Annotated in this window: 3 protein-coding genes and 1 pseudogene; all 4 read right to left on the minus strand. The window is 72.4% G+C overall.

Annotated elements, in window-relative coordinates; genetic code table 11:
• On the minus strand, positions 1–10417 hold a 10417-nt coding region (locus tag ACLHRZ_RS32265; protein WP_490422146.1), incomplete at its 3' end, for an SDR family NAD(P)-dependent oxidoreductase.
• Positions 10414–30192, minus strand: a complete 19779-nt coding sequence (locus ACLHRZ_RS32270) for an SDR family NAD(P)-dependent oxidoreductase (RefSeq protein ID WP_490422145.1) — start codon at positions 30190–30192, stop codon at positions 10414–10416. The genes ACLHRZ_RS32270 and ACLHRZ_RS32265, both read right to left, overlap by 4 nt.
• A gap of 221 nt (positions 30193–30413) precedes the next feature.
• Positions 30414–31199, minus strand: coding sequence for an alpha/beta fold hydrolase (locus ACLHRZ_RS32275; protein ID WP_490422147.1), 786 nt, complete (start codon positions 31197–31199; stop codon positions 30414–30416).
• Between the two features lie 132 nt (positions 31200–31331).
• Positions 31332–41978: pseudogene (locus tag ACLHRZ_RS32280) on the minus strand (type I polyketide synthase); the annotation flags it as partial.
• Positions 41979–41986 lie beyond the last annotated feature (8 nt).

Genomic DNA, 41986 nt, shown 5'->3' on the forward strand with positions numbered 1-41986 from the left:
CCGACGACAGCGCACGAACCGGAGCCGCTATCGCGGTCTCCGTTCCCAGCAGCTCGTCCAGCAGGAATCCGGCCAGTGCCCCGGCCGAGGGGTGGTCGAACACCACCGTCGCGGGCAGCCGCAGGCCCGTCACCAGCCCGAGGCGGTTGCGCAGCTCGACTGCCGTCAGCGAGTCGAAGCCGAGGTCCTGGAACGCCCTCGTCGGGTCGACCGTGCCGGCCTCCGCGTGCCCCAGGACTGTGGCGATCTGGCCGCGTACCAGGTCGAGCAGCGTCTCACGCCGCTCGTCCGCGGAGAGACCGGACAGGCGCTGCACCAAACCGGCCGCGGCCGCCGGGCCTCCCACTGCCGAGCGCCGCGCACGTGCCCGTACCAGTCCGCGCAGCAGCGCGGGAATCTCGTGCTGTTCCTTCTGCACCGTGAGGTCCAGGCGAACCGGCAGGACCACGGCCCGCTCGTCGGCCAGTGCAGCATCGAAGAGCGTGACGCCCTGCTCGGGCGACATCGCCGGCATGCCGAGCCGTGTGATGCGCTCGGCATCAGCCGCGCTCAACTCTCCGGTCATGCCGTCGCTCTGGGTCCAGGGACCCCATGCGAGCGACGCGGCGGGCAGCCCCTGGGCCCGGCGGTGCTGTGCGAGAGCATCCAGGAAGGCGTTGGCCGCGGCGTAGTTGGCCTGGCCCGCGCTTCCGAAAGTCGCTGCTACCGACGAGAAGAGGACGAACGCCGACAGGTCCAGGTCCTTGGTGGCTTCGTGCAGGTTCCACGCCGCGTCCACCTTCGGACGCAGAACAGCCCCCAGACGCTCGGGAGTCAGGGAAGCGACCGTGCCGTCGTCGAGGACTCCCGCCGTGTGGATCACAGCACGCACAGGGTAACGGGCGATCAGGTCGGCAACAGCCACGCGATCAGAAACGTCACACGCCTCGATATTCACCTCCGCACCAAGACCGGCAAGTTCCGCCACCAGCTCCTCGGCACCCACCGCCGCAGCCCCCCGCCGACTCACCAGCAGCAGACTCCGCACACCATGCACCACCACCAAGTGCCGTGCCACCACACGACCCAGACCACCCGTACCACCCGTGACCAGAACCGTGCCCCCGGTGCCCCACACCAGCACACCGGCCGCATCCGGCACGGGAACCCGCGCCAACCGAGCCGCCAGAAGCTCGCCCTCACGAACCAGCAGCTGCGGCTCATCCAACGCGAGGGCCCGCGGCAACACAGCACGGCAGGCATCCTCATCGCCTTCGAAGTCCACCAGACCAAACCGACCCGGATGCTCCGAAACCGCAGAACGCACCAGACCCCACACCGACGCCGCAGCAAGACCCCCACCCGACGCCGCCCCCCGCGTCACAAACACCAAACGCGACGCCCCGAACCGCTCCTCCGCCAGCCACTGCTGCACCAGACCCAGCACACGCGACACTGCCGCATGCGCCGACTCCACCACACCTCCATCAGCGGCGACGGGCTCCACCAGCACCACGTCCGGCACTTCCGCCAGTACCCCGGCCAGAGCTTCCGCAGTGTCCTCGACCTTTACGAACGTCACGGGGACGTCACCTGCCACCCGGACCGGCGTCCATTCAAGGCTGAACAGTCCGTCGCGGACAAGGGTGTCCGGTGCCCCCAGCTGCCCCTCGGTGACCGGACGTACCACCAGTGCCTCGACCGAGGCGATCGGTGCGCCTGTGCTGTCAGCAATCGCCAGCACCACTGCGTCCGCTCCTGAGCGCGACAACCTCACGCGCGCCGCCGAGGCGCCCGACGCGTGCAGCATCACTCCGGACCACGAGAACGGCACACCGTTCTGGATGTCCATGAACACCGAGGCGTGCAGGCACGCGTCGAAAAGTGCCGGGTGCAGACCGAACGCGGCGCCGTCCATGCCATCGGGCAGGGCGACCTCGGCGAACACCTCGTCCCCGAGCCGCCAAGCGGCCCGGAGTCCCTGGAACGCAGGCCCGTAGACGAAGCCTCCCTCGGCCATGCGCTCGTACGCACCGATCACATCCAGCGGCTCGGCACCCGTCGGCGGCCATACCGACGTGTCGAACGACGCGGGTACGGCGCTGTCCGATGCGAGCACACCACTGGCGTGCAGGGTCCACGGCGACTGCCCGGTGTCGGCGCGGGAGTGGACGCTGACGGGCCGTCGGCCGGAGTCGTCCGGCGCGCCGACCCACACCTGCAGCTGCACGGCGCCGTGTTCGGGCAGCGTCAGCGGTGCAGCGAGCGTCAGCTCCTCCACCACGTCGCAGCCGGCCTCATCGGCAGCACGGACGGCCAGTTCGAGCAGGACAGTGCCCGGTACGAGCACGGTGCCCTGCACGACGTGATCTATCAGCCACGGGTGCGCATCCACCGACAGCCGGCCCGTGAACAGGAAGCCGTCCGTTTCCACCAGTTCCACCGCCGCGCCGAGCAGCGGGTGTTGTGCGGACCGAAGGCCCGCGGCCCGTACATCGCCCGTGCCGACCGCCCCACCCATCGGCCAGAATCGCCGTCGTTGGAAGGCATAGGTCGGCAGGTCGACGCTGCGCACCCCCGTTCCGGTGAACAGCGCGGACCAGTCGACCTTGGCGCCGTGGACGTGCAGGTGGGCAAGTGCCGTGAGCGCCGTTGCCTCCTCGTCCCCGCCCTTGCGCAGGACGGGAGCAAAGAGCGCTCCACTGTCCGGGACGGATTCGGCGGCCATGGCGGACAGGACGCCGTCCGGGCCCAGTTCGAGGAAACGGCTGACCCCCTCGGCATGCAGAACACGCATACCGTCGGCGAAGCGCACCGTCTCACGGACATGGTCCACCCAGTAGTCCGGGGTGCACAGCTGCTCTCCGGTGCCGAGCTCACCGGAGAGGTTGGAGACGACGGGCATCGATGGGGCTTCGAAAGACAGCCCTGCCACGACGCGGCCGAATTCTCCGAGCATCGGGTCCATGAGCGGCGAGTGGAAGGCGTGCGAAACCCGCAAGCGGGTCGTCTTGCGATCCCTGCTCCTGAAGTGCGTGCCGATCTCCTGTACGGCGTCTTCGGAGCCCGAGATCACCACGGAAGACGGGCCGTTGACAGCCGCGACGGAGACGGACTCGCCAAGCAGGGGCAGGACTTCGTCCTCCGTCGCCTGGACAGCGAGCATGGCACCGCCCGCCGGCAGGGCCTGCATCAGCCGACCACGCGCCGCGACCAGCTTGCACGCGTCGGCCAGCGAGAACACACCGGCCACATGCGCAGCCGCCACCTCACCAATCGAATGCCCGGCCACGAAATCGGGACGTACCCCCCACGACTCCACCAGACGGAACAACGCCACCTCGACCGCGAACAACCCAGCCTGGGCGAACACAGTCCGATCCAACAGATCGGCGTCGTCGCCCCAGACGACGTCACGGACAGGCTGCTCCAGGTGCCCGTCCAGCTCCGCACACACCGCATCGAAGGCTTCTGCGAACACCGGGAAGCGAGCGTGGAGTTCACGCCCCATCCCCAGGCGCTGCGAGCCTTGCCCCGAGAACAGCACCGCGGACTTTCCCGCGCTCACCGCCCCCTCGACCACACCGGCTGCAGCTTCACCCGCCGACAGAGCCGCAAGGCCGTTCAGTGCGGTCTCCCTGTCCCCAGCAAGCACCACTGCACGGTGAGCGAACATCGACCGCTCGGCGGCGAGTGACCAGCCCACATCCGCCAGATGCAGCTCGGCCTGTTCATTCAAGGTGGCAAGCAGGCGTAGTCCCTGACCCCTCAGCGCTGCCTCGGACTTACCCGACAGCACCAGCGGGACCATGCCGGGCTCCACCGCCAGCGCGCCGGCAATAGCCGGCTCTTGCATCGGCTCGGGCCGCTCCAGTACCACGTGCGCGTTCGTGCCGCTGATGCCGAACGAGGACACACCCGCACGACGCGGTCCGGCGCCCGTCGGCCACGCCCGCTCCTGCTTCAGCAGTTCCACCGCGCCGGCGGACCAGTCCACATGCGAGGACGGGGCGTCCACGTGCAGGGTGCGCGGCAGGGTACCGTGCCTCATCGCCATGACCATCTTGATGACGCCCGCCACACCGGCCGCAGCTTGGGTGTGACCGATGTTGGATTTGATCGAGCCCAGCAGCAACGGCCGTTCGGGATCACGGTCCTGGCCGTAAGCCGCCAGCAGCGCCTGGGCCTCGATCGGGTCACCCAGCGTCGTACCCGTACCGTGTGCCTCGACCACGTCCACATCCGACGCCGACAGACCACCACTGGCCAGCGCCTGCCGGATCACCCGCTGCTGCGACGGACCATTCGGCGCCGTCAACCCATTGCTCGCACCATCCTGATTCACCGCAGACCCACGCACCACAGCCAGCACACGGTGACCATAACGCCGGGCATCCGACAGGCGCTCCAGCACCAGCACACCCACGCCCTCGGACCAGCCCACACCATCCGCAGCATCCGCAAACGCCTTGCAGCGCCCATCGGGTGCGAGTCCGCCCTGGCGGGAGAACTCCACGAACGTGGTCGGAGTGGCCATCACCGTCACACCGCCCGCCAGGGCCAGCGAGCACTCGCCCGAGCGCAATGCCTGTGCCGCCCAGTGGAGAGCGACGAGCGAAGAGGAGCAGGCCGTGTCCACGGTCACCGCGGGGCCTTCGAAGCCGAAGGTGTAGGACACCCGGCCCGATGCGATGCTCGGTGCGGTGCCGTTGCCCCGGAAGCCTTCGAACTGGCCTCCGGAGAGCATGGTGCGGTAGTCGGCATACATCACGCCGGCGAAGACGCCGGTGCTGCTGCCGCGCAGCGACACCGGGTCGATACCCGCCCGCTCGACCGCCTCCCAGGACGTCTCCAGCAGCAGACGCTGCTGCGCATCCGTCGCCAACGCCTCCCGCGGACTCATCCCGAAGAAATCCGGGTCGAACTCGGGCGCCTGGTGGAGGAAACCGCCCTTGCGTGTGTGCGATGTGCCCAGCGCCTCGCGGTCGCCGCTGAAAAGGGCCTCCATGTCCCAGCCGCGGTCGGCCGGGAAGTCGGAGACGGCGTCCACGCCCTCGGAGACCAGCTCCCACAGGTCCTCGGGCGACTCGACACCACCCGGGTACCGGCAGGCCATCCCCACGATCACCACCGGATCGTCCGCCACCGACGGCAGCGCACGGACCGGAGCCACTACCGCGGCTTCCGTATCGAACAGCTGGTCGAGCAGGAAGCGGGCGAGGGTACCCGCCGAGGGGTAGTCGAACACGGTTGTGGCCGACAGACGCAGGCCCAGCGTCCCGTTCAGCCGGTTGCGCAGTTCCACGGCGGTCAGGGAGTCGAAGCCGAGGTCCTGGAACGCCCTTGTCGGTTCGACGTCCGACGCGCCGGAGTGGCCGAGCACCATGGCGGCCTGGGCGCGCACGAGGTCGAGCACTGTTTCGTACCGTTCATCGGCGGACAGGGCGGCGAGGCGCTGCACCAGGCCTGCGGTTGCCGGTGAACCGGCCACCACCGAGCGCCGTGCACGGGCCCGCACCAGGCCGCGCAACAGTGCCGGAACCTCGTCCTGCGCGCGCAGCGCGGCGAAGTCGAACCGCACGGGCAGGACGACGGCTTCAGCGGCGGCAGCGTCCAGCCCTGCGTCGAAGAGCATCGCGCCGTCCGCCGCACCGAGTTCGGTCATGCCGGTGCGCGCGATGCGCCGGACGTCGGTTTCGCTCAGCGTGCCGGTCATGCCGCCGTCCTGGGTCCAAGGACCCCAGGCCAGCGACACGGCGGGCAGGCCCTGGGCACGGCGGTGCTGTGCGAGTGCGTCCAGGAAGGTGTTGCCCGCTGCGTAGTTGGCCTGGCCGGCTCCGCCGAAGATGCCGGACACGGACGAGAAGAGGACGAACGCCGACACGTCCAGGTCCTTGGTGGCCTCGTGCACGTTCCACGCCGCGTCCACCTTCGGACGCAGAACGGCCGCCAGGCGCTCGGGAGTCAGGGAGGCGATCACGCCGTCGTCGAGGACTCCTGCCGTATGGATCACGGCGCGCACGGGGTTGCGGGCAACGAGGTCGGCGACGGCCGTGCGGTCGGAGAGGTCGCATGCCTCGACGCTCACCTCGGCACCGCAACCGACCAGTTCGGCCACCAGTGCCTCCGCACCGTCCGCGGCAGCGCCACGGCGGCTCACCAGCAGCAGGCTCCGCACACCCCGCTCAGTCACCAGATGGCGCGCCATCACACGGCCCAGGCCGCCCGTACCGCCCGTGATCAACACCGTGCCCTCGGCGCCCCACACCGGCGCAGTGGCCACGTCCGGCGTAGGAACCCGAGCCAGCCGGGCCGCGAGGACTTCGCCTTCACGGATCAGCAGCTGAGGCTCGTCGAGCGCCAGCGCCTTCGGCAGCGCGCACAGGCACGCCTCCTCGTCACCTTCGAGATCCACCAAGCCGAACCGGCCCGGATTCTCCGAGGCCGCCGAACGCACCAGACCCCATACCGACGCCGCAGCAAGATCCGCTCCCGACGTCGCGCCCCGCGTCACCACAACCAGACGTGACGCCTCGAACCGTTCCTCGCCCAGCCACGCCTGCACCACAGCCAACACACGCGATGCCGTCTCGTGCACCGACCCCACCACGGCGTCGTCACTGGTGACCGGGCGCACGAGTACCGCGTCCGGCACGTGTGCCGGGATCCGCACCAGCGCTTCCGCGGCGCAGTCGACCTCCGCGAATGCCACGGTGGCGTCTCCCGCCGCACGGACCGGTGACCACTCCACGCGGAACAGCGAATCCCGGCCCGTGGCGGTCCGCACCGATTCGCTCATCTGCTCAGCCGGTACGGGCCTGAGCACCAAGGATTCCACGGAGGCCACAGGCCCTCCGTGGATATCGGCCAACGCCACCGCCACGGATTCCTGGCCCGTGCGCGTCACCCGTACGCGGACGGCCGATGCGCCGGACGCGTGGAGCGAGACGCCCTCCCAGGAGAACGGCACCACGCTCTTCGGCATGCCGTTGAATGCGGTGACGTGCAGTGCCGCGTCGAGCAGAGCCGGGTGCAGGCCGAAGACAGCCGCTTCCTTCTCGGCCGTCTCCGGGAGACTCACCTCCGCGAAGACGTCGTCGCCCTGCCGCCATGCCGCCCGCAGTCCCTGGAAGAGGGGGCCGTAGTCGAATCCGCCTTCGGACATGCGGCCGTAGAGGCCGGACAGATCCACGGGGTCGGCGTCGGCGGGCGGCCACGTCGTGGCGCCGAAGGCGGCCGTCCGCTCCCCCGTCGCCAGCACGCCTGTGGCGTGCCGGAGCCAGGGTTCCCCTTCTGCGTCTTCGCGCCGGGAGCGCACGGTGACGGTGCGGCGGCCGTCGTCGTCGGCCGCTCCGACACGCAGTTGCAGCTGTACGCCGCCGTGTTCGGGCAGCGCGAGGGGCGCGGCCAGGGTGAGTTCCTCCACCAGGTCGCAGCCGGCTTCGTCGGCGGCGCGCATCGCCAGCTCCAGGAACGCGGTGCCGGGCAGCAGCACCGATCCCATCACCACGTGGTCGGCCAGCCAGGGGTGCGACTGCACCGACAGCCTCGTGGTGAACAGGATGCCTTCGGCGTCGGGGAGTTCGGCAGACGCCATGAGCAGCGGGTGGTCCATGGCGTCGAGTCCTGCGCCCCTGATGTCGGCGACGGGCGCGGTCGCCTCGGGCCAGAAGCGGCGGTGCTGGAAAGCATAGGTCGGCAGGTCCGTCAGTGCGGCGCCGGTTCCGGTGAACATCGCCGCCCAGTCGACCGGAATCCCTGAGATGTACAAGTGCGCCATGGCTTCGACGGCCGTGGTCTCCTCGTCCTGCCCCTTGCGCAGGACCGGAATGAATGCGCTGTCGTCCGTCACAGATTCGGCGGCCATGGCGGACAGGACGCCGTCCGGGCCCAGTTCGAGGAACCGGTTGACGCCCGCGGCGTGCAGAGCACGCACACCGTCGGCGAAACGCACCGTCTCACGGACATGGTCCACCCAGTAGTCCGGGGAGCACAGCTGCTCGCTCGTGGCGAGCTCGCCGGTCAGGTTGGACACGACGGGAACGGCCGGTGCTTGCGGCGACAGGCGGCGCACGACGGCACGGAAGTCGTCCAGCATCGGGTTCATGAGCGGTGAGTGGAAGGCATGGGAGACACGAAGACTGGTCGTCTTGCGGTCCCGGCTCCCGAAGTACGCGCCGATCTCGCGCACAGCGTCTTCGACGCCCGAAACCACGACGGAGGACGGGCCGTTGACAGCCGCTATGGAGACGGACTCGCCCAGCAGGGGCAGGACTTCGTCCTCCGTCGCCTGCACGGCGAGCATGGCGCCACCGGCCGGCAGGGCCTGCATCAGACGGCCACGCGCCGCAACCAAGGCACACGCGTCGGCCAGCGAGAACACCCCGGCCACATGCGCAGCCGCCACCTCACCGATCGAATGCCCAGCCACGAAGTCCGGGCGTACCCCCCACGACTCCACCAGACGGAACAACGCCATCTCGACCGCGAACAACCCAGCCTGGGCGAACACAGTCCGGTCCAACAGACCGGCATCATCACCCCAGATGACATCCCGAAGAGGGCGCTCCAACCGCTCGTCGAGCTCCGCGCACACCGCATCCAGCGCCTCGGCGAACGCCGGGAACCGGCCATACAGTTCGCGCCCCATCCCCAGCCGCTGCGAGCCCTGTCCCGAGAACAGCACCGCGCACTTGCCCGCACGCACCGCCCCCTCCACCACACCGGCAGCAGCCTCACCGGCCTCCGGGGCGGCGAGGCTGCTCAGCGCGGTCTCCCGGTCCTCGGCGAGCACCACCGCCCGATGCGGGAACGCCGCCCGGCTCGTTGCCAGCGAGTATCCGATGTCCCCCGGCTTTTCTGCGCCCTGGTGGCGGACGTGGGTGAGCAGCCGGGCCGCCTGGGCCCGGAGCGCCGTCTCATTCCTGCCGGAGAGGATCCACGGGACGACACCGGGCGTGACCGGCATCCCGGCGGCCTCGGGGGTGGTCTCCAGCGGCTCGCCCTGTTCCAGGACGATATGTGCGTTGGTGCCGCTGATACCGAAGGCCGAGACGCCTGCGCGGCGCGGACGGCCGGTGTCGGGCCAGTCGGTGCGTTCGGTCAGCAGCTCGACCGCGCCCGTGCTCCAGTCGACGTGCGAGGTCGGTGCGTCGACGTGAAGGGTCTTGGGCAGGACCCCGTGGCGCATGGCCATGATCGTCTTGATGACGCCGGCCATGCCCGCGGCGGCCTGGGCGTGGCCGATGTTGGACTTCACAGCACCGAGCAACAGCGGTCGGCCGGCGGGGCGGTTGCGGCCGTAGGTGGCGAGCAGGGCCTGGGCCTCGATGGGGTCGCCCAGGGCGGTACCGGTGCCGTGGGCCTCGACTGTGTCGACCTGGTCGGCGGTGAGCCGTGCGTTGGCGAGGGCGGCCTGGATGACGCGCTGCTGGGAGGGGCCGTTGGGGGCGGCGAGCCGGCTGCTGGCACCGTCCTGGTTGACGGCGGAGCCGCGCACGACGGCCAGGACCTCGTGGCCGTTGCGGCGGGCGTCGGAGAGGCGTTCCACGAGCAGGATGCCGACGCCCTCGGCCCACGAGGTGCCGTCGGCGGCTTCGGCGAAGGCCTTGCAACGGCCATCGGCGGCAAGCCCTCGCTGACGGGAGAACTCGGTGAACAGGCGGGGGGTGGGCATGACGGCGACGCCGCCGGCCAGGGCCATCGAGCACTCGCCGGCACGCAGGGCGCGGACGGCCAGGTGGAGGGCCACGAGGGCGGAGGAGCAGGCGGTGTCGACGGTGACTGCCGGCCCTTCCAGGCCGAGGGTGTAGGAGATGCGGCCGGAGAGGACGCTCACCGCGCCGCCGGTCAGCAGGTGTCCCTCCGTCTCCTCCGACCGTTCTGCGAGGGATCCGTAGTCGCTGTCCGCGCCGCCGACGAAGACGCCGGTCTCGCTTCCGCGCAGGGAGGCCGGGTTGATGCGGGCCCGTTCGATGGCCTCCCAGGCGGATTCCAGCAGGAGGCGCTGCTGCGGGTCCATGGCCAGGGCCTCGCGCGGTGCGATGCCGAAGAGGTCGGCGTCGAAGTCGCCCGCTCCATCGACGAATCCGCCGTGGCGGACGTAGGTCTTGCCAGGGGTGCCCGGGCGGGGGTCGTAGAGGGAGGCCACGTCCCACCCGCGGTCATCGGGGAGCGGAGCGATGGCGTCGGTGCCGTCGACGACGAGTTGCCACAGGTCCTCCGGCGACCGGACGCCTCCGGGGAAGCGGCAGGCCATGCCGATGACAGCGATCGGCTCGCTGTCCCTGGCCTCGGCGGACTCCAGCCGATGCTTGGTGCGCCGCAGGTCGGCGGTGACCTTCTTGAGGTAGTCGCGGAGCTTGTCTTCGGAGGAGCTGGACATGGGCGGGAAACCTCGCAGGAGAAACGAAGGGGGAGGTTCGGCTGGGCTTTTCAGGCGAGGCCGAGTTCTTTGTCGATCAGGTCGAACATCTCGTCGTCGGTCGAGGCCTCGAGGTCGGCGTCGTTGCCGCCTTCGCCGGGCCCGTCCGCGTCGGCGGCGTCGAGTTTCCATTGGAGGGACTTGAGCCGGGCGATGAGCCGGGCACGGGCCTCGGCGTCCAGCTCGGCGGCCGAGAGGGCCGTCTCGAGGGTGTCGAGCTCGGTGAAGACCGGTTCGGCCGGTTCGGTACCGAGGTGGGTCCGCAGGTGGCGGGCCAGGTCCGCGGGGGTCGGGTGGTCGAAGACGGCCGTGGTGGGCAGGCGCAGTCCGGTTTCGGCGTTGAGGCGGTTACGGAGTTCCACGGCCGTCAGCGAGGACATGCCGAGGTCGAGGAAGCCGCGTTCCGGTTCGATCGCCTCGGGTGAGGAGTGACCGAGTACGGCGGCCGCGTGGCGGTTGATCAACTGGAGCAGCCGGTCCTCCTGCTGTGCTTCGGTCAGTCCGGCCAGCCGCTCCGTGAAGGCCTGGTCGCGGCCGACGGTGTCGGCGTCGACGGTCCTGCGCACAGGTGTGCGGCGGACGGGTGCGAGGGCGCGCAGCAGGGGCGGGACGTCGGCGGAACGCAGCGTGGTGAGGTCGAGCCGGACGGGCACCAGCAGGGCGCTGTCCTGGCCGGGGGCCGTACCGATTGCCGCGTCGAACAGGTTGAGTGCGTGGTCGGTCGGCAGTGGCCGCAGTCCGGCGCGCGCGAAGCGGGCAACGTCCGCATCGTCCAATGTGCCTGTCATTCCACTCGATTCCTGCCAGTATCCCCATGCCAGGGAGACAGCCGTGAGTCCTTGCGCCCGGCGGTGGTCGGCGAGGGCGTCGAGGAAGGCGTTGGCCGCCGCGTAGTTGGTCTGGCCCATGCCGCCGACGACTCCGGAGAAGGAGGAGAAGAGGACGAAGGCCGACAGCTTCGCGTCGCGGGTCAGTTCGTGCAGGTTCCAGGCGGCGTCGGCCTTGGGGCACAGCACTTCTTCCATGTGTTCGACCGTCAGGCTCTCCAGGAGCGCGTCGTGGAGCACACCTGCGGCGTGCACGACGGCGGTGAGCGGGCGGTCGGCCGGGACTGCGGCGAGGACGTCGGCGAGCTGCTGCCGGTCGGCGGTGTCGCAGGCGGTGATGGTCACCTCGGCGCCCAGGGAGGTGAGTTCGTCGCGCAGGGCGTCGGCGCCGGGGGCGGCCGGTCCGCGCCGGGAGGTCAGCAGCAGGTGGCGTACACCATGGCGGGTGACGAGGTGCCGGGCGACGAGGCTGCCGAGAGTTCCGGTGCCGCCGGTGATGAGGACGGTGCCGTTCTCCTGCCAGGAAGACGGGGATTGCTGCTCGGCGCCCCGGTCTGCGGGGAGGAGACGGGGAACCGTCACCACACCGCCACGGATGGCCAGTTGGGTTTCTCCGGCGGCCGCAGCGGCTGCCGCAGCAGTGGCGAGTACCGCGTCGGAGGCCGCGTCGCCGTCGGTGTCGACGAGCAGGAAGCGGCCGGGGTGTTCGGACTGGGCCGAGCGGATCAGGCCCCGGACTGCGGCGTCCGCCAGGGCCGTCACTTCGTCCTGCGGGGCGGCGGCGACCGCGCCTTCGGTCAGCAGGACCAGCCGTGACCTGGCGAAGCGAGGATCGCTCACCCACAGCTGGGCGAGACGCAGGGCGGTCCGGACGGATTCGTGCACGACCGTGGGGGTGTCACGTTCCCCGCCCGTGAGGCGCAGCAGCACGGTGGCCGGCATGTCCTCGTCCGGTGCCGTGGCGAGGGCGGTGAGGGCCTCGAAGACGCGCACCGGTGTTCCAGTGTTCTGAAGGGCCTTGAGCGTCCTGGTGTCGTCGCCGAGGACGGCCCATGTGGCGGACGGTTCAACCGCGTTGACGTCCAGAGGGGTCCATGCGACGCGGAACAGGCTGTCGCCGCGTGCGGTGAGCTGCTCCTCCGAGACCGGCCGTGTAGTGACCGAGTCGATAGTGAGAACGGGTGCTCCGGTGCTGTCGGTGGCGGTGAGGGCGACGGTGCCGTCCGGTGCGGGAGTGAGCCGCAGGCGGAGCCGGGTCGCACCGGTGGCCGGGACCGACACTCCACGCCAGGATGCCGGGAGACCGGGGGTACCGTCGGCGGTCACCAGGACGAGGGGTGCCTGGAGGAGGGCCGGATGGATCCGGAATCCCGCTGCCGACGCCCCGGTTCCGTCGGGGAGGCCCACGTCGGCGAAGGTCTCGTCGTTCCGGCGCCAGACGGCACGTACCGTCCGGAACAGCGGGCCGTGGTCGAATCCGTGGTCGGCGAGCCGCTGCCGGAGCTGCTCGACGTCGACCGGGACGGCGTCCTGCGGCGGCCAGAGCTCGTCGCCGGGAGCAGGTGCCGCATCGTGCGCGGCGGCGAGGATGCCGTCGGCGTGACGGGCCCATGCTCCGTCGGATCCGGCTGCGCGGGCGTACACGGTGACCGGGCGGTGGCCGGCCTCGCCGGCTGCGGTGCCGACGGTGACCTGAATCTCGGCCGGGCCGCCGTCGGGCAGGATCAGCGGCTGCTGCTGGGCGAGTTCGGCGACGGCCGCACAGCCGGCCTCGTCCGCCGCACGGACGGCCCATTCGAGGAGCAGGCTGCCCGGGACGACCACGGAGCCCAGGACGGTGTGGTCGGCGAGCCACGGGTGGGTGCCGAGGCCGATGGTTCCGGTGAGGAGGACGGTGTCCTCGTTCGCCGGGCGGACGACCGTGTCCAGGCCGGCCGGGTCGGGGCTGCCGCTGCTGTGCGGGGCCGCCTGCCACCAGTACCGCTCGCGCTGGAAGGCGTAGGTCGGCAGGTCCGCTGCGCGGCCGCCCCGGACGGCGGGGCGCCAGTCGACGCGGACGCCGTGCACGTGGGCCTCGGCCAGGGAGGTGAGGATGCGGGCCGGGCCGCCGTCGTCGCGGCGCAGGGAGCCGATGACAGTCGCCTCGGCGTCCACGGCGGCGCTGGTGTCCTCGATGCCCATGGTGAGGACGGGGTGCGGGCTGCATTCGACGAAGACGTCATGTCCCTGCTGGAGCAGGGTGCGCAGCGATTCCTCCAGGCGGACGGTGCGGCGCAGGTTCTCGTACCAGTAGTGGGCGTCGAGGGGCGTGTCGTCGTCGAGCCAGTCGCCGTTCACCGTGGAGAAGAAGGGGGTACGGCGCTCGCCGGTCCCGAGACCGGCCAGGTCGTGCAGGAGGGTGTCGCGGATGCGCTCGACCTGGGCGGAGTGTGAGGCGTAGTCGACGGGGACCTTCTTGGCCCGGATGCCGTCCTGTTCGCACGCGGCGATCAGTTCGTCGAGAGCGCCGCTCTCGCCGGAGAGGACCACGGTGGAGGGGCCGTTGACGGCGGCGACGGAGATCCGCTCGCCCCACGGCTCGAGCCGTGCGACAAGGTCGTCGTGGGGCGCGGTCACCGAGACCATGGCGCCGTGGCCCGAGAGCCCGTCGGCGATGGCCCTGCTGCGGAGGGCGACCACCCGGGCCGCGTCCGCGAGCGAGAGGGCTCCGGCGACACAGGCCGCGGCGATCTCGCCCTGGGAGTGACCCAGTACCGCGGCCGGCTCGACTCCGTGGGCACGCCACACCTCGGCGAGGGCGACCATGACGGCCCACAGGACGGGCTGGGCCACGTCGGCCCGCTCCAGGCCGGGTGCGCCGTCGGCGCCGCGCAGGACCTCGTGCAGCGACCAGTCGACGTGCGGCGCCAGGGCGAGCTCGCATTCGGCGATGCGTTCGGCGAACTCCGGGAAGGAGTCGAGCAGTTCTGTGCCCATGCCGGCCCATTGCGAGCCCTGGCCGGGGAAGACGAGGACGACCTTGCGCTCGCGGCCGGTCGCACGGTGGCCGTGGACGATGCCGGGGGCCGGGATGCCGTCGGCGAGTGCGCCGAGTGCGGCCCGCAGCTCGCCGGGGTCCGTGCCGATGGCGACGGCCCGGTGTTCGAGCGTGGCGCGCCGGGTGGCCAGGGAGTGGGCGGTGTCGAGGGGCGCGGCCGGGTGGGCGTCGAGGTGTGCGAGGAGTGCCCGTGCCTGTCCGCGCAGGGCGGGTTCGCTGCGTGCGGAGAGCAGCCAGGGTACGGTCCGCGCGGGCGGTTCCGCTCCGGGCGCGGGTCCGGTGCCGGTGTCGGTGTCGGGGGCCTGTTCGAGGATGACGTGGACGTTGGTGCCGCTGATACCGAACGAGGACACCCCGGCCCGGCGGGGCCGTTCGATGTGCGGCCAGTCGGTGGTCTCGGTCAACAGGCCGACCGCGCCGGAGGACCAGTCCACATACGGGGTGGGGGCGTCGATGTGCAGGCTCTTGGGCAGTACGCCGTTGCGCATGGCCATCACCATCTTGATGACGCCTGCCACGCCGGCCGCCGCCTGCGTATGGCCGATGTTGGACTTCACCGAGCCGAGCAGCAGCGGGTGTTCGCGGTCCTGGCCGTAGGCGGCCAGGACCGCCTGGGCCTCGATCGGGTCACCCAGACGCGTTCCGGTGCCATGGGCCTCGACCACGTCGACATCGGCCGGGGTCAGACCGGCGTTCGCCAGGGCCTGGCGTATGACGCGTTGTTGGGAGGGTCCGTTGGGAGCCGTGAGGCCATTGCTCGCACCGTCCTGGTTGACGGCGGAGCCGCGCACGATGCCCAGGACCTGATGCCCGTTGCGCAGGGCGTCGGACAGCCGCTCGACGACGAGCAGCCCGGAGCCCTCGGAGAATCCGGTGCCGTCGGCGCCCGCGGCGAAGGGTTTGCAGCGGCCGTCGGGGGCCATGCCGCGCTGCCGGGAAAAGTCCACGACGATCACCGGGGAGGACATGACGGTCACACCCCCGGCGAGCGCCAGCGAGCATTCGCCCGAGCGCAGCGCCTGCACCGCCATGTGGAGGGCCACGAGCGAGGAGGAACATGCGGTGTCGACCGTGACGGCCGGGCCCTCCAGGCCCAGGGTGTAGGCGACGCGGCCGGAGACCACGCTGACCGCGTTGCCGTTGTTGACGTAGCCCGCCAGTTCGTCGGGCACGTCCGCGGCGCCGGTCATGTAGTCGCTGGAGGAGAGGCCGGCGAATACACCGGTGCTGCTGCCGCGCAGCGAGCGGGGGTCGATGCCTGCGCGTTCGAAGGCTTCCCAGGCGGTTTCCAGCAGCACGCGCTGCTGGGGGTCCATCATCAGGGCCTCGTTGGGGCTGATGCCGAAGAAGCCGGCGTCGAAATGGGCGGCGTCGTTGAGGTATCCGCCATCCAGGGTGCGGGAGGCGTCGGGGTGGTCGGGTACGGAGTCGTAGAGCCGGCCGAGGTCCCAGCCGCGGTCGGTCGGGAAACCGGCGATGGCGTCGGTGCCGGTGGCCAGCAGGGTCCACAGGTCCTCGGGCGACCGCACCCCGCCGGGATAGCGGCAGGCCATGCCGACGATCGCGATCGGCTCGCCGGAGGCTGCCGTGGCGGCCTCCGGGGTGGCCTCCGGGGCTTCCGCGTCGAAGAGTTCGCCGTCGAGGTGCTGCGCGAGGGCGGTCGGGGTCGGGTGGTCGAAGACCAGGGTGGCGGGCAGGCGCAGCCCGGTGGCGGTGGTGAGCCTGTTGCGCAGTTCGACGGCGGTGAGCGAGTCGAAGCCGAGGTCGCGGAAGGCACGGTCCGGATCGGGCAGATCCGCGCTGCTGCGTCCGAGCACGGCGGCGGCGCAGGTGGTGACGAGGTCGAGCAGCAGGGCGCGCCGTTCGGTGCCGGGCAGTACGGCCAGGCGGGCTCGCAGGTCGTCGGCGTCCGGGCCCGTGCCGGTCTCGACGGCGCGCCGGGCGGTGCCGCGGACCAGGGTCCGCAGCAAGGACGGGAGTTCGTCCGCCGTCCGGGAGCGCAGGGCGCCGCCGTCCAGCCGTACGGTGACGAGCTGCGCCCATGGTCCAGCGACGGCGGCGTCGTACAGGGCCAGTCCGTCCTCGTCGGACAGCGACAGCATGCCCGACTTCGCCGACCGTTGGCGGTCGGTGCCGGCGAGGTGCCCGGTCATGGTGCTGGTCCGGTCCCACAGGCTCCAGGCGATGGAGGTGGCGGGCAGGCCGTGGGCCCGGCGGTGCTGGGCGAGCCCGTCCAGGCAGGCGTTGGCCGCGGCGTAGTTGCCCTGGCCCGGTGCGCCGAAGACGCCTGCGGCGGAGGAGAACAGGACGAAGGCGGCCAGGTCGAGGTGTGTGGTCAGGTCGTGCAGGTGGCGTGCCGCGTCGGCCTTGGGACGCAGCACGGTCCGCAGGCGTTCCGGGGTCAGGGAGGCGAGCACGCCGTCGTCAAGGACGCCTGCGGCGTGCACGACCGCGGTCAGGGGGTGCTGTGCGGGGACGGATGCGAGGAGCCCGGCGACCGCCCGGCGGTCGGAGACGTCGCAGGCGGTCACGGTGACCCGGGCTCCCAGTGCGGCGAGTTCGTCGCACAGGGCCCGGGCGCCCGGGGCGTCGAGACCTCGGCGGCCGGTCAACAGCAGGTGGCGGACGCCGTGTTCGGCCACCAGGTGACGGGCGAGGAGCCCGCCCAGTTCTCCGGTGCCGCCGGTGATCAGCACGGTGCCCTCGGGATCGAGGGGGCGGGACACGGTCAGGACGATCTTGCCGATGTGGCGGGCCTGGGCCATGTGACGGAACGCGTCGCGGGCGTGGCGTACGTCCCAGGCGGTGACGGGCAGCAGGCGGAGCACTCCGTTCTCGAAGAGGGTCACCACCTCGGCCAGCATGCGGCCGATGCGCTCGGGTCCCGCCTCGGACAGTTCGAACGCCCGGTAGGTGACGCCCTGGTGGTCGCAGGCCACCTCCTCGGCGTCGCGGACGTCGGTCTTGCCCATGTCGATCAGGCGGCCGCCCGGTTGCAGCAGCCGCAGCGAGGCGTCGGTGAACTCTCCTGCGAGGGAGTTGAGGACGACGTCCATGCCCCGGCCGCCGGTGGCGGTGCGGAACCGCTCCTCGAAGTCGAGGGTGCGGGACGAGGCCAGCTGCCCGGCGGGCCATCCGTCGGCCTGCAGCCGTTCCAGCTTGGGCTCGCTGGCGGTGCCGTACACCTCCGCGCCCCAGTGGCGGGCGAGTTGGGCCGCGGCCATGCCGACGCCGCCGGCGGCGGCGTGCACTAGGAGGGTCTCCCCCGCGGTGAGGCCGGCCAAGTCGTGCAGCGCGTAGTAGGCGGTGAGGAAGACCACCGGGACCGAGGCGGCTTGGACGAAGGTCCAGTCCCGGGGCATGCGGACCAGTACGCGGTGGTCGGCGACGGCGAACGTGCCGAAACCGCCCTCGGCCATGCCCATGACGCGGTCGCCGACGCCGAGTCCGGGCACGTCCGGGCCGGTTGCGGTGACGATGCCGGCGACCTCGGAGCCGAGGCGGGGTGCGTGGCCGGGGTACATGCCCAGGGAGTTGAGGACATCGCGGAAGTTCAGTCCTGCGGCGCGCACGGCGATCCGTACCTTTCCAGGGCCGAGGGGTTCGGCCGCGTCGGGGCAGGGAGCGAGGACCAGGTTGTCCACCGTGCCCTTTTCCGGGATCTCCAGCCGCCACGGCGCGTCCGTGGTGGGGACGGGAAGAGCCGGGTCGGTGTGCGTGCGGAGGAGGCGGGGGGCGTACGCGATGCCCCGGCGCAGGGCCAGTTGGGGTTCTCCGGTGCCGAGCAGGGCGGGCAGGGCCTGCCAGGAGGCGGGGTCCGTGTCGAGGTCGGCGAGCACGATGCGGCCGGGGTTCTCGGACTGTGCCGAGCGTACGAGTCCCCACACGGCGGCACCGGGCAGGTCCCGGACATCGGACCAGGTGTCGGTGGCGACGGCTTCGCGGGTGACCACGAGCAGGCGCGTGCCGACGAGCCGGTCGTCGGCGAGCCACGCCTGGAGGGTCTCCAGGGTGCGGTCCAGGGTGGTGGCCGCGTCGTCGGCCGGTGCCGGGGGGAACAGCACGGCCACCGCGGGGGCGTCCGTGCCGTGCAGTCCGGCGCCGCCTGCGGCGAGGGCCGCGAGGAGCCGGTCGTCGGCGTTTCCGGTCAGGGCCCAGGGGGCGGGCCCTGCTGCGGGGGCCGCGGGCACAGCGGTCCAGCGGAGGTGGAACAGCGCGTCGCGGGCGGTCCGTTGCCCGGCCGTGAGGGCTCCGGCGGCGAGGGGCCTTACGGCCAGGGAGTCGACGGCGGCCACGGGCCTGCCGGTGTGGTCGGCCATCAGCACGGAGACGGCGCCGGGGCCGGCCGGTGAGAGGCGGACGCGCAGGGCGGTGGCCCCGGTGGCGTGGAGGGATACGCCCGTCCAGGAGAAGGGCAGTCCAATGCCGGCGCCCTCGTTGCTCAGCAGGCCCAGCCCGGAGGCGTGCAGCGAGGCGTCCAGCAGGGCGGGGTGCATGCCGAACCGGACGGCGTCCGGCAGCGCCTGTTCGGGCAGGGCCACGTCGGCGTAGACGTCCCGGCCCCGGCGCCAGGCGGCCCGTACGCCCTGGAACACGGGTCCGTACTCGTAGCCCTCCTCGCGCAGGGCGGCGTAGTGGCCGTCCGTGGGCAGGGCCTCGGCACCGCGCGGGGGCCAGGTGACGAGGTCCTCCGGTGCCGTGGCGGGGGCCGGGGCGGCCGGGGCGAGCAAGCCGGTGGCGTGCTCGGTCCAGGCCGCTGCGGAGTCGCCGGCGGCGGGGCGGGCGTGGACGGCCACCGGCCGGCTGCCGGAGTCGTCGGCGGCGCCGACCGTGATCTGCACGTGCACTTCGCCCCGTTCGGGGAGGGTGAGCGGTGCGTGCAGGGTGAGCTCCCCGACCCGGCCGCAGCCGAGTTCGTCCCCCGTCCTGATCGCGGCCTCCACGAGGGCGGCGCCGGGGACCAGGACGGTGCCGGAGACGGCGTGGTCGGCGAGCCACGGATGGGTCCTGAGCGACCAGCGGGCGGTGGCCACGAGACCGTCCCCGCGGGCGAGCTCCACGGCCGCTCCGAGCAGCGGGTGCTCCAGGGCGTCCAGGCCCGCCGAGGCCACGTCTCCGGCCGTCTGCGCGGGCCGGGGCCAGAACTGCTGCCGCTGGAAGGCGTATACGGGCAGTGCGACCCGGTGGGCGTCGGTTCCGGCGAAGAGGACGTCCCAGGCGATGCGGGCGCCGTGGTTGCGGAGCTCGGCGAGGGAGGCGAGGAACCGGCCGATGCCGCCCTCGTCGCGGCGCAGGGTGCCGGTGGCCAGGGCCGTGACGCCGGCGGCCTCGATGGTCTCCCGGATCCCGGGGGTGACGACCGGGTGCGGGCTGATCTCGGCGAAGATGCGGTGTCCGGCGTCCAGCAGGGTGCGGGTGGCCTGCTCGAACTCCACCGTGTGACGCAGGTTGCGGTACCAATAGGCGGCGTCGAGGGCGGTGGTGTCGATCGGTTCGCCCGTGACGGTCGAGCAGAAGGGGATGCGGGCCGGGCGTGGCGTGATGGGGGCCAGCGCGGTGAGCACCTGCTCTTCGATGAGCTCCACCTGGGCGGAGTGCGAGGCGTAGTCCACGGGGATCCGGCGGGCCCGGATCCCGTCCCGTTCGCATCCGGCGAGCAGTTCCGCGAGGGCGTCCGGAGCACCGGAGACGACCACGGAGCCGGGGCCGTTGACGGCGGCGACCGACATCCGTCCGTCCCAGGCACGGATGCGGTCGCGCACGGCCTGGACGGGCTGGGCGACCGAGACCATGCCACCGCGTCCGGACAGTGCGGTCAGGGCCTGGCTGCGCAGGGCGACCACCCGGGCCGCGTCGTCCAGCGAGAGGGCGCCGGCCACGCAGGCCGCGGCGATCTCGCCCTGCGAGTGGCCCATCACGGCGGCCGGTTCGATGCCATGGGCCCGCCACAGGGCCGCCAACGACACCATGACGGCGAACAGCACGGGCTGGACGACGTCGACCCGTTCCAGGTCCGGTGTGCCGGGTGCTCCGCGCAGGACGTCCAGCAGGGACCAGTCGGTGTACTGCGCCAGAGCGGCAGCGCACTCCCCCATGCGTTCGGCGAAGTCCGGCGAGATGTCGAGGAGTTCGCGTGCCATGCCGGTCCACTGTGAGCCCTGGCCGGGGAAGACGAAGACCGTGCTGCCGTCGCCCCCGGACGTGCCCTGCAGTACGCCGGGGGCGGCCTCGCCGCGGGCCAGTGCGTCCAGGCCGGCGAGGAACGCGTCGCGGTCCGCCGCGACGACGGCCGCACGGTGCTCCAGAGCTGCGCGGCCGGTCGCCAGCGAATAGGCGACGTCGTCGAGTCCGCCGTCGAAATCCCTGAGGTGCCCGGCCAGTCGGCGTGCCTGCTCGTGCAGGGCGTCCCGGCTCTTGGCCGACAGCATCCAGGGCAGGGCGTACGGACGTGCCGGTGCGAGCACCTCCCCCACCGGGGTCTCCGGAGGTGCCTGTTCGAGGATGACGTGGGCGTTGGTGCCGCTCATACCGAAGGAGGAGACGCCCGCGCGGTGCGGCCGACCGGTCGCGGGCCAGGCCGCCGGTTCGGTGAGCAGCTCCACCCGGCCCGTGCTCCAGTCCACGTGCGGGGTGGCGCCGTCGATGTGGAGGGTCTTGGGGATCAGACCGTGCTGCATGGCCAGCACCATCTTGATGATGCCGGCGACGCCGGCGGCTCCCTGGGCGTGGCCGATGTTGGACTTCACCGAGCCGAGCAGCAGCGGGTGTTCGCGGTCCTGACCGTAGGCGGCCAGGACCGCCTGGGCCTCGATGGGGTCGCCCAGGCGTGTTCCGGTGCCATGGGCCTCGACCACGTCGACATCGGCCGGGGTCAGGCCGGCGTCGGCCAGGGCCCTCCTGATCACCCGTTGCTGGGAGGGGCCGTTGGGGGCCGTAAGGCCGTTGGAGGCGCCGTCCTGGTTCATGGCACTTCCGCGGACGAGTGCCAGGACGCGGTGTCCCCGTCGGCGGGCGTCCGAGAGACGCTCCACCAGCAGCAGGCCGATGCCCTCGCTCCACCCGGCGCCGTCGGCCGCGGCGGCGAAGGGCTTGCACCGCCCGTCGGGTGCGAGGGCGCCCTGGCGGGAGAACTCGACGAACATCTCGGGGGTGGCGAACACCGTCACGCCGCCGGCCAGGGCGAGCGTGCATTCGCCACGGCGCAGCGACTGGGCGGCGAGGTGGAGGGCCACCAGGGACGACGAGCAGGCCGTGTCGATCGTGACGGCTGGCCCCTCGAGTCCGAGGGCGTACGAGACCCTGCCCGAGACGACGCTGGAGGCGTTGCCGGTCATGAGGTGGCCGGCAACGTCGTCCGCGGTACGGGCCAGGACCGTCTGGTACTCGTGGTAGGTGGCGCCGACGAACACTCCGGTGGCGCTGCCGCGCAGCGACTCCGGGTCGATCCCGGCGCGTTCGACGGTCTCCCAGGAGGTCTCCAGCAGGAGCCGCTGCTGCGGGTCCATGGCCAGGGCCTCGCGCGGAGAAATGCCGAAGAAGCCTGCATCGAACTCGGCCATGCCGGTGAGGAAGCCGCCTTCGCGTACGTAGCTGGTGCCCTGGTGACGGGGGTCGGGGTGGTGGATGCGGTCGGTGTCCCAGCCGCGGTCGGCCGGGAAGTCCCCGATGGCGTCCACGCCGTCCGCGACCAGGCGCCAGAAGTCCTCGGGCGACTGCACGCCGCCGGGGAGGCGGCAGGCCATGCCCACGATGGCGATGGGCTCGTCGTGAGCGGCGGCGACGGGTGCGAAGGCGTCGTCCTGCTCCTGCGCGCCCAGCATTTCGGCACGCAGGTGCGCAGCGACGGCGGAGACGGTGGGGTGGTCGAAGAGCAGCGTGGCGGGCAGCGGGACGCCCGTCACCGCGGCGAGCCGGCCGCGCAGTTCGACGGCCGTGAGCGAGTCGAAGCCGAGCTCGCGGAAGGGCCTGTCGTCCTCGACGGCGTCTGCGGAGTCGTACCCGAGCACGCGGGCCGTCTCCTGCTGGATCATGCCCGTCAGCAGGCGCTCCTGCCCGTCGGGCGTCAGGCCGGCGAACCGCTCCCTCAGCTGTGCCGCTCCGGGCAGTGCGTCCGTGACGGGGGTGGTGACAGGTGTGCGGGCGGGCACGCCCGCCGGCCAGAACCGCCGACGCTGGAAGGCGTAGGTGGGCAGGTCCGCGTGGCGGGCACCGGTCCCGGTGAAGAAGGCGTTCCAGTCGGCCTGCACTCCGACGGCGTGCAGGTGTGCCAGCGCGCCCACGGCCGCGGGCTCTTCGGGCCGGTTCCTGCGCAGCACGGGGACGAACACGGCCTCGTCGTCAGGTACGGACGCGCGGGCCATGGCCGACAGCACGCCGTCGGGGCCCAGTTCGACGAACCGGGTGGTGCCCTCGGTGTGCAGGGTGTGCACGACGTCGGCGAACCGGACGGTTTCGCGGGCGTGGCGGACCCAGTACCGGGGGGACCTAAGCTGCTCTGCGGTGGCCAGGGTGCCGGTGAGGCCGGAGACGACCGGGATGTCCGGTGCGTGGTAGGCGAGTCCTTCGAGCACGCTGCGGAACTCGTCCAGCACGGGGTCCATCAGCGGGGAGTGGAAGGCGTGCGAGACGCGCAGGGCGGTGGCCCTGCGGCCCTGTTCCCCGAAGCGGGCCCGGATCTCCTCCACCGCGTTCCTGTCGCCCGATATCACCACGGCCGAGGGGCCGTTGACCGCGGCCAGGGAGACCCGGTCGCCCAGGAGCGGCAGCACCTCGCCCTCGGCGGCCTGGAGCGCGAGCATGGCGCCGCCGGCCGGCAGGTCCTGCATGAGCCGCCCGCGGGCGGCGACCAGCGTGCAGGCGTCGTCGAGGGAGAGAACACCGGCCACATGCGCGGCCGTCACTTCGCCGATGGAGTGCCCGGCGAGGAAGTCCGGCCGCACGCCCCAGGAGCGCAGCAGCCGGAACAGCGCGACCTCGACGGCGAAGAGGGCGGCCTGCGTGTACTGCGTCTCCTCGAGCAGTGCGGCGTCGGTGCCCCACAGCACGTCGCGCAGAGGAAGCCCCAGCCGGTCCTCCAGGCTCGTGCACACGGTGTCGAAGGCTGCGGCGAAGGCCGGGAAACGGCCGTGGAGTTCGCGGCCCGTCCCGATGCGCTGGGATCCCTGTCCCGCGAACAGGAAGGCGGTCCTGCCCGGGCCGGCGGTGCCTTCGACCAGGCCGGTCGCGGCTTCTCCCGCGGACAGGGCGGCGAGCCCGCGCAGTGCGGAGTCCCGGTCGGCGGCGACGACGACGGCGCGGTGGGCGAATGCGGAGCGTTCGGTGGCCAGTGAGAACGCCACGTCCGTGGGCCGCAGTCCGGGGTCGTCCGTGAGGCGTGCGAGCAGTCGTGCTGCCTGCGCGCGCAGCGCCGCGCCGCTCTTGCCGGAGAGCGCCAACGGTGCCGTGCCCGTGGCCGGTTCGGCAGGCGGCTCGGTGTCGGCGGTTCCGGGCTGTTCGAGGATCACGTGTGCGTTGGTGCCGCTGATGCCGAAGGACGAGACGCCTGCGCGGCGCGGGCGGCCGGTCTCCGGCCAGGCCCTGTCCTCCGTCAGCAGTTCCACTGCTCCGGTGGACCAGTCCACGTGGGACGAGGGCACGTCGACGTGCAGCGTGCGGGGCAGCGTGCCGTGCCGCATGGCCATGACCATCTTGATGATGCCGGCAACGCCGGCCGCCGCCTGGGTGTGCCCGATGTTGGACTTCACCGAGCCCAGGAGCAACGGCCGGTCCTCCGGCCGGTCCTGGCCGTAGGTGGCGAGCAGGGCCTGTACCTCGATGGGGTCGCCCAGGGTGGTGCCCGTGCCGTGTGCCTCGACCGCGTCGACGTCCGCGGCCGACAGGCCGGCGCCGGCCAGGGCCTGGCGGATGACGCGCTGCTGGGAAGGGCCGTTGGGGGCGGTCAGGCCGTTGCTCGCGCCGTCCTGGTTGACGGCGCTGCCGCGGACGACGGCGAGCACGCGGTGCCCGTTGCGGCGGGCGTCCGACAGCCGTTCCAGGACCAGGACGCCCACGCCCTCGGCCCAGCCCACGCCGTCGGCCGCGTCGGCGAAGGACCGGCACCGGCCGTCGGGGGACAGCACCTGCTGACGGGCGGTCTCCACGAAGATGTCGGGGGTCGACATGACGACCACGCCGCCGGCCACGGCGAGCGAGCAGTCGCCCGACCGCAGGGCCTGCGCGGCCCAGTGCAGGGCCACCAGCGACGACGAGCACGCCGTGTCCACCGTGACAGCCGGCCCCTCGAAGCCGAAGGTGTAGGAGACCCGGCCCGAAGCGATGGCGGGTCCGGTGCCGTTGGCCCGGAAGCCCTCGAACTCGGCGCCGGTGAGCAGGCCGGCGTAGTCGCTGTAGGTGACTCCGGCGAAGACTCCGGTCCGGCTGCCGCGCAGCGCCGCCGGGTCCGTGCCGGCGTGCTCGAGCGCCTCCCACGTGGTCTCCAGCAGCAAGCGCTGCTGGGAGTCGGTGGCCAGTGCCTCCCGGGGGCTCATGCCGAAGAACTCGGGGTCGAACCAGGCCGCGTCGTGCAGGAATCCGCCGCCGGACGCATAGGTGGTGCCTTTGTGTGCGGGGTCCGGGTGGTAGAGGCCGTCCACGTCCCAGCCACGGTCGGCCGGGAAGCCGGAGACCGCGTCCACACCGTCCGACACCAGCCGCCACAGGTCGTCCGGGGAGGCCACGCCGCCGGGGTAGCGGCAAGCCATTCCCACGATCACCACGGGGTCGTCGGCCGCGCGGGACAGCGCGGCCACGGGGGCCGGGGCGGCGGTGCCGTCGCCGGACAGCTCGGCCAGCAGGTGGCGTGCCAGGGCGTCGGCGGACGGGTGGTCGAAGACTACCGTGGTGGGCAGCCGCAGCCCCGTCGTGGTGTTCAGGCGGTTGCGCAACTCGACTGCGGTCAGGGAGTCGAATCCGAGGTCGCGGAAGGCCCGGGCCGGATCCACGGTCTGCGCGGCCGCGTGCCCGAGCACCAGCGCGATCTGGGTGCGCACCAGGTCGAGCAACGTCTCGTGCCGCTCGTCGGGATCCAGGCCGGAGAGTTGCCGCAGCAGGCCGGAGGTGGTGCCGGAGTCACCGGCCGCGGTGCGCCGGGGGCGCATGCGGACCAGGCCGTGCAGCAGGGCGGGCACGTCGTCGTGGGTGCGCAGCGTCGCGAGGTCCAGGCGCACCGGCAGCACGACCGGGTCCGGGGCCGACAGCGCGGCGTCGAAGAGGGCGAGTCCTTGTGCCGCGGACAGCGGCGGCATGCCGGAACGGGTGAGGCGCCGGATGTCGGTCCCGGACAGGGCGCCGGTCATGCCGCCGTCCTGCGCCCAGGGGCCCCATGCCAACGAGACGGCCGGCAGGCCCTGTTCGCGGCGATGGCGGGCGAAGCCGTCGAGAAAGGCGTTCGCGGCGGCGTAGTTGCCCTGTCCGGGGCCGCCGAACACGCCGGATGCGGACGAGAACACGACGAAGGCGTCGAGCGCGAGCCCCCGGGTGGCCTGGTGCAGGTTCCAGGCTCCGTCGGCCTTGGGGCGCAGCACCGCCGAGGCGCGCTCGGGGGTCAGGGCGCCGATGACGCTGTCGTCCAGGATGCCTGCGGTGTGCACGACGGCCCGGACCTGATGCCGGGCCACCAGGGCCGTCACGACGTCGGCATCGGCCACGTCGCAGGCTTCGACGGTCACCCTGGCACCGTGTCCGGCCAGTTCGGCGGACAGTTCGTCGACGCCCCCGGCCGCCGGGCCACGGCGGCTCACGAGCAGCAGGTCCCGCACCCCGTGCCGCGTCACCAGATGCCGGGCGACGAGGCGGCCGAGGCCGCCGGTGCCGCCGGTGATCAGGACGGTGCCTTCGCCCGCCGTGAGGGGCGTGCGCTCGCCGGCCGTGACCCGCGTGAGCCGGGCGGCGAGCAGTTCGCCGCCCCGCACGAGCAGTTGCGGCTCGTCCGAAGCAGCAGCGCGCAACACGGCGGCGGCAGTGGCGGAGTCCTCGGCCTCGATGTCGACCAGGCCGAAGCGGCCCGGGTTCTCCGACTGTGCGGAGCGCACCAGGCCCTGTACGGCGGCGCCGGCCAGGGCCGTGCCCGAGACGGCGCCCCGGGTCACGAACACCAGGCGCGAGGCGGCGAACCGCTCGTCCGCCAGCCAGGACTGGATCAGGCCCAGCACGTGCGCCACTGCCGCGTGGGCCGCCTCGGCCACATCGCCCGGGGCGGGCTGTACGGGCACGAGCACCGCGGCCGGGACGTCCTGCGATGCCAGCGACTCCAGGTCGGGGTGCACCTCCGTGTCCGGGCCGGCCAGTCCGTCGGCGTCGGGGCCCACCACGGCCGGCGTCGCGGGAGCGCCGACGGCAGGCCGGACCGGGGTCCAGTCCACCCGGAAAAGCGCGTTGTGCGCGGTCCGGTGCTCCCGTTCGGGGATGCGCAGGGTCACGGTCGCGGCCGAGGCGACCGGGGTGCCCTCTTCGTCGGCGAGGGCCAGGGACACCGTGTCGTCGCCGTTGCGCACCAGCCGGACCCGTACCGTCGTCGCTCCGAAGGCATGCAGGGCGGCATCTCGCCAAGAGCAGGGTACGGCGTCCTCGGGGAGCCCTGTGAGCGTGGCGGCGCGCAACGCGGCGTCCAGCAGAGCCGGGTGCAGGCCGAAAGATGCCGCTTCGCCGTCGGCGGCTTCGGGCAGGGCGGTTTCGGCGAACACCTCGTCGCCGCGCCGCCATGCCGCCCGCTGACCCGGCGTGGGCGTCAGCGGCTCGGCGCCTTCCGGCGGCCACACCGTCGCGTCGAAGGGCACCTCTGCGGCGTCTGGGGCCAGCACGCCGCGGGCGTGTTCGGTCCACGGGGCGGTGGTGTCGTGGGCGGGTCGGGAGTGCACGGTCAGGGCGCGGCGCCCCGAGGCGTCCGGTGCGCCCACCCACATCTGGATCTGGACGGCGTCGTGCTCGGGCAGCATCAGCGGGGCGGCGAGCGTCAGTTCCGCCACTGCGCCGCAGCCCGTCTCGTCGCCGGCCCGGACCGCCAGGTCGAGCAGGGCCGTGCCCGGGAGCTCCGCCGGGCATCCGGCCGGGAAGTCGGCGAGCCACGGCTGTGACTGTGCCGACAGTCGGCCGGTGAGCAGGAGCCCCTCGGCGGCTGCCAGTTCCACGGCTCCGGAGAGCAGGGGATGGTCCGCGGCCCTGAGGCCGAACGCCTCCGCGTCCGTGGAGGCGGCAGCCGCCTCCAGCCAGTAGCGCCGACGCTGGAACGCATAGGTCGGCAGGCCGATGCGCCGGGCACCCGTGCCGGCCAGGAGCACCGGCCAGTCCACGGGCACACCACAGACGTGCAGGCGTGCCAAGGCGTCGAGGAACGTGCGCTCCTCGTCCCGGCCCCGGCGCAGCACGGGGACGAACACGGCCGTGTCGTCGTCCGATTCCCGCGCCAGGGAGGACAGCTCTCCGCCCGGTCCCAATTCGACGAAGCGGGTCACGCCCTGCGCGTGCAGGGTACGCATGCCGTCGGCGAAGCGGACCGTCTCGCGCACGTGGCGCACCCAGTAGTCCGCGGAGTCCAGCTGTCCGGCCGTGGCCGCTGCGCCGGTCAGGTTCGAGACCACCGGTATCGCCGGCTCGCCGAACGTGACGTTCTCGAGCACCGCACGGAAGTCCTCGAGCATGGGGTCCATCAGCGCCGAGTGGAAGGCGTGCGACACCTTCAGGCGCGTGGTCCGGCGCCCGCGGTCCGCGAAGTGGGCCTGCAGCCCGTCCACGGCCTCGGCGGGTCCGGAAATCACCACGGCCGAGGAGCCGTTGACCGCGGCGAGTGACATCTGGCCGCCCAGGAGCGGCAGCACCTCGTCCTCGGTGGCCTGCAGCGCGGCCATTGCTCCGCCCGCGGGGAGCGCCTGCATCAACCGGCCGCGGGAGGCCACCACGGCGCAGGCGTCGTCCAGCGAGAAGACCCCTGCCACGTGGGCGGCTGCCAGCTCGCCGACGGAGTGGCCGCCGATGAACTGCGGTGTCACGCCGAGGGTTTCCAGGAACCGGAAGAGGGCGACCTCGACGGCGAAGAGTGCCGGCTGGGCGAATTCCGTCCGGTTCAGCAGCTCTTCGTCGGTACCCCACAGCACCTCGCGCAGCGGGCGGTCCAGGTGCCGGTCCAGTCCTGCACAGACCGTGTCGAAGGCCTGCGCGAACGCGGGGTGCGCGGCGTACAGTTCCCGGCCCGTGCCGAGTCGCTGTGCGCCCTGGCCCGGGAAGAGGAGGGCGAGCGGCTCCTCGGCGGCCCGGCCCTCGGTGACCGAGGGCGAGGCGCTACCCCGGGCGAGGGCGCCCAGGGCATCCAGGAACTCCCGGCGGTCCGCCGCCACGACGACCGCGCGGTGTTCCATGAGGGATCGCGTGGTGGCCAGGGAGAGGGCAACGTCCTGCGGGGCGGCGCCGGGGCGGTCCCCGGCGTCGGCTGCCAGGCGCCCGGCTTGGGCCCGCAGGGCTTCTGTGCTCCTTCCGGACAGTACCCAGGGCAGGACGGCCGGATGAGCGTACGGGGCGGCTGCGTCCGCGGCGGGCTCGTCGTCGGGGGCCTGTTCGAGGACGACGTGGGCGTTGGTGCCGCTGACGCCGAACGAGGAGACCGCCGCGCGGCGGGGCTCGCCGCGGTCCGGCCACGGCTGATTCTCGGTGAGCAGCCGGACAGTGCCGGCGGACCAGTTCACATGCGGGGTGGGGGCGTCGATGTGCAGTGTCCCGGGCACGATGCCGTGCTGCATCGCGAGCACCGTCTTCATCACGCCGGCAACGCCCGAAGCGGCCTGGGTGTGGCCGATGTTCGACTTCATCGACCCGAGCAGCAGCGGTCGGCCGTCGGGGCGTCGGCTGCCGTAGGCGGCCAGCACGGCCTGTGCTTCGATCGGGTCGCCGAGACGGGTCCCCGTGCCGTGCGCCTCCAGGACGTCGATGTCGGCGGCGGACAACAGGGCGTCGGCCAGTGCCTGGCCGATCACCCGTTCCTGTGAGGGGCCGTTGGGTGCGGTCAGCCCGTTGCTCGCACCGTCCTGGTTGACGGCCGAGCCACGGATCACGGCCAACACGCGGTGGCCGCGTTGCCGGGCGTCCGACAGCCGCTCGACCAGCAGCAGTCCGACGCCCTCGCTCCAGGCGGTGCCGTCGGCCGCGGCGGCGAACGGCTTGCAGCGCCCGTCGGCGGCCAGGCCGCCCTGTCGACCGAACTCCGTGAACATCTGCGGGGTGGACATCACGGTCGCCCCGCCTGCCAGGGCCAGGGAGCACTCGCCGCGGCGCAACGACTGCACGGCGAGGTGGAGTGCGACGAGTGAGGAGGAGCAGGCGGTGTCGACGGTGACGGCCGGGCCTTCGAGGCCGAGCACGTAGGAGATACGCCCGGAGGCGACGCTGACGGTGTTGCCGGTGAGCAGGTGTCCGGCCACCTCGTCCTGGCGGCGCCGGGGGCCGGAGTCGTATCCGCCGTGGCCGGTGCCGACGAAGACGCCGGTCCGGGTGCCGTGCAGCGACTCCGGGTCGATTCCGGCGCGTTCGACGGTCTCCCAGGCGGTTTCCAGCAGCAGGCGCTGCTGGGGGTCCATCGCGAGTGCCTCGCGGGGGGAGATCCCGAAGAAGCCGGGGTCGAACTCGGCGGCGTCGTGCAGGAATCCGCTCTCACGGGAGCCGGTCAGGGTCCCCGGATCCCAGCCCCGGTCGGTGGGGAAGGGCGAGATCGCATCGACGCCGTCGTGGAGTACTGTCCACAGGTCTTCCGGTGAGCGGACGCCGCCCGGGTAGCGGCATCCCATGCCGACGACGGCAATGGGTTCCCGGTTCTTCTCGCTCACCTCACGGAGCTGTTCGCGCGTGTCATGAAGGTCTGCGACGGCCCGCTTCAGGTAGTCGCGGAGCTGCTCCTCGTTCGACATGAGGATGTCAACCTCTCGGAGTGAGTTGCCGGGGCCGTCAGTGTCAACGTGCCGGACTGCGATTTTCCGTAGCCTCCGCGGCGCCGGTCGTGCTCCGCGACGCCGCGTAGGACGGCCGGGTACGACGGATGACCCGTCGCCGGGGCCCGACTGCCGTGCGGGACAGCGGCCGGGCCCGGTTTCACGGCCGTGGAACTGCGGATCTCTTCAGAGCTTCAGGGCTACTGCCCGGAGGGCAGGGAGCGGAGCCAGTCCGCCATGATCGCCGCGGTCTTGGCGGAGTCCTCGCGGATCAGCGAGAGGTGGTCCGCCTCGACCGGCCGGATGTCCGCCGAGGCCACCAGCGGCTCCCTCGTGCCCTGCCGCTGCTCGATCGGCCTGGAGTCGGTGCCGAAAAGCGGCTTGCTGCACTGGACGAGCAGGACGGGGGCCGTCGTGGGCCGGACCTCCAGCTGGTTCAGCAGAACCATCCACCGGCCCATCGCCGAGAGCCGGGAGTTGGTCAGCCGCACCGGGGAGTCCCCGAGTGCTGCGAAGTTGAGCAGCATCAGCCCCGTGTAGTCGACACCCTCGTCGCTGTTGTGCTGGAAGCTCAGGGTGTCGAGCAGGACGACGCCTGCGGGCCTGATCCCCCACGTGTGCTCCAGCAGCCCGGCCGCCGCGTAGGCGAAGGAGCCGCCGGAGGAGTGGCCGACCAGGACGAACGGCTTGCCGTCGGCGGCCCGCAGTGCGCTCTCGGCGATCACGCGGGTGGCGACGTGGGGCGTGGCCGGCAGTCGCTCTCCCGCGGCGAAGCCGATGAGCGGCATGGCGGAGACCTCTCGCTCGCCACGGAAGTGGGCGGCGAGGCGGGAGTACTGGTGGATGCCGGCGTTGGCCGTGGGCGCGCTGACGCAGATGAGCCGCGGCTCGTGCGGGCCTTCGGCCAGCGTGGCGGTCCACGGCAGGTCCTCCAGCTCCGCCGTGTTCTCGAAGGTGGGGCGCAGGGCGGCGACGGTGGCCAGCATGCGCTGAGCCTCGGCGACCTTGCCGGCGTCGAGGGCTTCGGTGAACAGCCGTTCCAGCGAGTCGATTTCCTGCCGGCCGGAGGGCAGGGCGAGGGTGCCGGGGGCAGCGGATCCGGGGTCGGGCCGGTCGGCCAGCTCGCTGCGGATCCAGGAGGCCAGCGCGTTGGGCGTCTTGTTGTCGAAGACGACGGTGGCGGGCAGCCGCAGGCCGGTGGCGGCGGAGAGGCGGTTGCGCAGTTCGACGGAGGTCAGCGAGTCGAAGCCCAGCTCGTAGAAGTCCCGGTCCGCTTCGACGGCGTCGGGCGACGCGTGGCCGAGCACGGTGGCGGACTCGGTGCGCACGATGTCGACGAGGAAGCGGGACCTGTCCTGCTCGCCCAGTTCCAGCAGTTGCCGGGTGAAGCCGGCCACGGTGGCCCCGCCGCCCGCGGTGTTCGCCGCGGCGCGCCGGGTGCCGCGCACCAGGCCGCGGAAGAGCGGGGGCACCTCGCCCTGGGGGCGCATGCCGCCGCCGGCCAGGCCCAGTGGGATGACCAGCGGTTCGGAGGAGCCGAGGGCAGCGTCGAAGAGCTCCAGGCCCTGGCCGACGGAGAGCGGCGGCAGGCCGCCGGACTGCATGCGCTGCATGTCGGTGTCGCCGAGGCCGCTGGTCATTCCCGCGTCCTGTGCCCAGGGTCCCCAGGCGAGCGAGGTGCCGGGCAGGCCGAGTGCCGTGCGGTGCTCGGCCAGGGCGTCCAGGAAGGAGTTCGCCGCCGCGTAGTTGCCCTGGCCGGGGCTGCCCATGACGCCCGCGACGGACGAGAAGGTGACGAACGCGGCGAGGCCGAGGTCACGGGTGAGTTCGTGGAGGTTCCAGGCCGCGTCCACCTTGGGGCGCAGGACGGCCGAAAGCCGGTCGGGGGTCAGGGAGGTCACGACGCCGTCGTCGAGCACACCGGCCGTGTGGACGACCGCGGTCAGCGGATGTGCATCCGGGATCGCGGCCAGCAGTGCGGCGGTTGCGTCCCGGTCCGCGGTGTCGCACGCGGTGATGGTCACCTGTGCGCCCGACGCGCGCAGTTCGGAGGCCAGTTCACCGGCTCCCGGTGCATCAGGTCCGCGGCGGCTGGTGAGCAGCAGGTGCCGGGTGCCGCCGACCACGAGGTGACGGGCGAGATGGCGGCCCAGCGCGCCGGTGCCGCCGGTGATGAGCACCGTCCCGTCGGGGTCCCACTGCCGGGGCATGGTGAGCACTGCGGCCGCGTTCGCGCGCAGGGCGTGGTGGGCGCGGCGGATGTCGTGCGGGGCGGCCGGCGGGGACTGGAGTCCGTCGCAGGCCTCGGCAGCGGCTTGTTCCCAGGAGCAGTCCTGCGGGATGTGTGCCAGCCGGTCCTGGCGGAGCACGGCCAACGGCCCGGGGCATCCGAGGCCGGCAACACGGTCTCCGGTACGGAACGCAGACACACCGGGGCCTGTCTCGGTGACCACGCCGGCGAGCCGACCGCCCGAGGGAAGGCCGTGCAGGGTCACTCCGGCGGCGCGGACGGCCACGCGTACCTGGCCTGCGGCGAGCGGTTCCGCCGCTTCGAGGCAGGGCACGAGGGCCGGTTCGCGGTCCTCGCCCTGCGGTGCGTCGAGCCGCCACGGCACTCCGGCCGGGGGCAGCAGACCGGGGCCGGTCGCCAGGCGGGCCAGCCGGCCCACGCGCAGGCTGCCGTTGCGCACGGCGAACTGGGCCTCTCCGGTGGCCAGCAGGGGGCCGAGGCCGGGCAGCACCGCAGTGACGTCCTCGTGGTGTTCCACGTCGAGGAGGACGAACCGGCCGGGGTGCTCCGAGTGTGCCGAGCGCACGAGGCCCCACACGGCACTGCCGGTCAGGTCACGCACCCTCTCACCGGCTCCGGCGGCGATGGCGCCGCAGGTCACGAACACCAGCTGTGAGGCGGCGAACCGCTCGTCCGCAATCCATTTCTGCACCAGCTCCAGCGCCCACGCCGTGAGCCGGTGCACGGCGGACGGCACGTCCCCGTCCGGGTCCGTGTCCGGAAGCTCGGTCACGACCAGATCGGGGAGCGGTTCCGCACCGGCTGCGGCCAGTTCGGCCGGCGAGCCGACAGAGGCGCCGAGACCGAACGCGTCGTCACCGAGCGCCATGCAGCGCACCGGATCCGCCGCCCGGTCGGCGGCCGCCGGCACCCAGTCCAGCCGGAACAGGGGGGCGCGTGCGTTGCTGTGCACCGCAGCCGACGCCGGTGAGCCCGCTGCGGGGCGCAGCCGCAGCGACTCCACCGACAGCACCGGAGTGCCCTCGGCATCGAACGCCGTGAGCGACAGTGTGTCCTCGCCGGTCCTGGTCAGGCGCACGCGCAGCGCCGAGGCGCCTCCGGCGTGCAGGGTCACGCCGTGCCAGGCGTGGGGAAGCAGCTCGGTCTCCTCGTCGCCGAGCCCGGCGAGAGGCGTGGCGTGCAGGGCCGCGGCCAGGAGGGCGGGGTGCAGTCCGAAGTATCCGGCGTCCTCGGCGAGTCCGGCCGGAAGCTCCACCTCGGCGCAGGTCTCCTCGCCGCGCACCCAGGCGGCGCGCAGCCCTCGGAAGGCGGGGCCCGGTCCGCTTTCGCGGTAGAAGCCGTCGAGGTCGACGGCGAGGGCTCCCACCGGCGGCCAGACCGGCGTGGACGCCGTGTCCGGGGTACCCGCGGAGGTGAGCGTGCCGGTGGCGCAGTGCGTCCACGGTTCGTCGGGATCCGTGTCGGCAGAGCGTGCGTAACAGTCGAGCGTGCGGGCACCCGACGGGTCGGGGGCGGAGAGCCACACCTGGACGACCGGGGCGTCGTCCTCGCCGATGACCAGGGGTTCGGCCAGCGTGAGCTCCTCGATCCGGCTGCACCCGACCTGGTCGCCCGCGCGGACGGCCAGTTCGACGAAGCCGGTGGCCGGGAAGAGGATCCTGCCTCCGATGCGGTGGTCCGCCAGCCAGGGGTGCACGCGGGTCGACAGCCGACTGGTGAAGAGCACTCCGTCGGAGCCGGCCAGGGGCACGGCCGCACCGAGCAGCGGGTGCTCGGCGGGGATGAGGCCTGCGGAGGTCACGTCGCCCGAGAGGGCTCCGGGCCGCGGCCAGTAGCGCTCGTGCTGGAAGGCGTAGGTGGGCAGGTCCACGCGCCGGGCCCCGGTGCCGTCGAAGAGGCGTGCCCATTCGACGTCGACGCCGGCCACGTGCAGCTGCGCCAGTCCGGTGAGCAGGCCGGTCTCTTCGGGACGGTCCTTGCGGAGGACCGGCACCACCACGGACTCGCCGTCCTGCTCCAGACTCTGCTGGGCGAGGGCCGCCAGGACCCCGTCGGGCCCCAGTTCCACGAACGCCGTCGCACCGGCCTCGCGCAAGGCCCGTACTCCGTCGGCGAACCGCACGGTCTCCCGGACGTGCTGCACCCAGTACTCGGGCGAGCACACCAGTTCCGCGTCCGCCACCGTGCCCGTCACATTCGACACCAGCGGGATCACCGGCGCCGCGAAGGACAGGCCGCCCACCACGGCACGGAAGTCCTCCAGCATCGGATCCATCAGCGCCGAATGGAACGCATGCGAGACAGGGAGGCGGCTGGTCTTGCGCCCTTCTGCCGTGAAGTCCCGGGCGAGGCCCAGGACTTCGTCCTCGCCGCCCGCGATCACCACACTCTGCGGGCCGTTGACCGCCGCCAGTGACGTGCCTCCGGTCAGCCGGGCCACGACCTCGCCTTCGGTGGCCTGGACAGCGGCCATGGCGCCGCCCTCGGGCAGGGCCTGCATCAGCCGGCCGCGGGCGGCGACGAGGGTGCAGGCATCTTGCAGGGAGAGCACTCCGGCGGCATGCGCAGCCGCGACCTCGCCGATCGAGTGGCCCGCGACGAAGCCGGGGCGGACGCCCCAGGAGGCCAGGAGCCGGAACAGTGCCACCTCGACGGCGAACAGTCCCGCCTGGGCGTGCACGGTCCGGTTGACGAGTTCTTCGTCCTCACCCCAGATCACGTCACGGACCGGCCGCTCCAGGTGCTCGTCCAGCCCTGCGCAGACGACATCGAACGCGTCCGCGAATGCCGGGAACCTGCGGTACAGCTCGCGGCCCATGCCGAGCCGCTGCGACCCCTGGCCGGAGAACAGGAAGGCGGTCGCACGGCCGGCGGCCATTCCCCTGGCGATCACGGCGGGCTGCCCGTCGGTGCCGGCCAGCAGCACGGCCCGGTGCACGAACGCCGAACGGCCCGCCGCCAGCGAGAAGCCCACGTCCAGCGGAGACGCTCCGGTCACCGCCGCGATCCGCTCGACCTGGGCGTCCAGCGCGGCAGTGGACCTGCCCGACACCGGCCATGGCACCACTGCCGGCGACAGGGTCGGCTCGTCGGCCCCGGCATCCGCAGCCTCGGCGGGCGATGCCTGCTCGATGATCACATGGGCGTTCGTGCCGCTGATGCCGAAGGACGACACGCCCGCCCGCCACGGCCGTCCGGTCCCGGGCCACGGGCGCGCCTCGGTGAGCAGCTCCACGGCGCCGGTGGACCAGTCGACGTGCGAGGACGGCCGGTCGATGTGCAGCGACTGGGGCAGCACCCCGTGCTGCATGGACAGCACGGTCTTGATGACTCCGGCAACACCCGCGGCCGCCTGGGCGTGGCCGATGTTGGACTTGAGCGATCCCAGCAACAGCGGGCGCTCGGGGTCGCGTTCGAGTCCGTAGGTCGCGAGCAGGGCCTGCGCCTCGATCGGGTCACCGAGCGAGGTACCGGTGCCGTGGCCCTCGACGGCGTCCACCTCGTCGGCCGACAGTCCGGCGGCGGCGAGCGCCTGCCGGATCACCCGCTGCTGGGACGGACCGTTGGGGGCGGTGATGCCGTTGGAGGCGCCGTCCTGGTTGACCGCGGAACCGCGCACCACGGCCAGGACGTCGTGCCCGTTGCGGCGGGCCTCCGACAGCCGCTCCAGGACGAGGATGCCCACGCCCTCGGACCAGTTGGTGCCGTCGGCGGCGTCCGAGTAGGCCTTGCACCTGCCGTCCGCGGCCAGCCCGCCCTGCACGGTGAAGCCCGCGAAGCTCACAGGAGTGGTCATCACGGTCACGCCGCCGGCCAGGGCGAGCGAGCACTCGCCGTTGCGGAGGGCCTGGGCGGCCCAGTGCAGTGCCACCAGGGACGACGAGCACGCGGTGTCGACGGTGACCGCGGGCCCTTCGAGGCCGAGGGTGTAGGAGATGCGGCCGGAGAGGACGCTGGTGGCCAGTCCGGTGCCGGCGTGGCCTCCGATGTCCTCGCGCGAGTTCATCATGAGGGTCGCGTAGTCCAGGCCGTTCGTACCGACGAAAACGCCGGTCCGGCTGCCGTGCAGCTTCTCGGGGTCGATGCCGGCACGCTCGACCGCCTCCCAGGAGGTCTCCAGCAGGAGCCGCTGCTGCGGGTCCATGGCCAAGGCCTCGCGCGGGGAGATGCCGAAGAAGCCTGCATCGAAGTCGGCGACGCCCGGGACGAATCCGCCTTCGAGGGTGGCGCTCCTGCCGCGTCCTTCGCGGTCGCCGCCGGCCAGCGTCCTGAGGTCCCAGCCGCGGTCGTCGGGGAAGGCGGAGATCCCGTCCCGGCCTTCGGAGACCAGCTGCCACAGGTCCTCCGGAGAGCGCACACCGCCCGGCAGGCGGCACGCCATGCCGACGATGGCGATCGGGTCGTCGGAGGCCGGGGCGGTCGCGGGTGCCGGAAGAGCCTCGCCCGCGGGCGCGTTCAGCAGCGCCGTGAGGAGGTGTCCGGCCAGGACGGTCGTGGTCGGGTAGTCGAAGACCGTGGTGGCCGGCAGTTTGAGACCCGTGGCCAGGTTGAGGCGGCCGGGCAGCTCGATGGCGGTGAGCGAGTCGAAGCCGAGGTCGCGGAACTTCTTCTCCGGGGCGATGGCCGCCTTGTCAGCGTATCCGAGGACGGCCGCCACGTGCGTGCGCACCAGGTCGGTCACGAGTGCCACCCGCTCTGCTGCGGGCATCGGCTTCAGGCGGTGTACGAGTCCGGAGGCCGCCGAGGCGAACTCCCTGCGCGCCGCGGCAGCCTCCCCGATCGCCTGCCGGGCGGCCGGGAGCTCCTTCAGCAGCGGGTTGCCGCGCAGGCCGACGAGGGTGTCGACGAGGTGCGGCTGTTCCAGGTCGAGCAGGATCACGGTGGGGGCGGGCCCGGTGACGGCCTGCCGCAGTGCGGCGACGGCCAGTTCCGGGTGAATCACGGGCACGACTGTACGGCGCGGGAGGTCCACCCCCGCGTCCTCGGACCCGGCCGGTTCGTCGTCCGTCCATGCACCCCAGGCCAGGGATGTCGCCGCCAGACCCTGCGCCCGGCGCCGCTGGGCGAGAGCGTCGAGCACGGCGTTCGCGGCCGCGGCGGTCGCGCGGCCGGGGCTGCCGACCGCGCCCGCCACGGAGGAGAACAGGACGAACGCGGACAGGTCCTGGCCGCGCGTCAGTTCGTCGAGGTTCAAGGCGGAGACGGCCTTCGACCGGTGGACGGCGGCGAACCGGCCGGGGGTCAGGTCCTCGAGCACACCGTCGTCGACGGTCCCCGCCGCGTGCACCACGGCGGTGAGCCGCTGGTCCTCGGGTATACCCGCCAGCACGGCGGCCAGTTGTTCGCGGTCGGCCGCGTCACAGGCGACGACGGACACTCCGGCTCCCAACGACCGCAGTTCGGCGGCGAGTTCTCCAGAGCCCGGCGCCTCCGGGCCGTGGCGGCTGACGAGCAGCAGGTGCTCCGCACCCGCACCCGCCAGCCAGCGTGCGACATGCGCACCGCGCCCACCCGTGCCGCCTGTGACCAGCACCGTGCCGTGAGGCTCCCATCCGGCGTCCGCCGAGCCGGAGGGCGCCGGGACCAGCCTGCGGCCGTACACCGCGGACGGGCGCACGGCGACCTGGTCCTCGCCGTCGAGACCTGACAGGACCGCACCGAGCCGCTGGACGGCCCGCCGGTCGAGTTCCTCCGGCAGGTCGACCAGACCGCCCCATTGCTGCGGGTACTCCAGCGCGGCCACGCGCCCGAGGCCCCATACCCCCGCCTGCTCCGGGACAGGCGGCCCGTCTGCGGAGCCGACCGCCACGGCGCCTCGTGTCACACACCACAGCGGAGCGGAGATTTCCGCGTCGCGCAGGGCCTGGAGCAGGGCGGTCGTCGCCACGACCGGGCCGAGTGCGGCAGCATCGCCGGTCTCGGCGGCTCCGGCCAGTGCGAGCAGACAGAGCACACCCGCGAACGGGGCACCGGATGCGGGCAGTTCGCACAGCTGCGCCGCGAGCGCCTCACGCCCCGGTTCCGGCGACTCGACGTACAGGCACAGCACATCGGGCCCGACCGCCTTGATCACGGCGGCCGTCCACTCCTCGTCCCCGCACCGGGACGGGGCAACGACGAGCCAGCGTCCGGAAGGGCGGGCCGAGAGGGTACCGGACAGCGGCTTCCACGACTCGTGGTACCGCAGGGCGTCGAGCAGCGACTGGTCCCGGTGGTGCCGACGCCACGACGTGAGGGCCGGCAGCACGACGCCCAGCGCCCCGCTGTCCACGTCCAGATCGGCGGCCAGGGCGCCGAGGTCCTCGTCCTCGATCGCGGCCCAGAACCGCGCGCCGAGGGGATCCTCGGCGCGGGCGACCGCGGGACGCTGCTCCGGCCAGTAACGCTCGCGCTGGAAGGGGTAGGTGGGCAGGTCCACGCGCCGAGCGCCGGTACCGTCGAACCACCGCACCCAGTCGATGTCGACGCCGACCACGTGGAGGTGGGCGAGCCCAGTCACGAGCGCACGCTGTTCGGTGTGGCCGGCGCGCAGGGCAGGTGCGACGGTGACCTGCTCACCCGTGGTGAAAATCTGCCGGGCCAGGGCGGTCAGGACCCCGCCAGGACCGACCTCCAGGAAGGCGGATGCACCGGCTTCGCGGAGTGCCCGTATGCCGTCGGCGAAGCGCACGGTCTCGCGAACGTGCCGGATCCAGTAGTCCGGGGTGCAGACACGCTCGGCGGACACCTGCTCACCGGTCACGTTCGACACCAGCGGAATCGACGGCGGCACGAAGGACAGACGGCTCACGACTGTCCAGAAGTCGTCGAGCATGGGGTCCATCAGCGGCGAATGGAAGGCATGCGAGACCTTCAGCCGGGATGTCTTGCGACCTTGACCTTCCATGCGGACCCGGACGTCCTCAATCGCGTCTTCCGTTCCAGAAACAACCACGGACGAAGGACCGTTGACGGCCGCGATCGACACGGAACCCCCGTCCCCGAGCAGCGACACAACTTCACCCTCGGTGGCCTCAACGGCCAGCATCGCTCCACCGGCGGGAAGTGCCTGCATCAGCCGACCCCGCGCCGCCACCAACGCACACGCATCCGCAAGCGAGAAGACTCCCGCCACATACGCGGCCGTCACCTCTCCGATCGAATGACCAGCAACGAAATCCGGGACAACCCCCAGGGACTCCAGCAGCCGGAACAGCGCCACCTCGACCGCGAACAGACCAGCCTGGGCGTAAACGGTCTGGCTCAACAACTCCTCGTCGTCGCCCCATACAACGTCACGCACCGGCCGGTCCAAGTGCCCGTCCAGCCCGGCGCACACCGCATCGAACCCGGCCGCGAAGACAGGGAACCGCTCATACAACTCCCGGCCCATACCGAGCCGCTGCGACCCCTGACCAGAGAACAACAACGCCAGCGAACGATCGGTCGCCACTCCACGGGCAACCTCCACAGGCCCGCCCCCGGCACCGGCCAGCAACACCGCCCGACACCCAAAAGACGACCGCCCCGACGCCAACGAAAAACCCACATCCAACGGCGAAACACCACACAACGCCGAAACCCGCTCCACCTGCGCATCCAACGCCGCCCCGGACTTCCCCGACACCACCCACGGCACCAACACCGGCAAAACCACAGGCACATCGGGAACAGCATGCTCGGCAGGCTCCGCCTGCTCGATGATCACGTGGGCGTTCGTGCCACTGATGCCGAAGGCCGAGACTGCTGCGCGCCGCGGCCGTCCGGTGTCCGGCCAGTCCACCGTCTCCGTCAGGAGCCTGACCTCTCCGGCCGACCAGTCCACATGCGAGGAGGGTGCATCCACGTGCAACGTGCGCGGCAACACACCGTGCCGTATCGCCATCACCATCTTGATCACACCCGCGGCACCCGCCGCGGACTGTGTGTGTCCGATGTTCGACTTGAGCGAGCCGAGTAGGAGGGGCATTCCTGCGTTGCGGTCGCGTCCGTACGTGGCGAGCAGTGCCTGTGCCTCGATCGGGTCGCCGAGGGTCGTGCCCGTGCCATGCCCCTCGACGACGTCCACGTCGGCGGCCGTCAGGCAGGCGTTTGCCAGGGCCTGGCGGATCACCCTCTGCTGAGAGGGCCCGTTGGGGGCGGTCAGCCCGTTGCTCGCACCGTCCTGGTTGATCGCCGAGCCGCGGACCACGGCCAGGACCTCGTGCCCGTTGCGCCGGGCGTCCGACAGCCGCTCCAGCAACAGTACGCCGACGCCCTCGGACCAGCCCGTGCCGTCCGCCGCGTCCGCGTAGGCCTTGCACCGGCCGTCCGTGGCGAGCCCGCCCTGTCGTGTGAAGCCCGGGAAGCCGAGGGACGAGGACATCACGGTGACGCCGCCGGCAAGGGCCAGCGTGCATTCGCCGCTGCGCAGGGACTGGGCGGCCAGGTGCAGGGCGACCAGCGACGACGAGCATGCCGTGTCGATCGTGACGGCCGGTCCCTCCAGCCCGAGGGTGTAGGCGATGCGACCGGAGACGACGCTGGCGGCCAGGCCCGTGCCGGCGTGGCCCTCGATGTCCTCGCTGGAGTTCATCACCAGTGTGAGGTAGTCCTGGCCACCGGTGCCGACAAAGACGCCGGTCCGGCTGCCCCGCAGCGCTGCGGGGTCGATGGCCGCACGTTCGACGGCTTCCCAGGAGGTCTCCAGGAGCAGACGCTGCTGCGGGTCCATGGCCAGGGCCTCGCGCGGTGAGATCCCGAAGAACTCCGCGTCGAACTCGGCGACTCCGTGCAGGAATCCGCCCTTCGACGTGGCGCTGCGGCCCCGGGCGTCCGGTGCGCCGCCGAGCAGGGTGTCCATGTCCCAGCCGCGGTCGGTGGGGAAGTCCGATATGCCCTCACGGCCTTCGAGGACCAGGTCCCACAGCTCTTCAGGAGAACCCGCCCCGCCCGGCAGCCGGCAGGCCATGCCCACGATGGCGACAAGGTCGTCCGGGATTCCGGTCGCCGCGACGGCGGGGGTGTTCACCTCGCCGTGTTCGTCGAGCAGTTCCGCAACGAGATGCCCGGCGAGGACGGTGGGGGTCGGGTGGTCGAAGACGAGGGTGGCCGGGAGCCGCAGGCCGGTGACCGAGGTCAGGCGGTTGCGCAGCTCCAGCGCGGTCAGCGAGTCCACGCCCAGGTCGTGGAAGTCGCGGTCCGGCCCGATGTTCTGTGCCGAGGCGTGGCCGAGGACGGCAGCGGCTTCGGTCCGCACCACGTCCACGAGGAGGCGCATCCGTTCTTCGCTGCGCAGCTCCTGCAGCCGGGCCGCGAGCGCGACGGCCGTGCCGGCTCCGCCTTCGACGGTGGCTGCCATGCGCCGACCGCCACGGACGAGGTTCCGGAACATGGCGGGGACTTCGCCCCGCAACCGTACTGAGCCCGACGTCATGAACGGTCCCATCGGGACGAGGAACGCCTGGTCGGTGGTCATGGCCGCGTCGAGGAGAGCCAGACCCTGCTCGACCGTCAGGGGCGGGATACCGGAAGCCGTGATACGCCGCATGTCCACCCCGGACA

The organism is Streptomyces sp. AM25 (assembly GCF_058146165.1).

What these genes read in the sequence shown, in the direction of transcription:
- ACLHRZ_RS32270 (WP_490422145.1), bottom strand. Translation starts at nt 30,192, where the DNA reads ATGTCGAACGAGGAGCAGCTCCGCGACTACCTGAAGCGGGCCGTCGCA.
- ACLHRZ_RS32275 (WP_490422147.1), bottom strand. Translation starts at nt 31,199, where the DNA reads ATGCTGGCCACCGTCGCCGCCCTGCGCCCCACCTTCGAGAACACGGCG.